54 protein-coding genes, 1 tRNA gene and 1 pseudogene (2 of these 56 running past the window's edge) are annotated in these 56,409 nt (G+C 61.1%); 30 read left to right on the top strand and 26 right to left on the bottom strand.

The window, feature by feature from the left end:
- A protein-coding gene (locus H559_RS0114820) for a cyclic di-GMP phosphodiesterase (protein ID WP_034641493.1) crosses the window boundary here: on the top strand, positions 1–431 show its 3' portion. 853 nt of this gene lie to the left of the window's left edge; 431 of the gene's 1,284 nt are visible here — the last part of the coding sequence; its start codon lies beyond the left edge, outside the window; its stop codon occupies positions 429–431.
- A 3-nt stretch (positions 432–434) separates the two neighbouring features.
- Positions 435–2,357, top strand: coding sequence for a PAS domain-containing hybrid sensor histidine kinase/response regulator (locus H559_RS20675; RefSeq protein ID WP_051279559.1), 1,923 nt, complete (start codon positions 435–437; stop codon positions 2,355–2,357).
- 13 nt (positions 2,358–2,370) lie between these two features.
- Here H559_RS20675 and queG read toward each other — a convergent pair whose 3' ends face one another.
- Positions 2,371–3,447, bottom strand: coding sequence for a tRNA epoxyqueuosine(34) reductase QueG (gene queG / locus H559_RS0114830; protein ID WP_028453314.1), 1,077 nt, complete (start codon positions 3,445–3,447; stop codon positions 2,371–2,373).
- Here queG and tsaE point away from each other — a divergent pair.
- The gene (tsaE, locus tag H559_RS0114835) at positions 3,442–3,939 is read left to right on the top strand and encodes a tRNA (adenosine(37)-N6)-threonylcarbamoyltransferase complex ATPase subunit type 1 TsaE (RefSeq protein ID WP_028453315.1); all 498 of its coding nucleotides are present in this window, start codon (positions 3,442–3,444) and stop codon (positions 3,937–3,939) included. The two genes, queG and tsaE, sit on opposite strands and share 6 nt — an antisense overlap.
- A complete protein-coding gene (locus H559_RS0114840) occupies positions 3,900–5,288 on the top strand; it encodes an N-acetylmuramoyl-L-alanine amidase (protein WP_051279561.1) in 1,389 nt (462 codons plus the stop codon). Before tsaE ends, H559_RS0114840 begins: the two co-directional genes overlap by 40 nt.
- Before the next feature lie 74 nt (positions 5,289–5,362).
- Here the strand turns inward: H559_RS0114840 and H559_RS0114845 are convergent, their stop codons facing one another.
- On the bottom strand, positions 5,363–5,740 hold the full coding sequence (locus H559_RS0114845) for a response regulator (protein ID WP_028453317.1): 378 nt from the start codon (positions 5,738–5,740) through the stop codon (positions 5,363–5,365).
- Between the two features lie 100 nt (positions 5,741–5,840).
- Between H559_RS0114845 and mutL the strand changes: the two genes are divergently transcribed.
- The 4 genes from mutL (at position 5,841) to miaA (ending at position 11,426) form a co-directional block, all read left to right on the top strand.
- Positions 5,841–7,829 (top strand): DNA mismatch repair endonuclease MutL, encoded by a 1,989-nt coding sequence (gene mutL / locus H559_RS0114850; RefSeq protein ID WP_028453318.1) that lies wholly within the window; start codon positions 5,841–5,843, stop codon positions 7,827–7,829.
- A 1-nt stretch (position 7,830) separates the two neighbouring features.
- On the top strand, positions 7,831–9,744 hold the full coding sequence (locus H559_RS0114855; RefSeq protein ID WP_028453319.1) for a B12-binding domain-containing radical SAM protein: 1,914 nt from the start codon (positions 7,831–7,833) through the stop codon (positions 9,742–9,744).
- 199 nt (positions 9,745–9,943) lie between these two features.
- Positions 9,944–10,414, top strand: coding sequence for a hypothetical protein (locus tag H559_RS0114860; RefSeq protein ID WP_028453320.1), 471 nt, complete (start codon positions 9,944–9,946; stop codon positions 10,412–10,414).
- A 76-nt stretch (positions 10,415–10,490) separates the two neighbouring features.
- Entirely contained in the window at positions 10,491–11,426 is a 936-nt protein-coding gene (miaA, locus tag H559_RS0114865; RefSeq protein ID WP_028453321.1) for a tRNA (adenosine(37)-N6)-dimethylallyltransferase MiaA, read from the top strand.
- Positions 11,427–11,740: 314 nt separating this feature from the next.
- Here the strand turns inward: miaA and H559_RS0114875 are convergent, their stop codons facing one another.
- Both H559_RS0114875 and H559_RS21935 read right to left on the bottom strand, forming a co-directional pair.
- The gene (locus H559_RS0114875) at positions 11,741–12,427 is read right to left on the bottom strand and encodes a MarC family NAAT transporter (RefSeq protein ID WP_155845453.1); all 687 of its coding nucleotides are present in this window, start codon (positions 12,425–12,427) and stop codon (positions 11,741–11,743) included.
- Positions 12,428–12,750: 323 nt separating this feature from the next.
- Entirely contained in the window at positions 12,751–13,485 is a 735-nt protein-coding gene (locus H559_RS21935; protein ID WP_245579386.1) for an alpha/beta hydrolase, read from the bottom strand.
- A 171-nt stretch (positions 13,486–13,656) separates the two neighbouring features.
- Here H559_RS21935 and H559_RS0114885 point away from each other — a divergent pair, with 171 nt between their 5' ends.
- Positions 13,657–14,970, top strand: coding sequence for a Na+/H+ antiporter family protein (locus tag H559_RS0114885; RefSeq protein WP_028453323.1), 1,314 nt, complete (start codon positions 13,657–13,659; stop codon positions 14,968–14,970).
- Positions 14,971–15,172: 202 nt separating this feature from the next.
- On the opposite strand, the pseudogene H559_RS0114890 reads toward H559_RS0114885, so the two are convergent.
- The 7 genes and pseudogenes from H559_RS0114890 to rfaE2 all read right to left on the bottom strand — a co-directional run.
- Positions 15,173–15,584, bottom strand: a pseudogene (locus H559_RS0114890) (transposase); the annotation flags it as partial.
- A gap of 103 nt (positions 15,585–15,687) precedes the next feature.
- Positions 15,688–16,026: a hypothetical protein gene (locus H559_RS0114895; protein ID WP_028453325.1), complete on the bottom strand. Its 339-nt coding sequence runs from the start codon at positions 16,024–16,026 to the stop codon at positions 15,688–15,690.
- Positions 16,023–17,093: a glycoside hydrolase family 18 protein gene (locus tag H559_RS0114900; protein WP_028453326.1), complete on the bottom strand. Its 1,071-nt coding sequence runs from the start codon at positions 17,091–17,093 to the stop codon at positions 16,023–16,025. The genes H559_RS0114895 and H559_RS0114900 overlap by 4 nt, the downstream gene beginning before the upstream one ends.
- 106 nt (positions 17,094–17,199) lie before the next feature.
- Positions 17,200–17,550: a RidA family protein gene (locus H559_RS0114905; RefSeq protein ID WP_028453327.1), complete on the bottom strand. Its 351-nt coding sequence runs from the start codon at positions 17,548–17,550 to the stop codon at positions 17,200–17,202.
- A gap of 86 nt (positions 17,551–17,636) precedes the next feature.
- A complete protein-coding gene (locus H559_RS0114910; protein WP_028453328.1) occupies positions 17,637–18,833 on the bottom strand; it encodes a DesA family fatty acid desaturase in 1,197 nt (398 codons plus the stop codon).
- 94 nt (positions 18,834–18,927) lie between these two features.
- Complete coding sequence (locus H559_RS0114915; protein ID WP_034641497.1) at positions 18,928–20,244, bottom strand: mechanosensitive ion channel family protein; 1,317 nt, start codon at positions 20,242–20,244, stop codon at positions 18,928–18,930.
- Positions 20,241–20,732, bottom strand: coding sequence for a D-glycero-beta-D-manno-heptose 1-phosphate adenylyltransferase (rfaE2, locus tag H559_RS0114920; protein ID WP_155845461.1), 492 nt, complete (start codon positions 20,730–20,732; stop codon positions 20,241–20,243). Before rfaE2 ends, H559_RS0114915 begins: the two co-directional genes overlap by 4 nt.
- A 127-nt stretch (positions 20,733–20,859) precedes the next feature.
- Between rfaE2 and H559_RS0114925 the strand changes: the two genes are divergently transcribed.
- The gene (locus H559_RS0114925) at positions 20,860–21,618 is read left to right on the top strand and encodes a competence/damage-inducible protein A (protein WP_028453331.1); all 759 of its coding nucleotides are present in this window, start codon (positions 20,860–20,862) and stop codon (positions 21,616–21,618) included.
- Positions 21,619–21,674: 56 nt separating this feature from the next.
- Here the strand turns inward: H559_RS0114925 and H559_RS0114930 are convergent.
- Together H559_RS0114930 and H559_RS0114935 are read right to left on the bottom strand one after the other, a co-directional pair.
- Positions 21,675–21,748 (bottom strand) — tRNA-Gly (locus H559_RS0114930).
- A gap of 151 nt (positions 21,749–21,899) precedes the next feature.
- Positions 21,900–23,060, bottom strand: a complete 1,161-nt coding sequence (locus H559_RS0114935) for an iron-containing alcohol dehydrogenase (RefSeq protein ID WP_028453332.1) — start codon at positions 23,058–23,060, stop codon at positions 21,900–21,902.
- 174 nt (positions 23,061–23,234) lie between these two features.
- On the opposite strand from H559_RS0114935, the gene H559_RS0114940 reads away from it, so the two are divergent.
- Positions 23,235–24,182 carry a substrate-binding domain-containing protein gene (locus tag H559_RS0114940; protein ID WP_028453333.1) on the top strand — a complete coding sequence of 316 codons (948 nt, stop codon included), beginning with the start codon at positions 23,235–23,237 and terminating at the stop codon, positions 24,180–24,182.
- A gap of 86 nt (positions 24,183–24,268) precedes the next feature.
- Here the strand turns inward: H559_RS0114940 and ssb are convergent, their stop codons facing one another.
- Together ssb and H559_RS0114950 are read right to left on the bottom strand one after the other, a co-directional pair.
- Positions 24,269–24,787: a single-stranded DNA-binding protein gene (ssb, locus tag H559_RS0114945; RefSeq protein ID WP_028453334.1), complete on the bottom strand. Its 519-nt coding sequence runs from the start codon at positions 24,785–24,787 to the stop codon at positions 24,269–24,271.
- Positions 24,788–26,170 (bottom strand): MFS transporter, encoded by a 1,383-nt coding sequence (locus tag H559_RS0114950; RefSeq protein WP_211230953.1) that lies wholly within the window; start codon positions 26,168–26,170, stop codon positions 24,788–24,790.
- A gap of 245 nt (positions 26,171–26,415) precedes the next feature.
- Between H559_RS0114950 and H559_RS20685 the strand changes: the two genes are divergently transcribed.
- From H559_RS20685 to H559_RS23455, 3 genes are all read left to right on the top strand, one after another.
- Positions 26,416–27,060 (top strand): hypothetical protein, encoded by a 645-nt coding sequence (locus tag H559_RS20685; RefSeq protein WP_034641500.1) that lies wholly within the window; start codon positions 26,416–26,418, stop codon positions 27,058–27,060.
- 273 nt (positions 27,061–27,333) lie between these two features.
- A complete protein-coding gene (locus tag H559_RS0114965; protein ID WP_028453336.1) occupies positions 27,334–29,400 on the top strand; it encodes a carbon starvation CstA family protein in 2,067 nt (688 codons plus the stop codon).
- The gene (locus tag H559_RS23455) at positions 29,393–29,773 is read left to right on the top strand and encodes a YbdD/YjiX family protein (RefSeq protein ID WP_028453337.1); all 381 of its coding nucleotides are present in this window, start codon (positions 29,393–29,395) and stop codon (positions 29,771–29,773) included. Before H559_RS0114965 ends, H559_RS23455 begins: the two co-directional genes overlap by 8 nt.
- A 51-nt stretch (positions 29,774–29,824) precedes the next feature.
- Here H559_RS23455 and H559_RS0114975 read toward each other — a convergent pair whose 3' ends face one another.
- From H559_RS0114975 to H559_RS0115020, 10 genes are all read right to left on the bottom strand, one after another.
- Positions 29,825–30,046, bottom strand: coding sequence for a hypothetical protein (locus H559_RS0114975; RefSeq protein WP_028453338.1), 222 nt, complete (start codon positions 30,044–30,046; stop codon positions 29,825–29,827).
- Between the two features lie 67 nt (positions 30,047–30,113).
- Complete coding sequence (gene folE2, locus H559_RS0114980) at positions 30,114–30,902, bottom strand: GTP cyclohydrolase FolE2 (RefSeq protein ID WP_034641505.1); 789 nt, start codon at positions 30,900–30,902, stop codon at positions 30,114–30,116.
- A gap of 103 nt (positions 30,903–31,005) precedes the next feature.
- Complete coding sequence (fliR, locus tag H559_RS0114985) at positions 31,006–31,794, bottom strand: flagellar biosynthetic protein FliR (protein ID WP_028453340.1); 789 nt, start codon at positions 31,792–31,794, stop codon at positions 31,006–31,008.
- A 36-nt stretch (positions 31,795–31,830) separates the two neighbouring features.
- A complete protein-coding gene (gene fliQ, locus H559_RS0114990; protein ID WP_028453341.1) occupies positions 31,831–32,100 on the bottom strand; it encodes a flagellar biosynthesis protein FliQ in 270 nt (89 codons plus the stop codon).
- Position 32,101: 1 nt separating this feature from the next.
- Entirely contained in the window at positions 32,102–32,806 is a 705-nt protein-coding gene (gene fliP, locus H559_RS0114995) for a flagellar type III secretion system pore protein FliP (protein WP_281171383.1), read from the bottom strand.
- A gap of 28 nt (positions 32,807–32,834) precedes the next feature.
- Positions 32,835–33,290 carry a flagellar biosynthetic protein FliO gene (fliO, locus tag H559_RS0115000; protein WP_034641508.1) on the bottom strand — a complete coding sequence of 152 codons (456 nt, stop codon included), beginning with the start codon at positions 33,288–33,290 and terminating at the stop codon, positions 32,835–32,837.
- A 13-nt stretch (positions 33,291–33,303) separates the two neighbouring features.
- Positions 33,304–33,744 carry a flagellar motor switch protein FliN gene (gene fliN / locus H559_RS0115005; protein WP_028453344.1) on the bottom strand — a complete coding sequence of 147 codons (441 nt, stop codon included), beginning with the start codon at positions 33,742–33,744 and terminating at the stop codon, positions 33,304–33,306.
- On the bottom strand, positions 33,737–34,753 hold the full coding sequence (gene fliM, locus H559_RS0115010; protein ID WP_028453345.1) for a flagellar motor switch protein FliM: 1,017 nt from the start codon (positions 34,751–34,753) through the stop codon (positions 33,737–33,739). The genes fliN and fliM overlap by 8 nt, the downstream gene beginning before the upstream one ends.
- Positions 34,754–34,797: 44 nt before the next feature.
- The gene (locus H559_RS20690; RefSeq protein WP_051279568.1) at positions 34,798–35,340 is read right to left on the bottom strand and encodes a flagellar basal body-associated FliL family protein; all 543 of its coding nucleotides are present in this window, start codon (positions 35,338–35,340) and stop codon (positions 34,798–34,800) included.
- A 177-nt stretch (positions 35,341–35,517) separates the two neighbouring features.
- Positions 35,518–36,726 carry a flagellar hook-length control protein FliK gene (locus H559_RS0115020; RefSeq protein WP_028453346.1) on the bottom strand — a complete coding sequence of 403 codons (1,209 nt, stop codon included), beginning with the start codon at positions 36,724–36,726 and terminating at the stop codon, positions 35,518–35,520.
- 84 nt (positions 36,727–36,810) lie between these two features.
- Here H559_RS0115020 and flhB point away from each other — a divergent pair, with 84 nt between their 5' ends.
- The 13 genes from flhB (at position 36,811) to rpmG (ending at position 51,104) form a co-directional block, all read left to right on the top strand.
- The gene (gene flhB, locus H559_RS0115025; RefSeq protein ID WP_028453347.1) at positions 36,811–37,950 is read left to right on the top strand and encodes a flagellar biosynthesis protein FlhB; all 1,140 of its coding nucleotides are present in this window, start codon (positions 36,811–36,813) and stop codon (positions 37,948–37,950) included.
- A gap of 108 nt (positions 37,951–38,058) precedes the next feature.
- Entirely contained in the window at positions 38,059–40,071 is a 2,013-nt protein-coding gene (gene flhA, locus H559_RS0115030) for a flagellar biosynthesis protein FlhA (RefSeq protein WP_373277364.1), read from the top strand.
- A 126-nt stretch (positions 40,072–40,197) separates the two neighbouring features.
- The gene (gene flhF, locus H559_RS0115035) at positions 40,198–41,691 is read left to right on the top strand and encodes a flagellar biosynthesis GTPase FlhF (RefSeq protein ID WP_028453349.1); all 1,494 of its coding nucleotides are present in this window, start codon (positions 40,198–40,200) and stop codon (positions 41,689–41,691) included.
- A complete protein-coding gene (locus H559_RS0115040; protein ID WP_028453350.1) occupies positions 41,684–42,589 on the top strand; it encodes a MinD/ParA family ATP-binding protein in 906 nt (301 codons plus the stop codon). Before flhF ends, H559_RS0115040 begins: the two co-directional genes overlap by 8 nt.
- Entirely contained in the window at positions 42,586–43,680 is a 1,095-nt protein-coding gene (locus tag H559_RS20695; RefSeq protein WP_051279570.1) for an ABC transporter permease, read from the top strand. The genes H559_RS0115040 and H559_RS20695 overlap by 4 nt, the downstream gene beginning before the upstream one ends.
- 270 nt (positions 43,681–43,950) lie before the next feature.
- A complete protein-coding gene (locus H559_RS0115050) occupies positions 43,951–44,694 on the top strand; it encodes an ABC transporter ATP-binding protein (protein ID WP_028453351.1) in 744 nt (247 codons plus the stop codon).
- A 167-nt stretch (positions 44,695–44,861) separates the two neighbouring features.
- Entirely contained in the window at positions 44,862–45,893 is a 1,032-nt protein-coding gene (locus tag H559_RS0115055; protein WP_028453352.1) for an MlaD family protein, read from the top strand.
- Positions 45,890–46,495 carry an ABC-type transport auxiliary lipoprotein family protein gene (locus H559_RS0115060; RefSeq protein WP_028453353.1) on the top strand — a complete coding sequence of 202 codons (606 nt, stop codon included), beginning with the start codon at positions 45,890–45,892 and terminating at the stop codon, positions 46,493–46,495. The genes H559_RS0115055 and H559_RS0115060 overlap by 4 nt, the downstream gene beginning before the upstream one ends.
- Positions 46,496–46,554: 59 nt before the next feature.
- Positions 46,555–47,298 (top strand): RNA polymerase sigma factor FliA, encoded by a 744-nt coding sequence (locus H559_RS0115065; protein WP_028453354.1) that lies wholly within the window; start codon positions 46,555–46,557, stop codon positions 47,296–47,298.
- A 10-nt stretch (positions 47,299–47,308) separates the two neighbouring features.
- Entirely contained in the window at positions 47,309–48,052 is a 744-nt protein-coding gene (locus H559_RS0115070; RefSeq protein ID WP_028453355.1) for a flagellar motor protein, read from the top strand.
- Positions 48,053–48,232: 180 nt separating this feature from the next.
- The gene (locus H559_RS0115075; protein WP_028453356.1) at positions 48,233–50,578 is read left to right on the top strand and encodes a DNA translocase FtsK; all 2,346 of its coding nucleotides are present in this window, start codon (positions 48,233–48,235) and stop codon (positions 50,576–50,578) included.
- Positions 50,579–50,698: 120 nt separating this feature from the next.
- A complete protein-coding gene (gene rpmB / locus H559_RS0115080; RefSeq protein ID WP_028453357.1) occupies positions 50,699–50,932 on the top strand; it encodes a 50S ribosomal protein L28 in 234 nt (77 codons plus the stop codon).
- 16 nt (positions 50,933–50,948) lie between these two features.
- Entirely contained in the window at positions 50,949–51,104 is a 156-nt protein-coding gene (gene rpmG, locus H559_RS0115085) for a 50S ribosomal protein L33 (RefSeq protein ID WP_028453358.1), read from the top strand.
- Positions 51,105–51,319: 215 nt separating this feature from the next.
- Here rpmG and H559_RS0115090 read toward each other — a convergent pair whose 3' ends face one another.
- Positions 51,320–52,207 (bottom strand): LysR family transcriptional regulator, encoded by an 888-nt coding sequence (locus tag H559_RS0115090; protein ID WP_028453359.1) that lies wholly within the window; start codon positions 52,205–52,207, stop codon positions 51,320–51,322.
- Between the two features lie 235 nt (positions 52,208–52,442).
- On the opposite strand from H559_RS0115090, the gene H559_RS0115095 reads away from it, so the two are divergent.
- The 3 genes from H559_RS0115095 to H559_RS0115105 form a co-directional block, all read left to right on the top strand.
- Positions 52,443–52,754 carry a DUF485 domain-containing protein gene (locus H559_RS0115095; protein ID WP_028453360.1) on the top strand — a complete coding sequence of 104 codons (312 nt, stop codon included), beginning with the start codon at positions 52,443–52,445 and terminating at the stop codon, positions 52,752–52,754.
- Positions 52,751–54,562, top strand: coding sequence for a cation acetate symporter (locus H559_RS0115100; RefSeq protein WP_028453361.1), 1,812 nt, complete (start codon positions 52,751–52,753; stop codon positions 54,560–54,562). Before H559_RS0115095 ends, H559_RS0115100 begins: the two co-directional genes overlap by 4 nt.
- A 263-nt stretch (positions 54,563–54,825) precedes the next feature.
- On the top strand, positions 54,826–56,409 hold the 5' portion of the coding sequence (locus tag H559_RS0115105) for a putative nucleotidyltransferase substrate binding domain-containing protein (protein WP_028453362.1). Its footprint extends 228 nt past the window's final position; the window shows 1,584 of its 1,812 coding nt (coding positions 1–1,584); the start codon lies at positions 54,826–54,828; its stop codon lies off the right edge, out of view.

A 56,409-nucleotide genomic window follows, 5' to 3' on the forward strand; every position in this document is an offset into this window, starting at 1 on the left:
TGGCGCGCGTGCTGGTGGTGGTGAACTATTACGACAACCTCTGCAACCGCATCAACCCGATGGAATCGCTGACGCCGCACGAAGCTCTCGCGCAGATGTTTGCCCAGCACCGCAGCCAGTTTGACAGCCAGATTCTCGGCACTTTCGTACGCAGCATGGGGGTATATCCACCAGGCTCTTGCATCCAGTTATCAAGCGGGCAATACGCCATAGTGGTATCCGTCAATGCCAGCCGGCCGCTGAAACCCTCGGTGCTGGTGTACGACCCCGAGCTGCCGCGCGACATTGCCAACATCATCAATCTCGAGCAGGACGACTCGCTCAACATCAGCAAATCGGTCAAGCCCGTGCAACTGCCGCGTACGGCCGCCGATTACCTGAGCCCGCGCAAGCGCACGACCTACTACTTCCGTCCGAACGAGGAAGGCTGAAGCATGAACACGACGCCGCCGGCAGCCGAGCCGCCTCCCGCCGACCTGCTGCTGGCCGCGTGTCAGGAAAGTGTGCTGCTGGTGGACGCACAGACCCTGTGCATCGCTGCGGCCAATCCGGCGGCAGAAGTCATGCTGCATTATCCGCCCGGCGCTCTCGCCGGCCTGCCGGTCAGCCAGGTCGAATCGGGCCTCTCCGAGCTGTTTTACTGGGAAGAAGTCAGCGCAGGCGAATACCGTACGCTGACCGGCGTACGCAGCGAATACCAGCGCAGGGATGGCTCCACCCTGCCGGTCGAACGATCTGTGCGCCCGGTCAGCTGGCAGGGGCGCACCTGGCTGGTAATCTCGAGTCATGACATCAGCAGCATGCTGATGCAGGAGCAGCTCAATGCACGCAACAGCGCGCTGCTCTCGACCACGCTGGAGGCCACCGTTGATGGCCTGCTGGTTACCGGACTCGATGGCCGCATCGAGCATTTCAACCACCGCTTTGCCGAATTCTGGATGCTCTCGCCCGATTTGCTGCAAGGCAGCGCGGAAGGAATCCGCCAGGCCATGCTGCAGCAGATGGTGGACCGGCACGCCTTCGAGCTGTGGTGGCTGAAAACCCTGGAGCACCCGCATCACGATTACAGCTTCACCTGCGTGCTGCGCGACGGACGGGTAATCGAGCTGTCCTCGCGCCCGCAAATCCTGAACGACCGCCCCATTGGCCGCGTCACCGGCTTTCACGACATGACGCGCATCAAGCAGCATGAAACGGCCTTGCTGGAAGCGCGCGACCAGGCACAGGCAGCCAACCAGGCCAAATCGGATTTCCTCTCGCACATGAGCCACGAGCTGCGCACGCCGCTCAATGCCATCCTCGGCTTTGCCCATCTGCTGCGCGAAGACACTGACGAAGGCAGCCGTGAAATGGTCGGCCATATCCTGACTGCCGGCCAGCATCTGCTGGCGCTCATCAACGAAGTGCTCGATCTCGCCAGCATCGAAGCCGGCCGTCTCCGGATCAGCCTGGAGCCACTGGATCTCGCTCCGGTCATCGAAGATTGCCTGATGCTGGTCCGCCCGCTGGCGCAGGCGCGCGGCATCACTATCACATTGCAGGGTGCGCCGGCCGGGCAGTACTGCGTGATTGCCGATGCCCGCCGCCTCCGGCAGATGCTCATCAACCTGCTCTCGAATGCCGTCAAATACAACCGCGAGCACGGCAGTGTCTCGATTGCGGTCAGTTATACCGACCATGGCATGTGGCGCATATCCGTGACCGATACCGGCCTTGGCATGACGGATACCGAGCTGAAGCAGCTTTTCCAGCCCTTCAGCCGTGTCGGCAAGCATCAGAACAGCATCGAGGGAACCGGAATCGGCCTGGCCTTTACCCGCAAGCTGGCCTTGCTGATGCATGGCAATATCGGCGTGGAAAGCGAAGCCGGCACTGGCAGCCGCTTCTGGATCGATCTGCCGGCCGGCTCGCTGCCGCTTGCGGACCGCTGCCCGCCACAGGCCGAACATGAGGACAGCAGTTCACCCCAGATGGCGACGCTGCTCTACATCGAGGACGACGAACTCAACCAGCGGGTACTGCAGAGCGTCTTCGCGCGGCTGCGGCCGCAGTTCTGCCTGATCATGGCCGGCAGCCTCGGCGACGGCCTGCAACTGCTGGAGCAGGCGCATCCCGATCTGCTGCTGCTGGATCTGCACCTGCCCGATGGCGCTGGCCTGGGCCTGCTGCAGTGCATCCGCCATTCGCCCTCCGGGCGGACGCTGCCGGTGATTGCACTATCCGGCGACAGTGGCATCGAGCAGGCCGCCGCAGCGCTGGAGTCCGGCTTTGCCGGCTACCTGACCAAGCCGCTGGATATCGACGTTGTCGTAAAGCTGGTCGATGACATGCTGGCCGCGCACCGTCTTGGCGGCTGAAGCATTCCGGGGATCAGCCCAAGTCAGTCCGGCCGGCATGCTGCGCCAGCGCCCAGGTCACATGCTCGCGCACCAGCTCGCTCGCATCGTCAGCGCGCGCCTGCAGCGCTGCCATCACGGCCGCACTGCGCGGCGCATTGCCCAGCCCCACGGCCAGATTGCGCAGCCACTGCTCGTAACCGATGCGGTAAATCGGGCTGCCCGCCATGCGGGCCAGAAAATCGGCTTCGCTCCATGCGAACAGCTCCACCAGCGTGGCCGCATCCAGCCCGTGCCGCACCTGAAAATCGGCCTCCTCCGTTGTGACCGCAAAGCGGTTCCACGGACAGACCAGCTGGCAGTCATCGCAGCCATACACGCGATTACCGAGCATGGGCCGGAATTCGACCGGAATACTGCCCTTCAGCTCGATGGTCAGGTAGGAAATGCAGCGACGGGCATCAACCTGATACGGCGCAACGATCGCCTGCGTCGGACAGACATCAATGCAGCGGGTGCAGCGCCCGCAATGCTCATCGGGCATGGGCGCATCGGCGGGCAGCGGCAGATCGGTAAACAGCTCGCCCAGAAAAAAGAAGGAACCATATTCGCGGTTCAGCAGCAGCGTGTGCTTGCCACGCCAGCCCTGCCCGGCATTCACTGCCAGCGCCACTTCCAGCACCGGTGCCGAATCGACGAACACGCGATGACCAAAGGGCCCGATGCGCGCCGCCAGCCGCTCGGCCAGTTGCTGCAGACGATTGCGCAGCACTTTGTGATAATCGCGCCCCAGCGCATAGCGCGACAGATAGGCGCGCTCGGCATCGGCGAGGTTTTCTTCCGCAGCGGCGGCGCCGGGCGGCAAATAGGGCAGGAAAACGCTGATCACCGATAGCGTGCCCGGCACCAGCTCGGCCGGGCGGGCGCGCTTGAGTCCGTGGCGTGCCATATAATCCATCTCGCCGTGGTAACCTGCCGCCAGCCAGTCGAGCAGCCCCTGTTCAGCGTGCGCAAGGTCAACGCCGGAAATCGCCGCACGCGCAAAGCCAAGCTCGACCGCCCAGTCCTTTACCGTTTTCGCCAGTTCAACATAATCGAGTTCTGCATGCATAAGCCCGATGATACCGCCTTCAGCCAGGAATTCCTCCTTGCCGACGAGAGCGCCACGCTCGCGCTGGGTGCGGCGCTCGCCACCGCCCTCGCGCCAGGTTTGGTCATCGAGCTGGAGGGCGATCTCGGCGCCGGCAAAACCACGCTCACCCGTGGCATCCTGCGCGGCCTCGGCTTTGCCGGCCGTGTGAAAAGCCCCACGTATACGCTGGTTGAACCTTATACAATTTCTAACTTATACTTATATCACTTTGATTTATATCGGTTTAACGACCCGGAAGAATGGGAAGACGCCGGCTTCCGGGAACATTTCAATCCGGACAGCGTCTGCCTGATCGAATGGGCCGACAAGGCCGCCGGCCTGCTGCCGCAACCCGACTGGCGCATCACGCTGGTTCCGGAAGGCACAGGCCGCAGAGCACGACTCGACGTTTTCAGCGAACAAGGCAAGGCATGCGCAACAAGGGTATCACTCCACAGCCCAATGAATTGAAAGCCCCTGAGCACATACCCTCAAGGCGCTGGATACTGCAGGCGGCTGCCGCCTCCTTCCTGCTCAGCGTGGTCCCACGCGGCATGGCTGCGGATGGCACACCCAGCGTTGTCGCTGTCCGCGTCTGGCCTTCCATGGCCTACACCCGCGTCACCATCGAATCCACCGCGCCGCTCACCTTCAAGCAGTTTGCCCTGAAAGACCCCGAGCGCCTGGTCGTCGACCTCGAAGGCATCGACATCAACAGCCAGCTGCAAAGCCTGGCCGGCAAGGTACTGCCAGACGACCCGTACATCCAGCAGCTGCGCGCGGGCCGCAACAAGCCGGGCGTGGTGCGTCTGGTGCTCGACATGAAAACCGAGACCAAGCCGCAGGTCTTCACCCTGCCGCCGGTGGCTGAATACCAGCACCGGCTGGTGATCGACCTCTACCCGGCACATCAGGATGACCCGCTGCTGGCTTTCCTCAGCGACCAGGACAAGCGCGACACGCCAGCGCTGACCAAATCCGAAACGCTGGCACAGAACGACGCCTCCGCCGCAAAGCCCGCAGAGAAACCCAAAGCTGCGGAACGGCCGCAGGCGGAAAAGCAGGCCCAGCCTGACGCGGTTGATCGCAATACGCTGAAAGTGGACCGCCTGATTACCGTGGTGCTCGACCCCGGCCACGGCGGCGAAGACCCCGGCGCGGTCGGTCCGGGCGGCACCTATGAGAAAACCGTGGTACTGGCCATTGCCCGCCGCCTGAAAACCCTGCTGGAAGAAGACCCCAACGTGCGCGTGGTGCTCACGCGCGACGGCGATTATTTCGTGCCGCTGGGCACGCGCGTCAAGAAAGCGCGAGCCGTGCAGGCCGACCTCTTCATGTCGATCCATGCCGACGCGGCCCTGCGGCAGGATGCCAACGGTTCATCGGTGTTTGCGCTGTCTGATAAGAGCGCCACCAGCGTGCAGGCGCGGATGCTGGCGCAAAGCCAGAACGCGGCCGACCTGATCGGCGGCGTAAAAATCGACAACAAGAACCCGGAGCTCGCCCGCGTCCTGATGGACCTGACGATGACCTCGACCATCAACGACAGTCTGAAGCTCGGCAAGGTGATGCTCGGAGAGCTGTCGGACATCAACCGCCTGCACAAGCCGCATGTCGAGCAGGCCGGCTTTGCCGTGCTGAAAGCGCCCGACATCCCTTCCGTGCTGGTGGAAACCGCCTTCATTTCCAATCCGGCCGAAGAACAGAAGCTCGTCACCGAGGAATACCAGCAGAAAATGGCGCAGGCCTTGCAGCGCGGCATCCGCAAGTATTTCGCCAAATACCCGCCGCAACCGCGCACGAAACTGGCCAGCAATTAGGACGCCCCCTCCATGCAGCATGAAAAAACCCGCAGGCACGCGCTGCGGGTTTTTCGTTATCTGCCCGGGCAAACTCAGCCATCGAGCTCCAGCGCATGCCCCACCGCAGCCAGCAGCTTGGCCGGCGTGAAGGGTTTGACGACAAACCCGGCAGCCCCCTTGCCCAGCGCACCGCGCACCCGCTCAACTGTGGCCTCGGCCGTGACCATCACCACTTTCGGCGCCGGTTGCTGCTTCAGGATTTCAGGCAGCAGATCCAGGCCGTTGGCCTCGGGCAGGTTGATATCCAGCAGCACCAGTTGCGGGTGATGCTGCTTGACCAGATCGAGCACGTTGTCGGCGTGCGCCGATTCGGCCAGCACTTCGAAATCCACGCTGCGCAGGATGGAAGACATCAGGCTGCGCAGCACACTGTCGTCATCAACCAGGATGCAGGTCTGTTTGCGGGGCATGTTGAAGGTCACCTCAGGGCAGTTCCGGACGGGCAGGCTGATATACTGTTTGCAGCACGGCCCAAGACATTTCTTTCAATACTAGTTCATCAAGACCGACATGCCACGTATCCAGGTTCTTCCCGACCAGCTCGTCAACCAGATCGCCGCCGGCGAAGTGGTCGAGCGCCCGGCCAATGCACTCAAGGAGATGCTGGAAAACAGCCTGGATGCCGGCAGCAGCAATCTGCACATCGAGCTGCTCAATGGCGGCACCAAGCTGATCAGGATCACCGACGACGGCTGCGGCATTGCCCGCGACGACCTGCCACTTGCGCTGCACCGCCACGCCACCAGCAAGATCGCCAGCTTCGACGATCTGCAGCGTGTCGCCACGCTGGGCTTTCGCGGCGAAGGGCTGGCGTCGATTGCGTCCGTTTCGCGGCTCACGCTCACCAGCCGCTATCAGGATGACAGCCACGCCTGGCGTGTCGAGGCCGATCACGGCAATCTGGGCGAGATCGAGCCCGCCGCACTCAGCCACGGCACGACCATCGAAGTGCACGAGCTCTATCACCAGCTGCCGGCACGCCGCAAATTCCTCAAATCGGACGCCACCGAATTCGCGCACTGCGCCGAGATGGTCAAGCGCCTGGCGCTCGCCAATCCGGACAAGCAGTTCACGCTGCTGCACAACGGCCGCGCCGCCTTGCGCCTCGTTGCCGGCGATCTGGCGCGCCGCGCGGGCGAGCTGCTGGGCGAAGAATTCGTCACATCGGGAGTCCATGTCGATGAAGGCTTCGGCCCGCTGCGCCTTTACGGCATCACAGGCAGCCCGACGCTGGGCAAGGCCAGCCGCGATGCACAGTATTTCTTCGTCAATGGCCGTTTCGTGCGCGACAAGGTCATCCAGCACGCGCTGCGCGAAGCCTACCGCGACGTGCTGCATCACGACCGCCATGCGGCCTACTGCCTCTTCCTCGAACTCGACCCGGAAACGGTGGACGTCAACGTGCACCCGACCAAGATCGAGGTGCGTTTCCGCGAAAGCCAGGCCGTCTACCGCTTCCTGCTCACCAGCCTGACCAAGGCACTGGCCGGCACCCGTGCGGGCGCCGGCAACGGGCAGGTGCAGCCAGAACAGACAACCGTGCCAGCAGGCATCGACCCGGACACCGGCGAAGTGCTCGCGCGCCCGACACCACAGCCAGCCTCCACTGCAGCGGCAGCGCCGGCAAGCGCGCCGCGCGCGCCGACTTACGCCGAGCTCGCCGCGCGCCAGCAAGCCATCCCGCTCGCCAGCGCCCGCGAAGGACTGGGCTTCTACGACAAGCTGATTGGTGATCTGCGCCGTGATACGGGCACTGGTAGTACCCCACAACCCAATAAATCAGAAGACTCCAGCCCAATACCCTCAAGTTTGCCCTGGCAGCCATTGGGTGAACCGGTAGCGGCAACGCGGCCGGAAACCGCCGCCCCCCAGCCAGCGCCTGCGGCCAGCATGCCTGCCGATGACGCACCACTGATTCCGCCACTGGGCTTTGCGCTGGGCCAGCTGCACGGCGTCTACATCCTCAGCCAGGCGCCCGATGGCCTGATCGTCGTCGACATGCACGCCGCGCACGAGCGCATCGTCTATGAAAAGCTGAAAACCGCGCTCGACCTGCGCCAGATGCCGACCCAGCCCTTGCTGATTCCGCACGTCTTCGCCGCTGATCGCCTTGATGTCGCCACCGTGGAAGATCACGGCGCGGAACTCGCGCAGCTCGGGCTTGAGCTGTCAGTGATGTCGCCGACGCAGCTTGCGGTGCGTGCGGTGCCGCTGCTGCTGAAAGACGCCGATGTGGTCGAGCTGGCGCGCGCGATGCTCGCCGACGTGCGAACGGTCGGCATCAGCCAGATGCTGGCCGGCCGCAGGAACGAGCTGCTCGCCACCATGGCCTGCCACGGTGCAGTGCGCGCCAACCGCCAGCTCACCCTGCCGGAAATGAATGCGCTGCTGCGCGACATGGAAGCAACCGAGCGCAGCGGCCAGTGCAATCACGGCCGTCCGACGTGGTTCCGGCTGACGATGAAAGACCTCGACGGCCTGTTCATGAGGGGGCAATGACATGACGACCCTCCGCGTGCTATCGCTCATCCCGCCGATGACACAGCTCAATACCCCCTACCCATCCACCGCCTACATCACCGGCTTCTTGCGCTTGCGAAGCATACCCTCGGAACAGGAAGACCTGGCGCTGGCGCTGGTGCTGCGGCTGCTGTCAAAGGACGGCCTTGCGCGCGTGCTCGACGCGGTGCTCGACATTCCGAAGAAGCAGCGCAGCCCGGCACTGCGCTTCTTCATCCACCATTACGAACACTACCAGCGCACCATCGCGCCGGTGATCGCCTTCCTGCAAGGGCGCGATACCACACTGGCGCACCGCATCGTCAGCCGGACCTTCCTGCCCGAAGGCCCGCGCTTCGCAGCGGTGGACGCCTACACCATTGACGACAGCAACGATCCGCTGGCCTGGGCCTTCGGTGCGCTGGGCACGCATGACCGTGCCCGTCATCTGGCGACGCTGTATCTGAACGATCTCGCCGATGTGCTGCGCGATGGCATCGATGAACGCTTCGAGTTCGTGCGCTACGCCGATTCGCTGGCGATCAGCCAGCCGACCTTCGAGCCGCTGGCACAAGCACTCGCTGCGCCGCCCAATCTGATCGACCGCGAACTGGCGGAACTGACGCTCGCAACGATTACGCGCCACCAGCCCGATCTGGTCCTGCTCTCGGTGCCCTTTCCCGGCGCGGTGTACGCCGCGTTTCGCATCGCGCAGACAATCAGGGCAAACCATCCGCAGATCAGGATCGCGCTGGGTGGCGGCTTTGCCAATACCGAGCTGCGCGAGCTGAAAGAAGCCCGCGTCTTCGATTATTTCGACTTCGTCACGCTGGATTCGGGCGAACGCCCGCTGCTGGCACTGATCGACCATCTGCAAGGCAAACGCTCGGCCGAGCGGCTGGTTCGCACGTTTGTTCGAGAGAACGGCAAGGTCCGCTACATCAACTTCCCCGAGCCCGACGTTCCCTTCGAGGAATGGGGTGCGCCAACCTGGGATGGGCTGCCGATTCACGACTACCTGTCACTGCTGGACATGCTCAACCCCATGCACCGTCTGTGGAGCGACGGGCGCTGGAACAAGCTGACCGTCGCGCACGGCTGCTACTGGAAAAAATGCAGCTTCTGTGACATCACGCTCGACTACATTTCACGCTACGAAACCGCGTCGGCCGAAATTCTGGTCGACCGCATCGAAGCCATCATCGCCGAGACGGGGCAAACCGGTTTTCACTTCGTCGATGAAGCCGCACCGCCGAAAATGCTCAAGGCGCTGGCCGAAGAACTGCTGCGCCGTGGCGTGACGATTTCGTGGTGGGGCAACATCCGCTTCGAAAAATCGTTCACGCCCGAGCTGTGCCAGTTGCTGGCTGACAGCGGCTGCATCGCCATTTCCGGCGGACTGGAAGTCGCCAGTGACCGCTTGCTTACGCTGATGAAAAAAGGCGTGTCCGTCGAACAGGTCGCGCGCGTCACCGCCGGCTTCTCGCAGGCCGGCATTCTGGTGCACGCCTACCTGATGTACGGCTTTCCGACGCAAACGCTGCACGATACCGTCGATGCGCTCGAATACGTACGCCAACTGTTTTCTGAAGGCTGCATCCAGTCCGGCTTTTTCCACCGCTTTGCCTGTACCGTGCATTCGCCGGTCGGCAAGAATCCGGAAGAATACGGTGTGCAGCTGATTCCGCTGCCGGAAATCACCTTCGCCACCAACGACGTCGGCTTTATCGATCCGACCGGCGTTGATCACGATGCGCTCGGTCGCGCGCTCAACAAGGCGCTCTACAATTACATGCACGGGCTGTGTCTGGATGACGACGTGCGCGGCTGGTTTGCCGAATTTGTCGACAGCCACATTCCGAAACCGCGTGTGTCACGCAACTTCATCGCCCGCGCACTTGCCCCCCCACGCTAGGCTCCCGCTGGAAACAGCGGTGTGACCCGCTCTTCGTCAGACCTGAAAGATGCACAAGACAACAAGACATTGATTTGCAATGACAAAATCGCAATGAATTTTGCCTGGCGCGTGATTTTGGTAAAAGTACCACGCCCCCTCCCTGCAAGTTTGCGGCAATGCAACATCAAACCGGTACAGGCAAGGCATACTGCGCGGCATGAACAAGATCAGTACCCGCAACCATAGCGGCGGCAGCCGCTTCGCTCCGCACGGCCACGTCGAAATCTGGGCCGAAGGGCAATTGCTGCGCTATCAGGCCACCGGCCCCTTCAATCTCGAACTGCTGCAGGCACTCGATGCGGCCGACCGCGGCCTGATGGCCGCCACTGCCGCGCAGGGCCCGTTTGCCATCCTCGCCGAATTTGCCGGCAGCATCGCAGCCACACCGGATGCGCTGGCGGCGCTCGAAGCCTCGCTCGCGGCACAGAATGCCGCCGGGCTGGCCAGCGCCGCCGTGGCCTTCGTTGTCGACCCTGATGCGGAAGGCGCCGTGTTGATGCGCAGCATCATTGCGGACATCTATGCCCGACAGGGGCTGCCGTTTGGCTGGTTCGGCACGCTGGACGACGCGCGCGGCTGGCTGGCTGCCCAGATGGCAGCTGCCACCACGCTGGTGACATCGCCGTAAGTACGGCAGGCCGCTATACTTGCCGCCTTACGAGCGGCAGACCGCCGCCCGCTTCTGCGTTTCGCCGGATTGAACCATGCTCCCACTGCCGCCCGCCGTCTTCCTGATGGGCCCGACCGCTTCAGGCAAAACTGCCGCCGCCATTCACCTGATCGAATCCGGCCTGCCCGTCGAGCTGATTTCGGTCGATTCCGCTCTGGTGTTCCGCGACATGAACGTCGGCACGGCCAAGCCGACGCCGGATGAACTGGCGCGTGCGCCGCATCAGCTCATCGACATCATCAGTCCCGAGGAAAGCTATTCGGCTGGCCAGTTCCGCGACGATGCACTGAGCTTGATGGCGGAAATCACCGCACGCGGCAAGATTCCGGTGCTGGTCGGCGGCACCATGCTCTACTACAACACGCTGCAGCACGGCATCCACGATCTGCCGCAGGGTGATGCCGCCTTGCGTGCGGAGCTGGAAGCCGAGGCAGCCCGCTTCGGCTGGCCGCATCTGCATGCCAGACTGGCCACGCTCGACCCGGAAACCGCTGCGCGGCTCAAACCGACCGATTCGCAGCGCATCGAGCGCGCCATCGAAATCTGCCTGCTGGCCGGCCGGCCAATGTCGGCAATTCTGGCCGAACCCGGCGCAGCGCCGCTCCCCTACCACTTGCTGAAAATCGCACTGGAGCCATCGGACCGCGCGGTGCTGCATGATCGCATTGCGTTGCGCTTCGATGCGATGCTGCTGAACGGACTGCTGGACGAAGTCAGTGCCTTGCGCCAGAAATACACGCTGTCGCTCGATCTGCCGTCGATGCGCTGCGTCGGCTACCGGCAAGCGTGGGAGCATCTGGATGGCACGTACGACCATGCTGAAATGCGCTATCGTGGCATCGTCGCGACACGCCAGCTCTGCAAGCGCCAGCTCACCTGGCTGCGCGGCATGGATGATGTCGAGCGCATTGATTGTCTGCAGTCCGGCGTTCCCGCTGCGATTGCCGCACGCATCATGGCCCTGTGCTGATACATACCAATCTACCGGCCTGTATCCCTTTCGCATGAATGGATACAAGGCAATACCCTGGCAAAGCCAACTGGACCAGGCTGACTTGTCCGGCCATGGTGAACCGGAGTCAGTGGCTTGCCGCGTATTCGGCGGCAAACCACAGCAGAATTTGCCGGCAACTCAGCCAGCTCTTGGATTCGGGTTTGAACATGGGCTTCTCCGCAAAGGATCGATGAAGCCCTAGTCTAGGCCGCCGTCCGGTCTGGCAAAAATCAAACAAATCAAGCGTAGCGATTGCCTGAAACTATGAAATCAGGACACGCTGGCCTGCCTCAATGACTGGCGGCTACCCGCTGCGGCATGAAGGTCGGGTCGTGCAGCAGATTGCTCACGCCGTTGATGAAAAACTGCACGCCGATACAGATCAGGAAAAAACCCATGATGCGCACGACCGCACTGATGCCGTTTTCCCCCAGTACGCGGTAGAGCGGCGCCGCTGCACGCAGCGTGAGCCAGGATATCCAAGCCGTCAGCGCGATGCCGGCAACCACGCTGGCATACCCCAGCAGCAGCGGCATGTCGTGCTGCGCGTGCAGACCGGAGGACATCGAGATCACCACAGCAATCGAGCCGGGGCCTGACAGAAAGGGCATCGCCAGCGGCGTGAAGGAAATGTCGTCCTTGTTGTGCGCTTCTTCTTCGGCCGCATTGCTGAGGCCTGCCGGGCGCTCGGCCGGAAACAGCATGCGAAAGCCGATGAAGCTGACGATCATCCCGCCGGCAATGCGCAGGCCGGGAATGGAGATGCTGAAGAAATCCATGATCAGCGCGCCAGCCAGCAGGAAGGTCGTGAGGATGCCGGCCATGTAGCAGCACGCACGCTTCACCTGGCGGGCGCGCTCGGCTTCGCTCAGATGCGCGGTCAGGCCAGGCAGCACGCCGACAGAAATCAGTGGATTACAGATCGGCAGCAGTGCCATCAGGGTGCCGAAAATGGTGGTGAATATCGCGAACAGCATGGTCACAGCCCGGAGCAGATGGAATGAACAGGCGATATTGTGCGCCGCTGCGCCAGCCAACTCCAGGTAAATTCCGGACAAAAAAAGACCACCGCGCGGGTGGCCTCAAGATCAATCTAGGAGAGATAGCAAGAAAGCAGCGTGTTCTGCGTGCTTGCCATGGAAACCATTATCCGGACATGCCCTCACCGCGTCGCGGCAGAAAGTCACACCGCGGAAGGCAAAATTACCATGCCCCCTGATGGCCGCCGCCTTATACGCGCCATTGTATTACCTCAAAGCCTTTATTTTTCAATGGCTCCAGGCCAATACCCATACCATGATCATTCAGCGGCATGGAGTTCAACCCATTGCGCCAAGCGGTCGGCCAGACGCATGCGCCACGGCCGGCGCGAAAAGGTGTGGTCGACGCCCGGCCATTCTTCGCGCAGGGCATGCGGTATCGCTGCCTGCAGCGGCAGGGTTTCCTGCGGCGGCACGGCCGCATCGGCCCCGCCATGCACGATCAGCACCGGCAGGCGAAGGGTATGCAGGCCGGCGAGCGGATCAAGCTGGGTCAGCTCGTTGACCAGCGCCAGCCCGATTTCCATGCCGAGAAAATCACTGCGGCCATCCGGCAGGCTCTCGCCCTGCGCGGCCGCCTGGGCCACCACGCTGGCCAGATTGAGGGCCGGCGCAGCAAGGCTGAGCGAGCGCAGCGGCACCGGCAGCTCCTGCGCCGCCAGCATTGCAGCTCGTCCGCCCATGCTGAACCCGAACAGATGCCAGCCCAGCTGCGGGTAGCGTGCCGCCAGCTCGCGCAGCAGAAAACGCGTCACCAGCGCCTGCTGCGCCAGCGTGATGTCGGCAAATTCGCCGTCGCTTTCGCCACAGCCCGGAAAGTCGAAGCGGAAGGTGGCAATGCCGCGCTCGGCCAGCCGGCGCGACAGCTCGACAAAAAAGTAGGTGAACTCAAGCCGGTTCCCGGTAAACCCGTGCAACAGCAGCAGGCCCTGGGTTGCGCCTGCCGGTACGTCGATACTGCCGGCGAGGGTTTTGCCCTGCCAGTCAAGCTGCATGAAATCCACGTGTAGCCTCCATGTATGCCAATTGCATTGCCGTATCTTGCCAGATTTGTTGCAGTGCAAGGAAACGGCACAGCGGCACTGTGGTTACGGAAATCACCGATGCCGGCCAGCGCAATACCCCGTAGAGTGCAGGGTACTCCATCAACCATCCGGATTGCCGTCGTGAATTCCGTCCTGCTTGCCGTCGCACTGATGCTCGGCCTCTCGCTACTGCGTGTCAATGTTGTGATCAGCCTGATTGTCAGTGCTGTTGTCGGCGGCATTGCCGGCGGGCTGACCATCGGCGCAACGCTCACCGCCTTCCAGAACGGCTTGGGCGGCGGTGCCGGCGTTGCGCTCTCGTATGCCCTGCTGGGCGCGTTCGCGATGGCACTGGCCGAATCCGGCCTGCCACATGCACTGGCTGACAAACTGGCGGCACTCGTCAAGCGCCAGGGTGCCGGCGCCCGCGTGAAATGGGGCATCCTGCTGGCGGTGCTCGCCATGGCAATTGCCTCGCAGAACCTGCTGCCGATCCACATTGCCTTCATCCCGCTGATGCTGCCGCCGCTCTTGTACACGCTGACGCTGTTCAAGGTCGATCGCCGCATGATCGCGTGCATCCTGACTTTCGGCCTGATCACGCCCTATATGTGGCTGCCCTTCGGCTTTGGCGAAATCTTTCTGAAGCAGATCCTGCTGGGCAATATCGAGAAAGCGGGGCTGCAGGTCGCCGGTGTCGATGTGATGCACGCCATGCTGATCCCGGCGCTGGGCATGCTGGTCGGCCTGCTGCTGGCCGTGTTTGTGGGCTACCGCAAGCCGCGGGACTATGACCTGGGCAAACTCGCTGAAGTCGAGCAGGAAGAGCGTCGTTACACACCACGTTCGCTGGCGGTGGCCGGTGCTGCGGTCGTTGCCACCTTTGCGGTGCAGCTGTGGCTGGATTCGATGCTGCTTGGTGCGCTGGCCGGCTTCATCCTGTGTGTGGCCGGCGGCGCAGTGAACTGGCGCAATGCCGACACCACGTTCACCAGCGGCATGAAGCTGATGGCTACCATCGGCCTGATCATGATTGCCGCCTCGGGCTTTGCCGAGGTGATGAAGGCGACCGGCGACGTGCAACGGCTGGTGGCGCATTCGGTCGAATTCGTTGGCGGCAGCAAGGGGCTGGGTGCATTCCTGATGCTGCTGGTCGGCCTGATCGTCACGCTGGGCATCGGCTCGTCCTTTTCCACCGTCCCCATCATTGCCACGCTCTTCGTTCCACTGGCAATGCAGCTGGGTTTCTCACCCGTCGCCATCGTCTGCCTCGTCGGCGTTGCCGGCGCACTGGGTGATGCCGGTTCGCCGGCATCCGATTCGACGCTGGGTCCGACTTCCGGCCTGAATGTCGACGGCCAGCATGACCACATGTGGGATACCGTGGTGCCAACCTTTATCTACTACAACATCCCGCTGCTGGTGTTCGGCTGGATTGCGGCCATGATTTTGTAGCAATTGTAACGTCTGCAACCGTTTAACGAGAATGGCTGGAACCAATACATGCATGAAACATGCGCGAAAGCCGCTCCATAATTGTGAGATAGATGTTTTCTTCGCGAGAAGCATACTATGCGGAGAAATGGAGGGTGTCTTGGTTTTGGGCTGCGTTACACAAATCAAATCAGGGCCAGACTTCCCCTAGCCCCAGATGGAATTATCCTACGCGCACCGTTTCCGGTATCCCGAGCTGCGTAAAACGGTTCAGCAGTACCGCTCGGCCTTGCAACTCGGCAACCTGACGATAAAAAGTCGCGCGACATCACGCGTTCGCCCAGCAGTTTGAAGCACCGCATCTTGGTTTCGACCAAAGTACGTCGATGGTAGCCGCTCCAGTTCTTCCAGAGAGCGCGCCAGAGATATTTCGTCGCCCGTAATGCCTCATTGCGAACCAATGCGCCGGCGGTGTTTTCTTTCCAGGGCTTACCATTCTTGCGCACAAGCATGATGGCTTCGGCCTCGCGGCTGGCAATCGCGGCATAGCAGCCCTTAGTGTCATAGGCGCCGTCGCCAACAACAGAAACCAGCATCTCATCGCTCGGAATTTGTGCCAGCAGATCAGGCAAGACGAATTGGGCGGCGATGTGGTCAGATCAAGCAGGATGCGTGCCGATTTGTGCAACAAAGCCGGCCTCAGGCTCATGTCAATCCGCAGGGTAAGCTCGTACTTCTTCATGATGATTTCTGACCTTTGCGCAGCAGTGTGACTTGCCCAAGCTTCAACTCCAACAGGCTCAGGCGCTCCGCTTCAGCAAGCCCGCCCTTTCCTGCGAACTCCACGCGAAAGCACGTATCAGGCAAATCCTCTTCCCGGATCGAGCCCTTGAGCTGGAGCTGCACGTCACCAAGCCGCGCGCTCCAGCCAAAGTCGTAATCCTGATTCGCAAGCGGGCGAAAGAAATAGCCGGCCTCTTGCGCACCAAGCATGCCAAACACGGCCAAGGCGGCATCCTTGAGGCACAAGCCGGGCGCCGGCAAGATCAATTCAACCGTGTGCGCGAGCATCTTCATCCTTGGCCGGCCATCCCCTTAACCAGCGTATCCAGCAACTCGCCGGTAGCGTCCTCCATCAGCTCCCAGAAAAACACGCCAGCCAGCCCTCGTGCATGGGCGTAGCGGCATTTCCAGACCAGTGATTCGGGGTCGTCGTAGGTGATGTAATGCTCGCCGTCGAACAGCCACGGCGCCTTGGCGTTGTCATCCCAGTAGCGGGTATAACGACCGGAGGGAATAAGTTCGGAGGCTATCGAGGTATACGAGTGGGTGGTATTGGATTTGGGCGTGCCCGGCTGGCCGTGCCCGCCGTTGACATTGACTACCCCGTGCAGGCCTCGACCGTAAAAGGCGGCTCCCAGTACCATCTTTTCGACCGGCACGCCGGCTCTGGCAAACAATTCGATGCCGTCTGCCGCACACCAGCCCTTGGGGTCGCGCGGTGTGGCGAAGAGCGCGGTGTGATGGCCGGCCTTCACGGCCCAGCCGTTGTAGAGGTCGTAGCTCATCATGTTGACGAGATCGAGCTCCGCCGCCACGGCGGCCATTTCCACGCCATCGAGATAGAACTGCTCGATACCCACTGCGGCGGTCAGCAGATACGGCTCTGTACGCCCTTCGCGCACGGCGAGCGCCTGCATTTCGCTGCGCACGGCGCGCAGCATCAGCGTGAAATTCTGCTTGTCTTCCGGGCGGGCCTTGATGCTGGCCATGTCGTTGGACGGGTATTCCCAGTCCATGTCGATGCCGTCGAAACCACGTTCATGCATGAATGCCACCGCCGATCTGGCGAAGCGGGCGCGGCTTTCATCGGTCAGGGCGGCGTCGGAAAAGCCGTCTGCACTCCAGCCGCCCACCGAGATCAGCGTTTTCAGTGCCCGATTGCGTGCCTTGAGCTGGGGCAGTTCGGCACAGAGGGCGTTGCGGCGGGCCACATCGCCCGGCTCGTGCTCGGCAAACACCACATCTCCATCCTGTACCTGCGCAAAGGCAAAGCAGAGATGAGTCAGTTTTTCAGCGGGAATGTCGGCGACATTCCCGATGCGGTTGCTGGCGACATACGCCAGCAGGATGGGCTTGCTCATGCCATTTCCTTCGGTGCGGGCAAAAGCTCATGCTAATCGCTGCCCTGCCGGGAGCAAAGCAGCTTTTTCACACCGGGAACAATCGAGCAAGCGCGGAAAAGTTTTCTTACAGCGCCGCCACAACCGTCATTTCGACCTTGTAGCGCGGGTCGGCCAGCCTGGCCTCGACGGTGGCACGAGCCGGTGGATGGCCATGCGCCACCCATTCAGCCCAGACTTCGTTCATGGCGTCGTAGTCAGCCATGTCTGCCAGGTAGATGGTCGTAGTGAGAATCTTGCTCTTGTCCGAGCCAACCTGGTGCAGCAGGCGGTCGATAAAGCCCAGGACTTCACGAGTCTGCTGCCGGGCATCTCCGCTGAGATCTTCGGCGATCTGGCCGGCCAGGTAGACAGTGTTGTTGTGGACGACGATTTCACACAGGCGCGGGCCGACGTGGTAACGCTGGATCGAGGACATGAACGCTCTCCGGATGAATGGAATGACAGAAACCTGAACGACAGAAGCGGGCCGCAGCCCGCTTCTGCACCGATGTATTCAGTGTATCAAACGGCAGCAATGCTACGCAGCCGATGTGCAAATTCCTGCAGGGCCTGGATACCGCTGGCTTCGGCGCGCGTGCACCAGTCCTGCAAGTGCTGCACCAGTTCCTTGCGGCTAAGACTGGAACGCTCCCACAGGCGGCACAGCTCCTGCCGCATCGTATACACCTGTGCCAGCACCTGCGACTGCGCCAGCAATGCGGCCAGCCGGTCGCGTTCGGCAGGCGGGGTATCCTTCGCGTCCTGTTTCAGCCAGACCTTCATGCTGCGCCAGTTCCATTGCGGCAGCCGCGCCGTTCCACCGAGGCGCTCCAGCTCGGCCTCGACCGTGGCACGCACGCTGCGGGCATAATTGGCGGCGATGGCGTAGCGGTTGGCGACAATGGCGGCCAGTGCCTGCTCGTCAAGCTGTACCCGTGTTTCAGCCAGCCTGAGCTGCGGTGAAACACGGCGCACCTTTGCCAGATGCAGCATTTCCATGATGCGGATATACATCCAGCCGATATCGAACTCGAACCACTTGTAGGACAGGCGTGCGGATGTACCGAAGGTGTGATGGTTGTTGTGCAGCTCTTCCCCGCCGATCAGGATGCCCCAGGGGACGAGATTGGTGGCGGCATCTTCGTTCTCGAAATTGCGGTAACCCCAGTAATGTCCGACACCATTGATGACGCCGGCGGCAAAAAAGGGAATCCACACCATCTGCACGGCCCAGATCCAGATGCCGTTGGTCCCGAACAGCGCGAAGTCGATCAGGAACATCAGAGTCGGCCCCCAGCTGCTGTGCGGGGTGTACAGATGCCGTTCGATCCAGTCAGCGGGAGTGCCGTGACCGTACTTTTCCAGGGTCTCGGCATTCTTCGACTCAGTACGGTATAGCTCTGCTCCCTGCCACAGCACTTTCTTCAGCCCCAATACCTGGGGAGAGTGCGGGTCTTCGGCCGTCTCGCAGCGCGCATGATGCTTGCGATGGATGGCAGCCCATTCCTTCGTGACCATACCGGTGGTCAGCCACAGCCAGAACCGGAAAAAATGACTGACAAGCGGGTGGAGATCCAGCGCGCGGTGCGCCTGGTGCCGGTGCAGGAAAATCGTGACGCCGGCAATGGTGATGTGGGTTAGCGTCAGCGCGACCAGCACATAACCCCACCAGGGCAGATCGACGGCCCCCGTCAGAATGGCAAGCAGAACCTCTTCCATCGCAAAACACCTCCACTGCAGCAACAGCCGGCCCACCCCGAATAGGCGGACTGAAATGTAAGTCTAAATCGCAGGGGCCTTGCGCGTACGCTTATTACGCTTGGGGCGCCTCCCGTACATCGGATGCCTGGTGCACGTACACATCGCGGCGCGGATATGGAATTTCGATGCCGTGTTCGGCAAACGCTTTCCAGATCGCCATGTTCAGATCGTGCTTGAGTCCCAGTTGCCCGTTTTCGGGGTCACGCAGGAAGAAACCCAGCGTGAGATTGATGCCGCTGTCGGCAAACGCCGCGACAAAGCCGCCCGGTGCCGGTGTATCGCATACGCGAGGATGGGCACTGGCAATATCGGCCAGCAGCTTCGTTGCCAACTCGAGATCGGTGCCATAAGCCACCTGCACCGGCAAGCCTACCCAGATTGACTTGTCCGAATACGACTGGTTCACCACCGTCGATGTCACCAGTGTTTCATTCGGAATGAGCGCCTCGGTGCCGTCGGCCGAGCGCAGCACCACGTAGCGCGAGGTCAGTCCCCGGATAATGCCGGTACGGTTATCCACCTGGATCATGTCACCCAGCTTGACCGAACGGTCCAGCAGGATGATGAAGCCCGACACATAGTTCGACGCGATTTTCTGCAGGCCAAAACCCAGACCGATACCGATGGCGCCACCGAACACCGACAGCACGGTGAGATCGATTCCCACCAGCGGCAGCGCAACAATCACGGCCAGCACCACCAGCGCCGACTGGATGATCTTCACCAGCACCACGCGGACATTCATGTCCAGCGTTTCGCTCTTCATCAGGCGGCGCTCGGTTTCGCGCCCGATCCACATTGCCACCAGCATGGTCATCGCCACCGAGAACAGGCCGTACAGGATGGTCAGCAGCGAAATGTGCGTCTTGCCCACATTGAAGGCGAGGCTGTCGAGGTATTCGGTAATTTCCGGCAGGATGCCGACGATGTGCAGCGCGTACAGGCACCAGATCATCAGCGCAATGCGGCGCTCCCAGCGCCGCACCCAGAGCGCGTTGTTGAACACATGGCGCAGCACATAGACCAGTACGCGGATATTGGCCATTGCCATCAGCAGGACACTGGCCATGGCCAGTGGCTTGAACGGCCCGCTGAGCCATTGCTGCAGCAGCAGTTGCCCCACCTTTACCAGCAAAAAGGCATTGAGCGGAAACCAGACGCGCGCCAGTCCTTCGCGGCCAAAGCGCAGCGCCGACGAGCCGGTTTCCCCTTGCGCGGCGATCTTGCGCCGCACCTGCCGGCTGATCAGCCAGGCCACCAGCAGCGCCACCGCAATCACGGCAACCTGCCACCAGAACAGGGCACTGTTCAGGCCGTGCTGGTGAATATCCGAAATCAGTTCGGCAAGAAGATTGTGCTTTTCGATCATGAGCTTGTACGGATCTTGTTCAGGGTTTGCGTGGTTGAAGTCTGATGCAGGAAAGGAATCGAATGAACTTGCCCGCCCCAGCCCAGCACCTCGCTGCTGCCGACAATACGGTCGATTGTCCAGTCACCGCCTTTCACCAGAATGTCAGGTTTGATCTGCATGATCAGCTCATACGGCGTGTCCTCGTCAAACCAGGTCACCAGATCGACCGAAGCCAGCGCGGCCAGAACTGCCGCGCGCATTTCGGTGCTGTTGATCGGGCGGTCATCGCCCTTGCCCAGCCGGCGCACCGACGCATCGGTATTGATCGCCAGAATCATCGCCGCACCCAGTTCGCGCGCCTGCGCCAGATAGCTGACATGGCCACGGTGCAGGATGTCGAAACAGCCGTTGGTGAACACCAGCGGCCGCGGCAGGCTGGCGATCCGGCCGGCCAGTTCGGCAGGCGGGCAGATCTTGTTTTCGAAAGCGGGCGCAGGATAGATCATCATTCTCAACCAGTGGAATCAACAAAGCCGGAGCTCCATTGTACGGATGTTCCGGCTTATCATTACAGCGGAATTAGACCGGCAGCCCCGGCACTTTGCAACCCGCAATAATCACGGACACACCACCATGGCCCGTTTCCAGCTTCTCATCATCGGTGATGAAATCCTCAGCGGCCGACGCAGCGACCGGCACTTCGCTGCCGCGCAGTCGCGCCTTCACCAGCACGGCCACACCATCGCCAGCGCACACTACCTGCCAGACCAGCCGCAGGAACTGATCGCCACCTTCCGCCGCACGCTGGCGGCGAACGCCAATGTCATTTCCTTCGGCGGCATCGGCGCCACGCCGGACGACCACACCAGGCAGGCGCTGGCCATGGCAGCCGACGTGCCGCTGGAGCAGCACGGGGAGGCTGCACGACTGATCCATGAGCGCTTCGGCGCGGCGGCCCTGCCCTATCGCATCCACATGGCTGACTTTCCGGCCGGCAGCAGCCTGATTCCCAACCCGGTGAACCAGGTTGCCGGCGCCTTCTTCCGCAATCACGCCCTCCTGCCAGGCTTTCCGGAAATGGCCTGGCCGATGCTGGACTGGGTGCTGGAGCAGCATTATGAAGACGGCGTGCGTGACACCGTACTGTCGCTTATCGTCCCGGATGCCCGCGAAGGCGAACTCGTCGGCCTGATGGACGAGGTGGTGCTGCGCAATCCCGGCATCGCCTTCAGCAGCCTGCCAAGCTACGGCAACGAACGCCACCCCGGCCCGCACATCGAATTCAGCGTAACAGGCAGCCCGGAAGCTGCCGCCAAGGCCATGAATGAACTGCAGGAGGGTTTAGCCAGGCTGCAGCACGTCTGGCAGACCTCGTCGCCGCCCGCCGATTGATTGCGGGCGCAACGCGCAAGAAAAAAGCCAGACCGCGAGGTCTGGCTTTTGCATTCTGGAGCGGGCGATGGGAATCGAACCCACGGCATCAGCTTGGGAAGCTGAGGTATTACCATTATACGACGCCCGCAGAGGCAGCGATTCTAACACAGGAATGCCGGGAATGCGCAAGGCCGGCATGGCAAATGCACGCGCCCTCAGCCAGATACACCTTAACCCATATCGTCATAGCCCTTATTTATCAATGGTTTTCAGCCCATACCCCGACACAATCCGGGCAACTACACTGACATCCGCACAATGGCGGCGCAGTCGGCGGCGGTGAGCTTGCCGTGCTCGCCCACCGGCTGCGGCTTGTGGCGCGGCAGATTGGCTTCGACACGGGTAGCCGCCTCTGCCGCATCGATACCTGCTTCAGCCAGCGTCACCGGCAGCCCCATGCGGACAAAGAAATCACGCGTGGCGGCAATGGCGCCGTCGATGATGGTACCGTCGCTACCGGAAAGCCCCCAGACACGTTCGCCGTACTGCCTGAGCTTGGCGGCCTTGTCCATGCGGCAATACCGCAGCAGCGCCGGCACCACAACAGAGAGTGAGCGAGCATGATCCAGCCCGTAGAGTGCGGTCAGCTCGTGGCCGATGGCGTGGCTGGACCAGTCCTGCGGCTGACCCGCGCCAATCAGGCCGAACAGCGCCTGGTTGGCGGCCCACATGTAATTGGCACGGGCATCGTAGTTGTCGGGCTCGGCCAGCGTTTGCGGGCCGACTTCGACCAGCGTCTGCAGGATGCCTTCGGCCATCCGGTCCTGCACGCGGGCATCGACCGGATAGGTGAGGTATTGCTCCAGCGTATGCACAAAGGCATCGACGACGCCGTTGCCGACCTGGCGCGGTGGCAGGCTGAAGGTGAAACAGGGGTCGAGGATGGCGAAGCGCGGAAACACATGCTCACTGCGGAAGGATTGCTTGTCCTGTGTTTCGCGGCGTGAAATCACGCCGACATGGTTGCTCTCGGCGCCGGTAGCCGGCAGCGTCAGCACCACGCCCAGCGGCACGGCACGCTGCACCGGTGTGCGGTTGCCCACCAGCAGCCAGGGATCGATGCCTTCATCGAGGCAGAGTGCGGCGGCAATCCATTTGCTGCCGTCGATCACCGAGCCGCCGCCGACGGCCAGCACCCAGTCCACCGCCTCGCGACGGCCCAGTTCGGCGGCACGCTTGAGGGTTTCGTATTCGGGATTGGGCTCGATGCCGGCAAATTCGATCACGGTGCAGTGCTCCAGTTGCGCCAGCACCGCATCCAGCACGCCATTGTTGCGGATACTGTTGCCGCCTGCTGTCAGCAGCACCTTGCTGCCGGCAGGAATCTCGCGCGCCAGCTGGCTGACCTGGCCACGGCCAAAATGGATGCGGGTCGGGGCATGGAAGGAAAAATTCAGCATGAGCATCTCCGGGCAAGAGGGCAAACAGTGACTTTAACAAATGCGCCACGCCCGGTCATTGCCGGAATATCATGGCCACCGCCTGTCAGCTTGCCGTCGCGCACCATTGCAAGGCAGCCAATACTGACAGCACATCAGTACCAGACCTCACCCGTTTACTGCCGGAGCATCACCATGAACCCCTTTCTTGTACTGGCAACACTGCTAATCGCCAGCATGGCGGGAGGCACCTTTGCCGCTGACAAGCCCAGGCCGGAACACATCGGCGTGAGCATTTCCAGCATAGCCAACCCCTACTTTGTCGCCCTGACGCGCGGCGCACAGGAGCGCGCCCGGCAACTGAACCCACAGGTAAAACTGACGGCGCGCTCGGCCGAATACGACGTCCCCCGCCAGATCGCCCAGATCAGGGAGCTGATGGGTCTCAACATCGATCTGCTGATTGTCAGCGCTTCGACGGAAGACGGGCTCGCGGCAATCTTGCAGGAAGCGCGCAAGAAAGGCATCGTGGTGATCGGCGCCGATGTGCGGGCCAAAGGCGCAAGCCAGACCGTGCTGACCGACAATCTGCAGGCTGGACAAAAAGTCTGCGACTACCTCGCCAGAGCCATCAACGGCAAAGGCACATTCCTGATCCAGAATGGCCCGCAGGTTTCTTCCGTGCTGGACCGGGTCAGCGGCTGCAAACAGGCGCTGGCGGCCTATCCGGGAATCCGGCTGCTCAGCGACAAGGAAGATGGCAAGGCATCCGTCTGGGGCGGGCATGCCTCACTGCAGGAATCGCTCAAGCACTACCCGCAGATCGATGCACTGTTCACCATCAACGACCGGCAGGCGCTCGGCAGCCTGCAGGCCCTGCGTGAAGCGGGGCAGACCCACACCCTGATCGGCTCCGTTGATGGCTCGGCGGCGGCCGTGAAGGAAATCGCTGCTGGTGGGCAAATCGTCGTTTCCGCCAGCCAGTCCCCCGAAACCATGGGACGCCGCGCAATCGAAATGGGCGTCGCCCTTCTCAAAGGCGCCAGGCCGGAAGCCGAACTCGAATTGCTCGGCACCACGCTGGTTACCCGTGACAATGCCGCAACCTTCATCGCCTGGGACGCCAGCAAGCCGGGGCACTGAGCGGCGCCGGCGCCAGAAACAACAAAGCCCTGATTGCTCAGGGCTTTTTGCCGCCGGTTACAGGCAGTAAATCGTACTGCGGTCGATCAGAACGGAATATCATCCTCGAAATCGTCAAAGCTGCGTGCCGGCTTGGCGGCAGGAGCCGGAGCAGCCTGGCGCGGCGCGGCGGCCTGCTGCGGTGCGGCCGGTGCGCTGTATTCCTGGTTGTACTCGTTGCCACCGCTGTAGCCGCCACCCTGACCGCCACCCATGCCACCGCCGTCACCACGGCCACCGAGCATCTTCATTTCATCGGCCACGATTTCGGTGGTGTAGCGGTCAGCGCCGGTCTGCTTGTCCTGCCACTTGCGCGTCTGCAGACGGCCTTCGATGTAGACCGAGCTGCCCTTCTTCAGGTACTGGCCGGCGATTTCGGCCAGACGGCCGTACATGGTGATGTTGTGCCACTCGGTCTTTTCCTGCTTCTGGCCGGTGGCCTTGTCTTTCCAGGATTCCGTCGTGGCAATCGAGAAATTGCACACCGCACCGCCCGAAGGCAGGAAGCGGGTTTCCGGGTCGCGCCCGAGGTTGCCGATCAGCAGCACTTTGTTCAACGATGCCATTCAGTTTGTCTCCGCAATAAGCTGTTCTGCCGCCGCCTCGTCCCAGCCATCCTGCAGGACCTTGAGCAAGGCAACGCGCTCGTCAATCAGTACAACGGCCTCTTTCACGCCGTCAATGGCGGAGAGTTTAGCAGAGAGCAGTGCTGCATCGCCCTGCCATTTTTCGCCGATATGGAACATTTGTGTCCGCACCGGCAGCGGTGGCCGCATACCCCAGGACACCAGCAACCATAGCCCCATCAGGAGCGCGCACAGCGCGAATACCGGCTCCGGCCTGCCGTAATGCTGGTAGAGCCAGCCCGCCAGCACCGAGCCCAGAAACATGCTGGCCGACTGGCAGGTGTTGTAAACCCCCATCGCCGTGCCCTTGGCCGCAGTCGGCGCAATCTTGGAAATCAGGCTGGGCTGCGTGGCTTCCAGAATGTTGAAGGCGATGAAATACAGGCCCAGCCACAGCACGATGGCCATCAGATTCGGCAGCCATAGCGTCATGCCCAGCTGCGCGATCAGCATCAGCGCAATCGCAAACAGGAAGACGCGCTTGAGCTGCCGCTTTTTCTCGCCATAAATGATCGCAGGCACCATCAGCACAAAGGCCACCAGCACCACCGGCAGGTACACCCACCAGTGATGCGCAACCTCCAGCCCGCCCACACTGGTCAGAACCAGCGGCATCACGGTAAACATCGCCATCTGCGCGGCATGCAACGCAAATACACCGTAATTCAGGCGCAGCAGCTGGCCATCGCGCAGCACCATCGGCAACCGGCTGCGGCTGGTTTCCGCATCCGAATGAAAACGCGTCACGGCAGGATTCGGAATGATGCGCCACACACCGATCAGACCGGCCAGCGCCAGCACGGCCGTCAGCAGGAAAATCCCCGGCAGGCCGATCCATGCGGCCAGCTTCGGCGCGGCGACTAGCGAAATCGCGAAGGTCGAGGCAATGCTGGCACCGATCATCGCCATCGCCTTGGTGCGATGCTCTTCACGCGTCAGATCGGCCAGCAAGGCGGTGATCGCCGCCGAAATCGCCCCGGCGCCCTGCACCGCCCGACCGACAATCAGCCACACGATATGCTCGGACAGCGCGCAGATCAGGCTACCGATGACGAACAGCGCCAACCCGATATAGATCACCCGCTTGCGACCGATGCGATCACTCCACATGCCGAACGGCAATTGCAGCAGCGCCTGCGTGAGGCCATATGCACCGAAGGCCAGCCCCACCAGTGCATGATTGTCCCCGCCCGGCAACTGGCCGGCATACACGGCAAACACCGGCAGAATCAGGAACATGCCCAGCATGCGCAAGGCATACAGACCGGAGAGGCCCAGCGTGGCGCGCATTTCCAGGGCAGACAGACGGGGAGCAGCAGACATTTACTTGAGAGATATTCGCAAAGACGCGATGGTAACAGCTTGCGCCATCGTCATGTCGGCAGCAAACGCACCCATAAAATACACCGACACGTATATCGCCACAGCCATTCATACTAAATGGCCATCAACAGATACCCTATATTCAACAGGCAAAGCTTAAGCCGGTGCGCCACATTGTAGGCCCCTTCACAGCACCGCCCGCCCACGCCGCCGTACACTGGCCGTTTCGTCTCCGCGAACCAGCCATGTCCAGACTGCCAGGCTCCGCCGCCCTCGCCCTGATTCTGCTGCTGGGCAGCCAGGGCACCCTCCATGCCGCCGATGCTGCAAGCGCGTTGCCCGCCGCACCCTCCGCAACAGCCGCAGGCGATCCGCCCGATGATGGCTACCCACCCGACTACCTGCGTGCCCGCGATCTGCCCAGCCATGCCCCTGCCTTTACCGACTATGCCGTGCCCGTGTATCAAGGCAAGCTGGCCGCGCCGGACGTGCGCACGCACCCGCGCTCACGGCTGTTTCGCACCATGATCCGCCAGGGCGCCAAGGCCGGGCCGAATTTTGCCGGGCATTACACCCTGGTCTTCTGGGGTTGCGGCACCAATTGCCTAGGGCTGGCAATCGTCGATGCAATAAGCGGCCAGGTGTTTCACCCGGAGAACCTGCAGGCGGTCGACAACCTCAACGTCGCGTTCGAGGACTTCGACTTTCTCCCGCCTGCGGACAGCTTCGCCATGGTGAAATACCGCCCGGACAGCCGCTTGCTGCTGGTGATCGGCGGCATCAACGAAGACGAACGCCTGCGCGGCATTTCGTATTTCGTCTGGAATGGCAAGGCGCTGCAGCGCAGCCTGTTTGTGCCCCGACCGCTCAATCTTGAGAGAGAGTCCTGAACTGAGACCTAAGCAAAACCCGACTGGGTATGTGTCGGGATTCATTTCATTCCACTCAATCTAAGTGTATACAGTTGCCAAGCAGCGCATGCACGCAAATTCACCCAATGCGGCTAGCGAACGGATCCTTATGACTTATGGCAATGTGCCCGCCACTCACCCCCGCCTGGCAACCGCTTAAATCCTCCTGCAACCGCTCACTAGCATCCCGCATCTCTTGCGGTCGGCAGCTCGCTAGCATTACCCCGTCATTAATCCCTTACGAGGTTTGCCATGAACCCGATCAAGCAATGGGGCGTGTGGCTGGTGATCGCACTGGTGGGTGCGTTCTCCTTTGCCATGCTGGCACTGTCACGCGGCGAGCATGTAAATGCCGTGTGGCTGGTGCTTGCCGCCGTGTCCTGCTACAGCATTGCCTACCGCTTCTATTCCAAATTCATCGCCGAAAAGGTGTTCGAGCTGGACGACAAGCGGCAAACGCCTGCCGTGCGGCGCAATGATGGTCTGGACTATGTTCCGACCAACAAGTGGGTGCTGTTCGGCCACCACTTCGCTGCAATTGCCGGTGCCGGCCCGCTGGTCGGGCCGATTCTGGCTGCGCAGATGGGTTTCCTGCCGGGAACGATCTGGATTCTGATCGGTGTGATGCTGGCCGGCGCGGTGCAGGATTTCCTGATCCTGTTCATCTCCAGCCGCCGCGATGGTCGCTCGCTCGGGGAAATGGCCAAGCAGGAACTCGGGCCGGTTGCCGGCGTGATCGTGATGGTGGGCGCGCTGGGCGTGATGGTGATCATCCTGTCCGCACTGGCACTGGTGGTGGTGAAGGCGCTGGCCGAAAGCCCGTGGGGCGTATTCTCGATTGCCGCGACGATTCCGATCGCGCTGTTCATGGGCATCTACATGCGCTATATCCGCCCGGGCCGCATCGGTGAAATTTCGATTATCGGTTTCGTGCTGATGATGCTCGCCATCGTCTACGGCGAAGACATCGCCGCCAGCCCGACCTGGGGGCCGTTCTTCACCATGACCGGCCCGCAGCTGACCATTGCGCTGGTGATCTACGGTTTCATCGCGTCCGTGCTGCCGGTGTGGCTGCTGCTGGCGCCGCGTGACTATCTGTCGACCTTCCTGAAGATCGGCGTGATTGCCGGTCTGGCCGTCGGCATTGTGTTTGCCGCGCCGGAAATGAAGATGCCGGCCATCACCAAGTTCATCGACGGTTCCGGCCCGGTGTTCTCGGGTTCGCTGTTCCCCTTCCTGTTCATCACCATTGCCTGCGGCGCGATTTCGGGCTTCCACGCGCTGGTGTCCTCCGGCACCACGCCGAAGCTGGTCGAGAAGGAAAGCCACATGCGCGCGATTGGCTACGGCTCGATGCTGTGCGAATCCTTCGTCGCCATCATGGCGCTGATCTGCGCATCGGTGCTTGATCCGGGTGTGTACTTCGCGATGAACTCGCCGGCCGCCGTGATCGGCAAGACCGTCGAGAGCGCCTCGCAGGTCATCAATGGCTGGGGCTTTGTGGTGACGCCGGACATGCTCAGCCAGATGGCCAAGGACGTCGGCGAGCATTCCATCCTGTCGCGTGCCGGTGGCGCACCGACCTTTGCGGTGGGCATGTCGCACATCATCAGCGACATCTTCAACAGCAAGGCGATGATGGGCTTCTGGTATCACTTCGCCATCCTGTTCGAAGCACTGTTCATCCTCACTGCGGTCGATGCTGGCACGCGTGCCTGCCGCTTCATGGTGCAGGACACCGTTGGCGTGGTGATCCCGGGCGTGGCCAAGAGCCACTCCTGGACCGGCAACCTGATCGGCACCGCTGTGGCGGTCTCTGGCTGGGGCTTCTTTGTGTACCAGGGCGTCACGGATCCGCTGGGCGGCATCAACACGCTGTGGCCGCTGTTCGGCATCGGCAACCAGATGCTCGCCGCGATGGCGCTGCTCCTGGGTACCGTGGTGCTGTTCAAGATGAAGAAGGAGCGCTATGCCTGGGTAACGCTGCTGCCGACCGCCTGGCTGTTCATCACGTCGATGACGGCCGGCTGGCAGAAGATTTTCCATGAAAACCCGAAGATCGGCTTCCTCGCACAGGCCAAACGCTTCAGCAATGCCATCACTGACGGCACGCTGCTGGCACCGGCAAAGAGCATCGCTGACATGGAACGCATTGTGTTCAACAACCAGATCAACGCGGTGCTGTGCGGTTTCTTCATGCTGGTGGCATTTACCATGCTGATCGCCACCATCATTCACATCCGGAAGGCGCTGGCCCACGCCCATCCAACCGTGAATGAAATCGGTGCCGATGCCGTTGCCGAGGGTAGCCGTGCTTGACCTGAGCTTCCTGCTCCCGGAGTCCACCCGCAGCACGCGGGTGGCTCCGGCCAGCGACGAGGCACTGCAGGATGCGTATGACCGCTACGTGGCCGAGCAGCGGGTAACGAACCCCTACGGTGTACTGATGTCGCCAGACGACTTCCGGCGCTACAGTCTGGGCTCCGACTGGTTCAGCGATCTGAAAGACACAGCGAAAAAGGTCGTGCAGACCTGCCGCCTGATGGTGGGCATCCACGATTACGAGTACTACGTTGATCACATGCGCAGCCAGCACCCGAGCGCCACACCATTCACGCGCGAGGAGTTTTACCGCTACTGCCTGGACGCGCGCTTCCCTGGCGCGGGCAATGTCAACAAGTGCCCCTGCTGAGTATTGCTAGCCTGCCCAGAACAAAACGCCACCTTTCGGTGGCGTTTTGTCTTATTCCGCAGAGGATGTCTTATCCGGCGACTCGGCGGCGACTTCCTCCGCCTTGCGCGCACGCACGATCTGGCCGCGGCGCTTGATCCAGAACAGCAGCCAGGCTGGCAGAACGCCCAGCAGCACAAATACCAGCAGGGCATAGACCACGCCCTTGTCGACCACGAGCGCGGCGCTGAACATCAGGATGACGTAGAGGTAGGCAATCAGCAGGATATACACGAAATACTCGACAAGGTATCAGCCTGCAGCCATTTATATAAAATGGCTACAGACATATACCCAATGATCAGGCGCGCTTGTCGCACTCGATCAGTGCGTAGGCGGAATGGTTGTGGATCGACTCGAAGTTTTCCGCCTCGACCACGTAGGCGCTGATGCGGGCCTCGGCATTCACCTGGGCGGCCACGTCGCGCACCATGTCCTCGACGAACTTCGGATTATCGTAGGCGCGCTCGGTCACGAACTTTTCGTCCGGACGCTTCAAGAGGCCGTACAGCTCGCACGAGGCCTGCTTTTCCACCAGCTCGACAATTTCCTCGATCCAGATATGGTCGGCCAGCGTGGCGGTGACGGTGACGTGGCTGCGCTGGTTATGCGCGCCATACTCGGAAATCTTCTTCGAACACGGACAGAGGCTGGCCACCGGCACCAGTACCTTCAGACGCTGCTCGAACACGCCATTCTTCAGCTCGCCAATCAGCGTGACATCGTAGTCAAGCAGGCTCTGCACACCGGATACCGGGGCGGACTTGTTGATGAAGAAGGGAAAACGCATTTCCAGATAGCCCGATTCGGCCTCAAGTCGCTCGCACATCTGGCGCAGGATGGTCTCGAACGACTCGACTGAGATTTCGCGGTCGTGGCTGTTGAGGATTTCCACGAAGCGACTCATGTGCGTGCCCTTGAAATGCTGCGGCAGGAACACGTACATGTCGAAAACAGCGACCGTATGCTGCACGCCGTCGCTGCGATCGGCGACCCGGATCGGGTGCCGGATGGATTTGATGCCCACCTTGTTGATCGCGATATTGCGGGTATCCGGGGTGCTTTGTACGTCGGCAATCGCCACAGTCATGGCTGAAACTCCAGTCGAAATCAGGGGCTGATTATACCCGACGGGCGATACCCGAGTAAACCAGTCGGGAATTAGGCGCACCTATGGCAGCAGTAGCTACCCGCTATCGCCCGCCCCAAGCCTTCACCAGCAACAGGCTCATACGGGTGAATTCACCCAGCATGTGATCCATGAAGGGCGCCAGATACGGCAGGGACAGGTACATCGCCACCAGACCGATGCCGAGCGTCAGTGGAAAGCCGACTGCAAATACATTGAGCTGCGGCGCGGCACGCGTCATCACGCCAATGGCCAGATTGGTAATCAGCAGCGCCGCCAGTACCGGCAGCGACAGCATCACACCAGTGCGGAAAATAGTAGAGGCGTAGTTCGTGAGTACCTGCAACGCCTGCACGCCGTGCGAATCCCCCGGCGGCAGGGTGACAAAGCTTTCCATCAGCGCACGCAGCACCACAAGATGGCCATCGAGCGAGAGGAAAATCAGCAGCGTCATCAGGCTGTAGAACTGGGCGAGTACCGGTGTATTGGTCGAGTGCAGCGGATCATAGAGCGTGGCAAAACCCAACCCCATCTGCAGGCCGACGAGGTGGCCGGCCAGCTCGATACCGGTAAAGATCAGCCGCATCAGATAACCGAGCGACAGGCCGATCAGCAATTCGCGCACGGCCAGCAGTATGCCCTGCGGCGATACCAGCGGCACGGTCATCGGCACCGTGGCAAGCTGGCTGGCCACCAGCACCGAGAGCAGGATGGTGAAGGACACGCGCACGCGCATGGAAATGACGCGCATGGAAAAGACTGGATCGGTGAGGAACACCCCGAAAATGCGCAGGAATGGCAGCCAGAAAAGGCTCAGCCAGGCATTCATCTGGGCATCGGTAAATTCAAACATGCCGCTGTACCCGTTGTTCAGGATGCAGGGTAGGCATCAGCCGATCAGCTGCGGAATGCTCTGGTAGAGCCGAATGGTGTAATCCATGATGGTTTCAATCATCCATGGCCCGGCCAGCACCAGCACCAGAAAGGCGATCAGCAGCTTCGGAATGAAAGAAAGCGTGGCTTCGTTGATCTGGGTGGCGGCCTGGAAAATGCTGACGATGAGACCGGTGACCAGCATGGCCAGCAGCACCGGCCCGCCCAGCAGGACCACCACTTCCAGCGCACGCTGGACAATCGTGACGACGGCTTCCGGAGTCATTCTAACCGCTCAGGTAAAAGCTCTGCACCAGCGAGCCCATGAGCAGCGTCCAGCCATCGACGAGCACAAAGAGCATCAGCTTGAAGGGCAGCGAAATGATCATGGGCGACACCATCATCATACCCATGCCCATCAGCACGCTGGCGACGACCAGATCGATGATCAGGAAGGGAATGATGATCAGGAAGCCGATCTGGAACGCGGTTTTCAGCTCGCTGGTCACAAAGGCCGGCACCAGCACCTTGAGGCTGACATCTTCCGGCCCCTGCGGCTGCGCCGTGCCGGAGACTTCAAGAAAGAAAGCCAGATCCTTCTGCCGCGTCTGCTTGAGCATGAACTCCTTCAGCGGCACGCTCCCCTTGGCCAGTGCTTCATTGAAGGTCAGCTTCTGCTCAGAATACGGCTGGTAAGCCTCGACATACATCTTGTCGAACACCGGTCCCATCACGAAAAAGGTCAGGAACAGCGACAGACCGACGATCACCTGGTTGGGTGGCGACTGCATGGTACCCAGCGCCTGGCGCAACAGCGACAGCACAATAATGATGCGCGTGAAGGCGGTCATCATCAGCAGCACCGCCGGCAGGAAGCTCAGCGCCGTGAGGAACAGCAGCGTCTGGATGGGGAGCGAATACGCAGTACCGCCGGCATTCGGCGCGGCATTCATCAAGGGTATGCCGGGGTCTGCCGCCATTGCCAAGGGCATCAGCAGCATACCTGCCGCAAGTAGCCATTTACTGCGCACGTTCCACCTCGCTGCCATTGGCCAGCTTGCGCCTTGCCATTGCCTGCTGCAGCCATTGGGCAAACGGCGGCAGAGGCGCCGCCGCAGGCGAATCGGCATGATCAGGGCGCGGCAGCGTATGCAGCAAATTGACCTGCTCGCCCGTTACGCCGAGCACAAGCCAGGTTTCGCCCAGCTCGACGATCACCACGCGCTCGCGCGTGCCAACCATCACGCCGGAAACGACGCGGAGCTGGCCATTGGCTGCGCGCGGCAACAGGGAAAAACGCCGCATCAGCCAGGCGCCAACGACAATGAGACCAAGGACAATGACAAGGGCAAGTGCCACCTGCAGCATGGCGGCAAAGGACGAGCCGCCGCCAGCGGCAAGCTGCAAGGGGGCCGATGCTGCCGACCAGGCAGGCATGGCGAATAGCGATGGCAGAAGCCCTGCTTTCAGGCGCATGATGAACGTGTGCCTACTTGTGGAGGCGGCGGATGCGCTCTGCCGGGGTGATGATGTCGGTGAGCCTGATACCGAATTTTTCGTTGACGACCACCACTTCACCCTGTGCAATCAGACAGCCATTGACCAGCACATCCATCGGCTCGCCGGCCAGGCCATCGAGCTCGACAACCGAACCCTGCGCCAGTTGCAGCAGGCTGCGGATGGCAATTTTGGTGCGCCCGAGTTCGACCGTGAGCGACACCGGAATATCGAGAATCATGTCGATATTGCTCGGAGCACCGGCAAGATTGGGCTTGCTGTCGAAACTCTGGAAAATGTCTGCCGGCTGCGGTGTAGCGGCATTCGCAGTGGCGGAGGCGCTGTCGGCGACTTCCTGTTCGGCAAGCGCGGCCGCCCAGTCGTCCATCACGGAGTCGGCGTCGTCCTGCCCGCTGCCATTTTCTTCAGCCATTATTCTCTCCCTGGCCAAGCTCTTCCGAGCCCCCCAGCAATTCGCTGGAGCTCAGCAGCTTGTTTACTTTCAGTGCATATTGGCCGTTGAGAATACCATATTTGCATTCGAGAACCGGAACGCCGTCGACTTCGGCAATGATGGCTTCAGGGATATCCAGCGAAATCACATCGCCGGTTTTGAGCTCCAGAATGTCGCCAAGCGTAATGCTGGTCGAACCCAGATTCGCGACCAGATCGACCTCCGCTTGCTGGATCTGCTTTTTCAGCAGCGAAAGCCAGCGGTTGTCCGCCTCGATGCGGTCGGCCTGCATGGTGCTGTAAAGCGTATCGCGGATCGGCTCGATCATCGAATACGGGAAGCAGACGTGGAAATCACCGCCGCCGGCACCCAGCTCGATCTTGAAGGTGTAGGCGACCACCACTTCGGTAGGGGTGGCAATGTTTGCAAACTGGGTGTTCATTTCGGAGCGCACATAGGCAAACTCGCACTCGAACACCGGCTTCCAAGCCTTCTGATATTCCTCGAACACCACTTCCAGCAGGCGCTGGATGATGCGCTGCTCGGTCGGCGTGAAGTCACGGCCTTCCACGCGGACGTGATAGCGCCCGTCGGAACCGAACAGATTATCCACAACGAGAAACACGAAATCCGGATCAAAAATGAACAGGCCAGTGCCGCGCAGCGGCTTCATGTGGATCAGGTTCAGGTTGGTGGGAACCACCAGATTGCGGATGAATTCGCTGTACTTCTGCACGCGCACGGGGCCGACGGAAATTTCGGCATTGCGACGCATGAAATTGAATAGCGCAATGCGCAGATTGCGGGCAAAACGCTCGTTGATGATTTCGAGCGTCGGCATCCGGCCACGAACGATGCGTTCCTGGCGGCCAATATCATAGTCGCGGACAGCCGAGGTGTCGATGACTTCATCGCCATCGTCCTCTTCGCCGGTCACACCACGCAGTAGCGCGTCGACCTCTTCCTGGGAAAGGATATCGTCTGCCATGACTCTTGACTAAGTGAAAGCCTCTGGTAAATCGCTAGATCGGATCATTGATAGAAATATTTAGTGAAATTCACGCTGAGGACACCCTCGTCCTTGCCTTCGGCTCCGAGAATTTCGTTGATCCTTTCGCGGATTTCGCGAGCCAGATCTTCCTGCCCCTTGGATGTGCGCACCTCTTCCAGAGTCTTGCTGCCAATGAGCTTGATGACCGCGCCCTGAATCTTGGGCTGAAAGTTTTTCAGTTTTTCCTTTTGCTGTTCGTCAGCGAGTTCGACAAAAATTTCGACCTGCAACACAGAATCAGCCTCACCCGTCAGATTGACGGTAAACGGGTCAGCCTGCAGCTTCTCGTAGATGGGCGGGTGCTCCTCCTTGGCGTCCTTCTTTTTTTCTTTCTTTTTTTCTTCGCCATGGCCGCCCTGTGCCTCGGCGACCGCTTCATCGGCACCGCCATCAGCCGGCTTGGCCAGGATGTACGCCAGCAGGCCGCCAACAGCAAGCACAGCCAGAAGCAGCACAATCACGATGATCAGCAGAAGCTTGCTTTTTTTGGAGGGAGGAGCGGCATCAGCCTTGGCGTCGGACATAAGTTCACCCACAATTTGGCGCCGGAACGGCAATAGAATCCGGTTTGCGTACCCGGACGCAAACGAGCCGCACCAGCAAATCCTGATACGGCTCGTTGTTTATAAAACAAAAGCGCTCTTGAAACAAGCAGTAAGCTGCGTTAGCTCAGGTAATCCCTAAGAATGGACGCGGCCAACTCAGACGTAGAGACTGACCCCACCCCTGGCAACAGGGAGGCGCACCGACAGACCTTCCGACACATTCGCCATTACAGCATCTTGACCGGCAAAGGCATAGGATGCCGCCGCACGTGCCGTACCCTGTTCATTTGGATAGGATTGTTGCTGGGCAGCCTGCTGTTGCTGATGGTGCTGTTGCTGCAGACTGTCGCTGGCAACCTTCACATCAACCAGCTGGATTCCCTGGTCTGCAAGCAGGGCGGTGAGCTTTGGCGTAGCTGCAGCAAGCGCTTCGCGAACGGCGGCATGCTGCGACGTAAATACAACACTTGCCTGTTCGTTACCAAGATTCAGGCGCACCTCCATCGGACCCAGATGCGGTGGATTGAGTTGCATGTCGATCTGCTGCTCCCCGCGTCCCAGCATCAGCCCGACGCGCTGGGCAACCGCATCTCCCCAGCGCCCGGAACCAACTGGCTCGGACACGCGAGGCACTTCATGAGCAGGTGCAGCGGTTGCAGCAGCATGACCTGCCCCCTTCGCAGCCATCTCGCCCAAACCGGCAAAACCGGAGGCCGCAGGCACGACATCAGCCCCTTCTTCCGCCGGCAGCGGCAACTCGAAGGTCGCCGCGGCGGCAATAGTTGCCGCCCTGCCCCCCGCATCCGGTACAACACCAGCTTGGGCAGTTGGCACCGGAGTTGCTGCAAGGGACCGCCCTCCGGGTAAAGGCTTGTCTGCCTTGTCCGCACCAAGAGCCAGCATGCCATCAAGGCCACCATCCAAAACAGGCGATTGGGGTACGCCTCCTGCTGGTGCAACCTCCTCAGCAGGTACTACCGCAGCCTGCTGCAACTGAATCATGGCAGCCAGCATCCCGCTCGAACCATTTTCAGCTTGCGTCCCTCCAGCCTGTGCAGTATCGACCGTCACGTCACTACGAACTTCAGCCAGCACCGGCTGGGCCTGTGCAGCAAGCAGCGCCAGAACAGCAGCATTCGTATCGGCAAGCGAGGAGCTCTGTTCGGCCCCATCGTCCAGCTCATCATCAGCACTTTCCGAGCGCCCGGGCTTACTTTCGGGACGCTGCCTGGCAACTTGCTCGGCCAATGCCTTGCCGAAATTGCCAGCAGCATTGTCAGGCCGCTCGGAGCGCGACGGAGCCGGCTCATCAGCAGCGGGCCGGACGGCCACAATCTGGGGCGAAGAACCAAGGGGCATGGACATGGAACACCTCGAAAGTACGTTACGCCCCATATAAAGCAAGTATGATGCCAAGCAACAGGCTCACATGACGGCATCAGGTAAGGCATGGCTGAAGACTCCGATCTCGAACGCACCGAAGAACCCTCGGCGCGAAGACTAGAAGAGGCCAGAAACAAGGGGCAGATTCCCCGTTCGCACGAACTCACCACCTTTGCCACACTGATGGCCGGCCTGCTGATGCTCTTCATGCAGGGGCCTGCGCTCTACCAAACCCTCGCGACCATCACCCGCAAAGCGTTCACATTCAATCGGACTCAACTGAACGACACCCAGATCATGCTCGAACTGTTTGTGAGCATGCTGCAGACCTCCCTGCTCGCACTCATTCCGGTGCTCACCGCCACGGCTCTGGCTGCCATTCTGGCTCCAATGATGATAGGCGGCTGGCTATTCACATTCGAGTCGCTAGCCTTCAACTTCGGCCGCATGAACCCAGTGAGCGGCATAGGCCGAATGCTGTCGGTTCGCAGTGTGGTCGAGATGATCAAGACCATTCTCAAATCCGCACTGATCGGTGGCGTCGCCACCTTCGTACTCTGGAAAGAAAAGGACCAGTTCATCGCACTGGTCAGCATGCCTCCCGATACTGGCTTTCTCTATTTATGGGAAATGATCCGCTTTACGCTATTGAGTGTCGTGGGTGCCATGGCTGCCATTGTCCTGATCGACGTTCCTTTCCAGCTCTGGGATTACTACAAGGGGCTGCGCATGACCAAGGAAGAGGTCCGGCAGGAATCCAAGGAATCCGAAGGGGACCCTCAGGTCAAGGGGCGCATCCGCCAGTTGCAGCGCGAAGCAGCCCGCAAGCGAATGATGGCCGAAATCCCGAAGGCCGATGTCATCGTCACCAACCCGACCCACTATGCCGTCGCACTGCGCTACACCGAAAACATGCGGGCTCCGCAAGTTGTAGCAAAGGGGGCCTTTCTGCTGGCCGAGCGGATAATCGAACTGGGGCGTGAACACAAGGTCGCGGTGGTTCGCACCCCGCCTTTTGCACGGGCGCTCTATCATCATGCCGAACTCGGCTCAGAGATTCCGGCGTCGTTGTATACTGCGGCAGCCGAAGTACTGGCCTACATCTATCAGCTGCGCCTGTATCACCGCTATGGCGGTACCGAACCGCAGTTGAACGATACCCTGCCAGTCCCCAGCGAGCTGGATCCGGAATCCGGCAACGGCTGAATCATGCCGGCATAAACGCGCAAAACACTGAAATACAGATCAAGCATCGTGGGCAAATTCAATCTCAGCCGGCTTGCCGGCCCCGTACTGATCCTGATGGTACTCGGCATGATGGTTCTGCCGCTGCCACCGCTCGTGCTCGATTTCTTCTTCACGTTCAATATCGCGCTTTCCGTCATCGTTCTGATGGTGAGCCTGTATACCCGCCAGCCACTTGAGTTTTCGAGCTTCCCGACCGTACTACTGATCACCACCCTGCTGCGGCTGTCGCTCAACGTGGCATCAACCAAGCTGGTCCTGACCGAAGGCCACACCGGCGGCGACGCGGCTGGCAAGGTCATCGAAGCCTTCGGCCACGTTCTGATCGGCGACAACATCACGGTCGGGATCATTGCATTCGTGATTCTCACTATTATCAACTTCATGGTAATCACCAAGGGCGCCGGCCGGATCGCCGAAGTCAGCGCCCGTTTCGCCCTCGATGCCATGCCAGGCAAACAGATGGCCATCGATGCCGACCTGAATGCCGGCCTGATCGGCGAAGAAGAAGCCCGCCGCCGCCGCACCGAAATCGCCCAGGAATCGGACTTTTTCGGCTCGATGGATGGTGCGTCGAAATTCGTGCGAGGCGATGCCATCGCCGGCATCCTGATCATGGTCATCAATCTGGTCGGCGGACTGATCATCGGCATGATGCAGCACGACCTCGGCTTTGCCGAAGCCGGCAAGACCTACTCCATGCTCACAATTGGTGACGGCCTCGTTGCCCAGATTCCCGGTCTGATCATCTCGGTTGCAGCCGGTATTGTCGTCTCGCGCGTCGGCACCGAGCAGGACATGTCCGAGCAGATTCTTGGCCAGATGTTTGCCCGCCCGCAGGTGCTCTACATTACCGCTTCGGTACTCGGCATTCTGGGGCTGATTCCCGGTATGCCGCACTTCGCCTTCCTGCTGATGGCCGCCATCGCCGCAGGCCTTGCCTGGTGGCTGGAACAACGCGAGCTGCGACCCGCAGCCTCAGCCGGTCAGGCCGGTGCACCAGGGGCAGCAGAAGGTGCAGCACCACCGGAAGCTGCACCGCTACAGGAAGTCAGCTGGGCCGATGTACAACCGGTCGACCTGCTGGGACTGGAAGTCGGCTACCGGCTGATCCCCCTCGTCGACCGCAATCAGGATGGAGAACTCCTGCGCCGCATCCGCGGCATCCGGAAAAAGCTCGCGCAGGATCTGGGCTTCCTGATGCCGGCAGTCCATATCCGCGACAATCTTGAACTGAAACCGAATCAGTACCGCATTCAGCTCAAGGGTGTCGACATCGGCCAGGGTGACGCCTACGCCGGCCAGTGGCTGGCCATCAACCCCGGCAATGCCAGCGGCAAACTCAATGGCACGCAGACCCAGGACCCGACCTTCGGCCTGCCCGCCACCTGGATTGAGGGCAGCCAGCGCGATCAGGCGCAGGCCATGGGCTATACCGTTGTCGATGCCTCGACCGTGGTAGGCACGCACATCTCAAACATCCTGCAGAATCACGCCGCCGAGCTGCTCGGGCGCGAGGAAGTACAGGCCCTGCTTGACCACTTCGCCAAGGAATCTCCCAAGCTGGTCGAAGATCTGGTACCCAAGATCGTCCCCATTGGCACGCTGCAGAAAGTGCTGCAAAACCTGCTGGAAGAAGGCCTGCACATCCGCGACCTGCGCAGCATCCTGGAAACACTCGGCGAGCACCTGCCCAAGATGCAGGATATCGACGAACTCACCGCCGTCGTGCGCGTGGCGCTCGGGCGTGCCATCGTTCACCAGCTCTTCCCGGGTGAAGATGAGCTGCAAGTGGTCGCACTCGAGCCGCAACTCGAGAACATCCTGCTCTCGGCCGCCTCGGGGCGCAGTCAGGGCGGGCTGGAACCCGGTCTGGCCGAGCGCCTGCTAAAGCAGGCCTCCAGCGTTACCGAGCAGGTGGAAAACCAGGGTATCAATCCGGTTCTGATCACCCCAGCCCAGCTGCGCCCCATGCTGAGCCGTTTCCTGCGGCGAGCCGTTCCCGGCTTGCGCGTCATTGCCCACACCGAAATTCCGGACACCAAAACCATCCGTATCGTGGCTTTACTGGGGGCTGGCTGATCGTTTCAGCAACATTAAGTGCTAATATCTGCGCCGCCCCTGTCGCCAGACTGGGCAGGCATGGCAGAATTGGGAAGCCTTGCCGAACCTCCCGAACCAAACGGAACACGCTGCGACACTGACAACATGGTGGTAAAAAAATTTTTCGGAGCAAGCACTCGGGACGCACTGCGCCAAGTTCGGGATGAACTTGGCCCGGATGCGCTCATCCTGTCGAACAGGCAGGTGGCCGGTGGCGGCATCGAAATCATGGCGGTTGCCGACGCCGATGTGGCCGCGCTGACCAGCATCCAGACCGTAAGCGCCAGCCCGAAACCCGCCACGCGGGCCGCCCAGAATGGTGCGCGCCTCATGCAGAATGCGCAGGCCGAGGCGCCGATTGCCCGCGCCCTGGCGCGCTCTTACGCCATTGCCGATGAAGACGACGAGCCAACACTCGACGATCTGCCACCTGAAACGCCGTCGGTACTGCGCAGCAACCGCAACCGCCCCGTCATCGACCGGAACGATTACACCGCTGTAGCCAGTGCACCGCAACAACGCCCCGTCCAGCGCCAGCCCGAACCGGCCCCGTCTCACATACCCCCACCCCGTTTCACCTTCGAAGAACCCGAATCGAAACGGCCACAGAACAATACCCATGTCGCCAGCCAGGAAGCGGTCAGTGATATCGCCCGTGAAGTCCGCATGCTGCGTGGACTGCTGGAAAGCCAGCTGGCCGGCATGGCCTGGGGAGAGCTTGCCAAGCATGCGCCGGAAAAACTGGAAGTCTTGCGCCAGCTGCTGGGTGCAGGTTTCTGCCCGGCGCTCTCGCGCCAACTGATCGACAAGCTGCCGGCAGGCCAGTCGATCGAGCAAAGCCTGAAATGGGTCAAAGCCGCACTCGCGCACAACCTCAGCAGCGTCAGCTCGACGGACGACCTGGTTCAGCGCGGCGGCATCTATGCCCTGATCGGGCCAACCGGCGTGGGCAAAACCACCACCGTTGCCAAGCTGGCCGCGCGCTGCGCGCTGACACACGGACCGCAATCCGTTGCACTGCTCACCACCGACAGTTACCGGATCGGCGCGCACGATCAGCTGCGCATTTACGGCCGCATCCTCAGCGTGCCGGTACATGAAATCAAGGATGAAACCGACCTGCAACTGACTCTGGGCGAACTTTCGCAGCGCCACCTGATCCTGATCGACACCGTCGGCATGGGCCAACGCGACCTGCGCATCAGCGAACAGCTCGCGCTGTTCAACCAGGACAATGTCGGCACGCTCCTGCTGCTGTCAGCCAACGCACAATCGGCCACACTGGACGACGTGGCACGCCGCTACAAGAACCGACAACTGGTCGGCAGCATCCTGACCAAGCTCGATGAAACCATGAATCTGGGTGGCTGCCTCGACGTCGCCATCCGCCATCGCCTGCCGCTGCATTTCGTCACCAACGGCCAACGCGTGCCGGAAGACCTGCACCGCCCGAACACCGATTACCTGATCGACCGTGCGTTCCGCAACCAGCAGGATAATGGCGTTTACCAGCTGCACAATGACGAGTACCCGCTCTACATGGGTGCGCAGGATACGCCCGGCGACTTCTCGCTGAAATGGAGTGGCGGCAATGGCTAGGCGCCAGGTCGATCAGGCTGCGGGCTTGCGGCAGCTGGTCACCCCGTCGCCCGTTCGCAGTATCAGCATCACCGGCAGCCTGGGCTCGGCCGGCTCCACCACCACCGTGATCAATCTGGCTGCGGCACTGGTCGAGCGCCAGCGCGAAGTACTGGTACTCGACGAATTTGGCGGTAATCACAACATCAGCCAACGCCTGCGCATGCCGGCGCGATTCCATCTCGAGCACGTCCTGCAGCGCCAGATCGAGCTGACCACCCTGCTGCAGCTCACCCCTGAGGGATTCGGCCTGCTGCCGATTGCAGCCCCTCCGGCGGCGCTCGCCTGCCTGAATGACGGTGAACAGCGCTGGCTGGCCGCCGAATTCGAGCAACTGGCCTGCCATGCCGACTACCTGCTGCTCGACACCCGCCCGTCGACCAGCCACGGCATCACCAGCCTGTCGATGGCTGCCGATGACGTCGTGATCGTCCTGAACAACCGGGCCGATTCGCTCACCGATAGCTACGCCAGCATCAAACTGCTGGCAACCGAACACGGCCGGCGCGATTTCCGCATTCTGGTCAACCGGGTGGAGACGCTGGCCGAAGCCACCGCGCTGTTCCAGCGCCTGAAAACCGTTGCACTGCAATATCTGGATGACAGCCTGACACTGCGCCTGATCGGCTTTGTCCCCGAAGATGACTGCATCGCCCAGGCCAACCGCATGGGCTGCAGCGTCATCAGCGCCTTCCCCGACAGCGAAGGCAGCGTCGCCTTCCGCCAGCTGGCAGACAGCATGCTGCGCTGGGCACCTCCGGCTTCTCCGGCGATTTCACCTGCCGGCTTTGTTTATCATCTGATTGAATCCAGCCGGCAGCGCTTCGACCACTATGACAGCACGGCGAGCCAGGCATGAATGACCACGCAAGCACTCCGGTCACCACCCTGCATCAGGACGGCGAAGGCTGGCAGCTTCGCGGCCCGCTGCAGCTCACCACCATCGAAACGCTGTGGCCACAACTGCGTGCACAGCTGAAGTCTGGCGACATCCTTGATCTGGCCGGCCTCACCCACTGCGATGGTGCAGGCACGGCATTGCTGTTCGATCTCTCGCGGCGCGGAATCACACTGCAGGGCCTGGGCGAGGAAAATGCCCGCCAGCTCGCCGCCCTGCAACCGGACAAAGCGCTGCCCGTCATGCACACGGCGCGCAAGGCCGGCCCGATCAGCCAGCTCGGCCATCAGGTCGCACTGCTGATCGGACAATGGCGCAACCAGGTTTCCTTTATCGGCGGCCTGCTGCTGGCACTGAAAAACAGCGCGCCGCAGGCGCGCACGCTGCGCAGCTCCGAAATCTGGCGGCTGTGCAATGACTGCGGCACCAATGCCCTGCCGATCATGGCGCTGATTTCGCTGCTGCTGGGTGTCATTCTCGCCTTCCAGTCGGCACTGCCGATGCGGCAGTTCGGCGCCGAAGTATTTGTCGCCAACCTGTTGGGGCTGTCGCTGATCCGCGAACTCAGCCCGCTGATGATGGCCATCGTGCTGGCCGGTCGTACCGGCGCGGCCTACACTGCCGAACTCGGCACCATGAAGGTCAACGAGGAAATCAATGCTCTGCTGACCTTCGGCATCGACCCGCTGCGTTTTCTGGTCTTGCCGCGCCTGATTGCCTGCACGCTCATGGCACCGCTGCTGACCATCTTTGCCGAGCTGATCGGACTGACCGGCGGAGCGCTGGTGATGAAGGGCTTCGGCATCCCCTTCGGCACCTTCATGGGCCAGATTTCAGGGGCTGTCGATCTCGGCGATTTCGCCAGCGGCATGCTGAAAGCCGGGGTCTACGGCCTGGAAATTGCCGGCATCGGCTGCCTGTTCGGCCTGTCGGCCGGCAATGGCGCCAGCGCCGTCGGCAATGCGACAACCCGTGCCGTGGTCTACATGCTGGTCACGCTGGTCGTCACCGACGGCATCTTTGCTTTCATCTACTACCTGATGGGGTGGTAAGAACCTGTTCATGATCATTTCACGCCAGCGCCGCCCCGTAAAACGGTCAGGCACACGGCGTACGACACAGCCAATAACGCGTTATTGGCAAGGAGTGCAACACAGTGAATGACCGTTTTACGGGCCGGCCCTTCGGGTTCGTGGCATTGCCGGCAAATCACCGCGTTACGAGCCGCTGGTGGTACTTGCACCACGGCGCGTCCCGTGCCTTGTCCTTTGCCGGCACGGCCATGAACGCTGGCGCGAAAAGATCATGAACAGGTTCTTGCCATGGCACTGATCGAAGTGCGCGATCTGGTTTGCCGTTATGGCAGCCGCACCATCCTGCGCGACGTCAGCTTTGACATCGCCGCCGGCGAGGTCGTCACCATCCTTGGCGGCTCGGGCTGCGGCAAGTCGACGCTCCTGAAGCACATGATCGGCCTCATCTCCCCGGCATCAGGAGGTATATGCATTGGAGGTGATGAATTCATTGGGTCTGACGCCAATACACGTCAATGTATATTGCGCCGCATCGGTGTCATGTATCAGTCCGGCGCACTGTTCGGCTCGATGTCGGTGCTCGACAATGTCCGCCTGCCACTGGAAACCTTCACCCGGCTGGACGCCGCCGCCATCGAGCTGATCGCCCGCCTCAAGCTGCGCCTGGTCGGACTGGAAGATTTTGCCGCCCTCTTCCCGGCCGAATTGTCAGGCGGCATGCAGAAACGCGCGGCCATCGCGCGTGCCATGGCGCTCGACCCGCAGATTCTCTTTCTCGACGAACCCTCGGCCGGCCTCGACCCGGTTACCTCGGCCGGACTTGATGCATTGATCCGCCGGCTGGCAGAAAGCCAGGGCATGACTTTTGTGGTTGTCACCCATGAACTTGCCAGCATCCACGCAATTGCCGACCGGGCAATTATGCTGGACAGGTCTGTGCAAGGTATCATTGCCAGCGGCACCCCCGACGAGCTCGCCCGCCACGCCAACCCGATCGTGAGCGGTTTTTTCCTGCGCAAGCCCGAAGACTAGCCCGAAATGAACAACATGCTTATCAACCAGCAGCGTGAACCGGGCCAAGCCCGGCGCAAACAGGGCACCGAAAAATCAATGCGATATATTGCATTTCCCATACATTTCCCCCGGCTCTGCCGGTGAAAACGGAGCGCAGGCTGTCTTTGACTGCCAGCTAGAGATCCATGGAACAAGCGAATCATTTCAAGCTGGGCCTTTTCGTGCTGGTCGCCGCACTGGCGCTTGGCGCGCTGCTGCTCCTGATCGGTGGCAACCAGCTGGGCCGCAATACGGTCTTGCTGGAGAGCTACTTTGATGAGTCCGTGCAGGGCATCGATGTCGGTTCGAAGGTCAAGTTTCGCGGCGTGGTCGTCGGCGAGGTCACCGCGCTCGGCTTCAGCTACGAACGCTACCAGCAGAATCTGGCTCCGCAGGACCGCAAGCAGTACGTGATGATCCAGGCCAAGGTCAACAACGCGATGTTTGCCAACACCCCGGTGGCAAAACAGCAGCTTGCCAGCGAAATCCGGCGCGGCCTGCGCGTCAAGCTGACGCCACAGGGGCTGACCGGAACGGCCTACCTCGAAATCGACTACCTGAATCCGGCCAGCAACCCGCCCATTCCTGTGAGCTGGACGCCGGACAACATCTATATTCCGTCGGCACGCAGCACCGTGCAGCAGATTCTTGGCGGGGCACAGGACTTGCTGGGGCGCATGGAGCGCCTGCCACTGGAGCAGACTGTCGACAACCTGAACCGGCTCCTGAGCACAACCAACCAGAAACTCGACAAGATGCCACTGGAACAGATCACCCAGCGCACCGATCGCATTCTGGCCGAGCTCGAAAAAGTACCGGTCAGAAGCATTGCCAGCGATACGGCCGCCGTCATGGCCGACCTGCGCCAGAGCAGTACCAGGCTCAACACCATACTGGCCGACCCCGCACTGGCCTCCGCCCCGGCGGACATCGCCGCGGCCGCCCGCCGCACGCGGCAGCTGCTCGACAAGCCCGAGCTGGAATCCGCCATCCAGCGGCTGGACAGCACGCTGGCCAGACTGGATAGACTGCTGGGCAGCCGTGAGGCCGAGCTCGGCGCCACACTGGATGATCTGCGCACAGCCAGCATCCAGCTCAAAGGGCTGACCGAACAGCTCAATCATTATCCGGGCAGCCTGCTGGCCAACCCGCCCCCCGTCTATCAGCCTCCAAAATGACCAAACCACTAAAGCTCTCGCTACTCGCCCTGCTCTTCAGCCTGCTGATCGCCTGCAGCCTGCGCCCGCCGGCGGCTGAACCCAGCGGCTACCTGCTCACCGCAACCCGTCCAGCTACGGCAGCAACGGGGCACGGCGAACTGGTGCTCATGCCGCTGGAAAGCGCACGCCCCTTCGGTGACCGCATGCTGGTGTACCGCGAAAGCGACCAGCGATTCGTGCAGGATTTCTACCACGTATTCCTCGCACCACCGACCGAGAACATCGGACAGCGCATGCAGGGCTGGCTGCAGCAGGCCGGCTACACCCTGGCGCGCCCCGGCGGCGAAGGCACGCAAAGCCATCGGCTGCTGCAAGCCCGCATTGACGCCATGTATGTCGATGTGCGACAACCGAAGGCTCCCGCAGCGGTTCTCGGCTTGCAGATCAGGCTGCTTCAGGGCAGCGGTGACAACAAGACGCTGGCCAGCTGGCAGCTGGAGATACGCGAGCCACTTTCCAGCGCTGATGCAGACCCTGCCGTGCAGGGACTCGATCGGGCGCTGGCTCGCGCACTGATGCAGCTTGAAGAAAAACTCGGGCAGACACGCCTGGCAAACTAGCGCCGGGCCGAAACACTCGACTAAACTGCCTGAACAAGACCGGACACCGCCAACCCAGCATGGCTCATAAAGCCTTATCTCTCTATCGCAGCACCCAGCTCACCAGTGAAGACGAACGGGTGCGCCAGCACGCGCCACTGGTGCGGCGCATTGCCTATCACATGATCAGCCGGCTGCCGGCCAGCGTCGAGGTCGATGACCTGATCCAGGTCGGCATGATGGGTCTGATGGAAGCCGCGCGAAATTTCGATCCGGATGCCGGCGTGCAATTCGAAACCTATGCGTCGCAGCGCATCCGCGGCGCCATGCTGGATGAATTGCGCAGTGCCGACTGGCTGCCACGTCAGGCCCGCCGCAACATGCGCGAGATCGAGGCGACCCTGCACAAGCTCGAACACGCGCTTGGCCGCGCGCCCAGCGAAAGCGAAATCGCCGAGGCCATGGGCATCCCGCTGACCGAATACCAGGACATGCTGCACGACGCCCGCGGCCATCAGCTCGTCCACTATGAGGACTTCGGCGACAGCGAAGACAATGACCAGCTTGACCAGTACACCGCGGATGACAGCAGCAATCCACTGGACATGCTGAGCGACCTGCGCTTTCGCCAGCAGCTGATCGACGCCATCAAGCTGCTGCCCGAACGCGAACAGCTGCTGATGGCGCTCTATTACGACGAAGAGCTCAACCTGAAGGAAATCGGCGCCGTCCTTGGCGTCACCGAATCCCGCGTCTGCCAGTTACACAGCCAGGCCGTTGCCCGTCTGCGGGCAAGGCTGCAGGGCTGGCTCACCTCCCGCTAGGCTTCCACCCATGGACAAGATCAGCATCCTCGGCATCATCCTCGGCCTTGCAGCCATCCTGCTCGGCCAGTATCTGGAAGGCGGCAGCATCTCGTCGCTGATTCAACTCACGGCATTCCTGATCGTGATCGGTGGCACCGTCGGCGCAGTCATGCTGCAAACCCAGCCGCGTCACTTTCTGGCGGGCCTGCGCATGCTGCAATGGGTCTTCGTCGCCCCCAAACACGACTTCCGCCGCCAGCTCGGCATTCTTGTCAACTGGGGCCAGCAGGCCCGCCGCGGCGGTTTGCTCGCACTGGAAGCCTACATCAAGAGCGAAAAAGACCCTTACGTGAAACGTGCACTGCAAATGGTCGTCGACGGCGCCGAGCCGGAAACCATTCGCAAGGCGCTGGAGCTGGAAGTCGATGCCTTTGACCTGCAGGCACGCGCCAGTGCGCGCATCTGGGAATCAGCCGGCGGCTATTCGCCCACTTTCGGCATTCTGGGTGCCGTCATGGGGCTGATTCACGTCATGGAAAACCTCTCCGACCCGTCCAGGCTCGGCGCCGGCATCGCGGTCGCCTTTGTTGCCACCATCTATGGCATCGGGATTGCCAACCTGCTGTTCCTGCCGATCGCCAACAAGCTCAAGACGCATATCCAGCGTGAAGTCACTTACCGCGAGATGCTCATGGATGGCATGGTCAGCATTGCCAATGGTGAAAACCCGCGCCTGCTGGAAAACCGCCTGGCCGGCTACCTGCAGCACTAGAGCCTCTGCATGGCGGGTTTGCCCAGCTGTGTTTCATCAGCAAGAAATCCAGCTCGTATATATCCAGAGCCCTTGATTTCAAATGGCTGCAGACTCATACCCATGAATATGCAGTTTTCTTCGAACTGTATCGGCCTGCCGGTATAATCAGCCCATTACCGAGACCGCGCCCGAGTACCGATGGCCCTTTTCCGCAAGAAAAACGTCGCAAACGCCTCAACCCGCGCCGCACTGCCTCCCCAGCTTGCCAATGTGCTGCGCGAATCCTGGTGGCTGCTGCTGGTCGCTGCGGTCGTCTATCTCTGCATTGTCCTGTTCACCTATCACCCCGGCGATCCGGGCTGGTCCAACAGCGTGGAACGTCCCATACAGAACCGGGGCGGCAGTCTTGGCGCCTGGATTGCCGACGTGCTCCTGTCACTGTTCGGCATGTCGGCCTGGTGGTGGATTCCCTTCTGTTTTGCCGCAATCTGGTGGGGCTATCGGCGCATCGACCGTGTTGCAACCGAGTCGTCGCGTCCGGTGCTGCTCCTCAGCTGCACCGGCTTTCTTTTCATTCTCTGCGCCAGCGCCAGCATCGAAGCGCTGCGCTTTTATACGCTGACACCACCTCTCCCCCAGTCGGCCGGCGGCATGATCGGCTTCTGGATCGGCAGCATTCTGCTGCAAGGACTCGGCTTCAGTGGCGCCACCCTCGCCGCCATCGTCATGTTCTGCGTCGGTGTTTCACTGTTTACCGGTCTGTCCTGGCTGCGCGTAATGGAAGTTCTCGGCACAGCGCTTGAAATCAGCGGGGTCTGGCTGATCCAGCGCATTCAGGCCGCACGCGACCGCCACATTGGCAAGGCCGCTGCCCGCCAGCGCGACAAGAAAGTCACCGTCGAGAAAAAGCGCCAGGAAGACAAGGCGCCGCTGATCATCGAAGAGCCGCAACTGGCAGTCCCCGTTGCCAAGGCAGTCACCAAGGCGGAAGAAAAACGGGTTGTCGAAGCCAGAAAACAGGCCCAGCAACCGATGCTGTTCGATGACCTTCCCTTGGGCAGCAGCCCCGACCTGCCTTCGCTCAAGCTGCTGGCGCCCGCGCCTGCAGCGCAGGAGTCGGTCAGCAAGGAAACCATCGAATTCACCTCGCAGCTCATCGAGCGCAAGCTGGGTGACTTCAACGTCGAGGTCAAGGTCATTGCAGCCTACCCCGGCCCGGTCATCACCCGCTACGAGATTGATCCCGCTACCGGCGTCAAGGGTAGCCAGATCGTCAACCTGATGAAGGATCTGGCACGCGCGCTGGGGCTGGTATCGATCCGCGTCGTCGAAACCATCCCGGGCAAGACCTGCATGGGACTGGAATTGCCGAACCCGACGCGGCAGATGATCCGCCTCTCCGAAATTCTCTCGTCCGAGCCCTTCCACGGTCAGGCCTCGAAACTGACACTCGCGCTCGGCAAAGACATCACCGGCAAGCCCATCGTCACCGATCTGGCCAAGGCGCCGCACCTCTTGGTCGCCGGCACCACCGGCTCGGGCAAGTCGGTCGGCGTGAACGCGATGATCCTGTCGATGCTTTACAAGGCCACGCCGGACGAGGTCAGATTCATCATGATCGACCCGAAGATGCTCGAATTGTCGATCTATGAAGGCATTCCGCACCTCTTGGCGCCGGTCGTCACCGACATGAAGCTCGCCGCCAACGCGCTGAACTGGTGCGTGGCGGAAATGGAAAAGCGTTACCGGCTGATGAGCCATCTGGGTGTGCGCAATCTGGCCGGCTACAACGCCAAGATCAAGGACGCGGAAAAGCTGGGCCAGAAGCTCACCAACCCGTTCACGCTGACGCCGGATAATCCCGAGCCGCTGGAGCACCTGCCGTTTATCGTGGTGGTGGTCGACGAGTTCGCCGACCTGATGATGGTGGCCGGCAAGAAGATCGAGGAACTGATCGCGCGGCTGGCACAAAAGGCGCGCGCGGCCGGCATCCACCTGATTCTCGCCACCCAGCGGCCGTCGGTGGACGTGATCACCGGGCTGATCAAGGCCAATATCCCGACACGGATTGCCTTCCAGGTATCAAGCAAGGTCGACAGCCGCACGATTCTGGACCAGATGGGCGCGGAAGCCCTGCTGGGGCAGGGCGACATGCTCTACCTGCCGCCGGGCACCGGCTACCCGCAGCGCGTGCACGGCGCCTTTGTCGCGGATGATGAGGTGCATCACGTCGTCGAGTATTTGAAACAATTCGGCGAACCGGATTACGTCGACGGCATTCTCAACGGTGGTTTTGACGCCGAAAGCGCGGGGGGCGGATCGGCCGGCGGCAGCGAGGGTGGCGACGAAAGCGACCCGCTCTACGACGAAGCCGTGGCCTTTGTACTGAAAAGCCGCCGCGCATCGATTTCGAGCGTGCAAAGACAGCTCAGAATCGGCTACAATCGCGCCGCACGGCTGATCGAGCAGATGGAAATGGCAGGACTGGTCAGCGCGATGGAGACCAACGGCAACCGTTCCGTGCTTGCCCCTCCACAGGAATAGCGTGCAAAACCACACTTTTGCACATTTCCGACGGCAAACCCGACGACGGGCTTGAGTACCACGGCAAGAACGTGGTATAAATGCCGTCTTTTCCCAGCTTCAGAATTTCAGGAAAGCATCATGGCACGAGTATGTACAGTCACCGGCAAGCGCCCGATGACAGGGAATAACGTTTCCCACGCCAACAACAAGACCAAGCGTCGTTTCCTCCCGAACCTGCAATCGCGCCGTTTCTGGGTTGAAAGCGAAAATCGCTGGGTACGCCTGCGCGTATCCAACGCCGCCCTGCGCACCATCGATAAAGTTGGCATCGATGTTGTTCTGGCAGATCTGCGCGCCCGTGGCGAGCTGTAATCAGAGGTAAATCCAAATGCGTGACAAGATCAAGCTCGAATCCACTGCTGGTACCGGTCATTTCTACACCACGACCAAGAACAAGCGTACCATGCCGGAAAAGATGGAAATCAAGAAGTTCGATCCCGTTGCCCGCAAGCACGTGATCTATAAGGAAACCAAGCTGAAGTAATTCAGTTGCTGGTGACCATACTCGAAGACCCCGCCACGGCGGGGTTTTTCTTTTTGACGCCGGGAAACGGATATCCCCGGCAAGCAAGCAGCGGGCACTGATTCCATTTGCACGTAGCACTGACAATATCCGTGACATAGTCAGCACCAAGCATCATACCCATCAAGGGATACTTCCCCAGCCCTGCAAGTAAAAGGCCTGCAAGCCAATACCCTCTAAGGCAAATCCCAAACCTGCCGCAGACTGGCTTTGAGCATGCCGATTACTGGGTCATTTTCCCGCTCGGCCGAATAAATGAATTGCAACGGCGCACGCGTAGCCAGTTCGCCACCACGCCACAGCACGATCGAGCCGTCCGCGGCATAGCGCCGCGCCGTGCGCTCGGCCAGCACGGCAACACCAACCCCCGCCTTGATCAGCTCCAGCAGTGTCGCCTCTTCATCGAACTCGCCCACCTTCAGCGGCGCGATATTCTGGCTGCGCCACAGTTCCTGCGTGATGTCCGCCAAGCTGCTGAATTGCGAGACACCAAGCCATGGTGCCTTGCCCAGCACCTTCCAGTCGGCGTTGGCCAGCTCTACCGCCATTTGCGGCGGCAACGCCACGCAGAAGCCGACCTCGGACAAGGGCAGCGTATTGACGTTCTGGTAAGGATTGCGCCCCAGATAAAACCCGGCGTCGATGGTTTTCTTGCGCACCTCATTGAGCACGCTCACCGAAACGCCGTGCGTGGTTTCGACCGTAATCAGCGGATGGCGCTGGCGCAGCAGCGCCAGCCAGGGGCCGATCTTGAGGCGCGCGGCGACGCCGATCGTCCCGATCCTCACCTTGCCCCGCGGCTCGCCCTGCAATGATTTGGCCTTGTGCAGCAGATTGCGCCCCAGCGCCAGGATGTTCTCCGCATCCGGCAGCAGCAGCTTGCCCGCCTCGGTGAGCTGGACACCTCCGGGATAGCGCTCGAACAAGGGCATGCCGAATTCTTCTTCCAGCGCCTTGATCTGGGCCGTGACGGCCGGCTGGGACAGGTGGAGCAGTTCGGCCGCCTGGGTCAGGTGCCCCTGCTGCGCCACGGTAACAAAGGTACGCAACTGGTAGATTTCCATGCCGCCAATCATAGGGCAAAGCCACTGGATTGTCTTGCCTGCGACCGAAAAATGTAGTCGCCATTCTCGCGCTACACCGCATGGAGTAAGGCTGCAGCAATGCAGCATAAGGCGCAATGATTCTCCGCATCAGAATTTGCAATTAGCCTTCGTAACAAAACCTCTCATAAAGTTACAACCGGCAGCTCGCAAGGGCTGGAGATACCTATTCCATTCAAGGGCAAGGAGGTCAGGCATGGATGAAGCACTCGTCGAGCGCATTCAGCAGAATCCGAAATTCAAGGAGCTGGTCCAAAAGAAAGGCGGCTTTTCCTGGTTGCTGGCGGTAGTCATGCTGGTGATTTATTACGGGTTCATTCTGGTAATCGCGTTCTCTCCCGCAACACTGGGCACCCCGCTCTCTGCAGGCTCGGTAACCACGGTCGGCATTCCTGTCGGCGTTCTCATCATTCTGTCGGCATTCGTGATTACCGGCATTTATGTGCGCCGCGCCAATACCGAGTTCGACCGTCTGACGCGCGAAGTGGTCGAGGAGGCCAAGCAATGATCCGCAAAACCCTGCAATCCCTGAGCGCCTCGGCGCTGCTGGCACTGGTATCAGCCCAGAGCTGGGCCGCCGGCTCGATTGATGGCGCCGTCACCAAGCGCGACCTGAACTGGCACGCCATCATCATGTTCTTCATCTTCGTGGCGTTTACCCTGGGGATTACCTACTGGGCCGCACGCCGCACCCGCTCTGCCAAAGACTTCTACGCAGCTGGCGGCGGTATTTCCGGCTTCCAGAACGGTCTGGCGATTGCCGGCGACTATATGTCGGCCGCTTCTTTCCTCGGCATTTCCGCGATGGTGTTCGACAAGGGCTACGACGGCCTGATCTACTCGATCGGCTTCCTGGTCGGCTGGCCGGTGATCACCTTCCTGGTGGCCGAACGCCTGCGCAATCTCGGCAAGTACACCTTTGCCGACGTGGCCTCCTACCGCCTTGGCCAGACTCCGGTGCGCAGCTTTGCCGCCACCGGTACGCTGGTCGTTGTTGCCCTTTACCTGATCGCACAGATGGTCGGTGCCGGCAAGCTGATCCAGTTGCTGTTCGGCATGGATTACACCTATGCCGTGGTTCTGGTCGGCATCCTGATGGTGCTCTACGTGATGTTCGGCGGCATGCTGGCGACAACCTGGGTACAGATCATCAAGGCCATCCTGCTGCTGTCCGGCGCGTCCTTCATGGCCTTCATGGTGCTCAAGCACAGCGGTTTCAGCTTCGAAAACATGTTTGCACAGGCAGTCGAAGTGAAAAACATGGCCGCACAGGCTCTGGCAGCCAAGGCAGCCACGGCATCGGAAGTTGCCGCTGCTGCCGTTGCCAGCAATGCAGCGGACGCCTCCGCTGCCGTTGCCAGCGCAGCCGCAGCAGCGAAAGCTGCCGATGCCGCCGCCAAAGTGAATATCATGGCGCCGGGTGGTCTGGTATCGAACCCGATCGACGCAATCTCGCTGGGTCTGGCACTGATGTTCGGTACCGCCGGCCTGCCGCACATCCTGATGCGTTTCTTTACTGTCAAGGACGCCAAGGAAGCGCGCAAATCGGTGTTCTACGCCACCGGCTTCATCGGTTACTTCTACATCCTGACCTTCATCATCGGCTTTGGCGCCATCACGCTGGTTGCCACCAATCCCGATTTCAAGGCAGCGGCAGGCGGTCTGATCGGCGGCTCGAACATGGCGGCGATTCACCTTGCCAACGCGGTGGGTGGTGACTTCTTCCTCGGCTTCATCTCGGCCGTAGCTTTCGCCACCATTCTGGCCGTCGTGGCCGGCCTGACGCTCTCGGGCGCATCGGCCGTATCGCACGACCTCTACGCCAGCGTGATCAAGAAGGGCAAGGCCAACGAAGCCGATGAAATCCGGGTTTCGAAGATCACCACGCTCTTCCTGGGTGTAGTAGCCATCGTACTGGGCATCCTGTTCGAAAAACAGAACATTGCCTTCATGGTGGGTCTCGCCTTCTCGATCGCCGCGTCGGCCAACTTCCCGGTACTGTTCCTGTCGATGTTCTGGAAGGGGCTGACCACTCGTGGCGCGGTCATCGGCGGCGCAATCGGCCTGATCTCGGCAGTGGTGCTCATCATTCTCGGCCCGGCCGTCTGGGAAGTAACGCTCGGCAATCCGAAAGGCAGCGCACCCTTTGCCTACAGCAACCCGGCCATCTTCTCGATGACCATGGCCTTCTTCTTCACCTGGCTGATTTCGGTCATGGACAACAGCGAACAGGCACAGAATGAACGTGCCCTGTTCCTGCCACAGTTCATCCGCTCAATGACCGGCATTGGCGCAGAAGGCGCGTCCAAGCATTAAGCAACATAAGAGTTCCAGCAGCACGACAACGCCCTGCCCAGCAGGGCGTTGTCGCATCCCCGCATGGCCTACACTGGAAACCGGGCTCTATTGAGGCATGAATAATTTTTTACGCGATGGGCAGTCCCTCCATTCTTGCCGGATGCTTTGTCGCCAATGCTCGAAAATGCTCGCATTTCCTTGCGCTTGGCTTCGCGCCCCGACAAGTTGGCGGGACTGCGTAAAAACCAATCACGCCTCAATAGAGCCCAAGGAGCCCGCACATGACCACTGCCTTCGACTTCCAGCATTCACCCTTCGATACCCTGACGCCAGCTGAACAGCAGGAACTGGCAGCCACACTCGACATCCTCTTTTATCCCGCCCATACAGCCATCCTGCAGCCCGGAGATGCGGTCGAGCATCTCCATGTGATGATGAAGGGTGCGGTCGAGGAAGAAGGCGGGCCGAACGGCACGGTGTACTACAGCGAGCATGAGGTATTCGACTCGCGCGCACTGGTCAACGGCACTGCAGGTATGTCGCTGCACGCAAGGGAAGACACGCTGCTCTGGCGTATACCCCGCGATATCATTCTGGACCTCACCCGCCGCAACCCGCGCTTTGCGGCCTATTTCTACGAAGACGTGGCGCGCCGCCTGGCGGCACTGGCCCACCAGCCCTATCGCGAAGAACAACCCTCGCTGATGCTGACGCGCGTGAATCAGACGCGCTACTCCGCACCTTGCTGGCTGGACCACAACGCCACCGTCATGGATGCCGCGCGCACGATGAAACGCGAGCACGCCACATCGATCCTGGTGCGCGGCGAAAAAGGCACCGGCATTTTCACGCAGAGCGATTTGCGCAACTTCGTGATCGACGGGCTCGACCCGAATACCGAGCCGGTGGAATGGCACGCCAACTATCACCTCTACACCATCAACGAAACGGATTACCTGCATCAGGCCATGCTGCTTATGGTGCGCTACACCATCCAGCGCCTGGTGGTGCTGCGGGCCGGCGAGATCTGCGGCATCCTCGAACAGGTCGACCTGCTCTCCAGTCTTGCCAACAACCCGCACAGCATCACGGGGCAGATCGAGCGCGCCAGCCATGTGAGCGAACTGCACGCCGCCGCCGCCGCCATGCAGCAACTGGTCAGCCAGCTGCACGGTAACGGCATGAAGGTCACGCTGATTGCCGCACTGATGAGCGAACTGCGGCAGAAGCTGCTGGCGCGCCTGTTCACCCTGCTCGCACCGCAAGACATGCTCGGGCATGTCTGCCTGCTGGTGCTGGGCTCGGAAGGGCGCGGCGAGCAGATCCTGCGTACCGATCAGGATAATGCGCTGATCATTGCCGACGGCTATCAGCATCCCGATCTGACCGCCATCTGTCAGCGCTTCAGCGAGGAATTGATCGGCATGGGCTATCCTCCCTGCCCCGGCGGCGTGATGCTCAACACGCCGCAGTGGTGCCGCAGTACCAGCAGTTTCCGCCAGCAGATCAATGCCTGGACCGGCGACCCGAGCGGCGAAAACATGATGCAGCTGGCCATCTGGATCGACGCCAGGCCAGTGTGCGGCAACAGCAGCCTGCATGCGCAACTCGAACAGCACCTGCACCGCTGGCTGGATGGTAATGCCGCGTTTCTGGCGCGCTTTGCCTGGCCCATCGAACTGTTCGAGCCGCCACTGACGCTGTTCTCGCGCCTTGTCACCGATGCCGGCAATGATCGCCAGCAGCTCGACCTGAAGAAAGGTGGCATTTTCCCGATCGTGCATGGTATACGCAGCCTAGCCCTTGAGAACGGCGTTTCCTTCAGCAATACCTATGAACGTATCAATGCGCTGAGCGGATTGCCG

It is taken from the genome of Chitinilyticum aquatile DSM 21506, from assembly GCF_000430805.1.
Taxonomy (GTDB): Bacteria; Pseudomonadota; Gammaproteobacteria; order Burkholderiales; family Chitinibacteraceae; genus Chitinilyticum; species Chitinilyticum aquatile.

What these genes read in the sequence shown, in the direction of transcription:
- H559_RS0114940 (WP_028453333.1), top strand. Translation starts at nt 23,235, where the DNA reads ATGAACCCCTTTCTTGTACTGGCAACACTGCTAATCGCCAGCATGGCG.
- H559_RS0115095 (WP_028453360.1), top strand. Translation starts at nt 52,443, where the DNA reads ATGGATGAAGCACTCGTCGAGCGCATTCAGCAGAATCCGAAATTCAAG.
- H559_RS0114965 (WP_028453336.1), top strand. Translation starts at nt 27,334, where the DNA reads ATGAACCCGATCAAGCAATGGGGCGTGTGGCTGGTGATCGCACTGGTG.
- fliN (WP_028453344.1), bottom strand. Translation starts at nt 33,744, where the DNA reads ATGGCTGAAGAAAATGGCAGCGGGCAGGACGACGCCGACTCCGTGATG.
- rfaE2 (WP_155845461.1), bottom strand. Translation starts at nt 20,732, where the DNA reads ATGATCTATCCTGCGCCCGCTTTCGAAAACAAGATCTGCCCGCCTGCC.
- queG (WP_028453314.1), bottom strand. Translation starts at nt 3,447, where the DNA reads ATGCATGCAGAACTCGATTATGTTGAACTGGCGAAAACGGTAAAGGAC.
- H559_RS0115020 (WP_028453346.1), bottom strand. Translation starts at nt 36,726, where the DNA reads ATGTCCATGCCCCTTGGTTCTTCGCCCCAGATTGTGGCCGTCCGGCCC.
- fliM (WP_028453345.1), bottom strand. Translation starts at nt 34,753, where the DNA reads ATGGCAGACGATATCCTTTCCCAGGAAGAGGTCGACGCGCTACTGCGT.
- flhA (WP_373277364.1), top strand. Translation starts at nt 38,059, where the DNA reads ATGATGGTTCTGCCGCTGCCACCGCTCGTGCTCGATTTCTTCTTCACG.
- H559_RS0114860 (WP_028453320.1), top strand. Translation starts at nt 9,944, where the DNA reads ATGAACAAGATCAGTACCCGCAACCATAGCGGCGGCAGCCGCTTCGCT.
- rpmG (WP_028453358.1), top strand. Translation starts at nt 50,949, where the DNA reads ATGCGTGACAAGATCAAGCTCGAATCCACTGCTGGTACCGGTCATTTC.
- H559_RS20690 (WP_051279568.1), bottom strand. Translation starts at nt 35,340, where the DNA reads ATGTCCGACGCCAAGGCTGATGCCGCTCCTCCCTCCAAAAAAAGCAAG.
- folE2 (WP_034641505.1), bottom strand. Translation starts at nt 30,902, where the DNA reads ATGACTGTGGCGATTGCCGACGTACAAAGCACCCCGGATACCCGCAAT.
- fliR (WP_028453340.1), bottom strand. Translation starts at nt 31,794, where the DNA reads ATGTTTGAATTTACCGATGCCCAGATGAATGCCTGGCTGAGCCTTTTC.
- H559_RS0115070 (WP_028453355.1), top strand. Translation starts at nt 47,309, where the DNA reads ATGGACAAGATCAGCATCCTCGGCATCATCCTCGGCCTTGCAGCCATC.
- fliP (WP_281171383.1), bottom strand. Translation starts at nt 32,806, where the DNA reads ATGCCCTTGGCAATGGCGGCAGACCCCGGCATACCCTTGATGAATGCC.
- H559_RS21935 (WP_245579386.1), bottom strand. Translation starts at nt 13,485, where the DNA reads ATGCAGCTTGACTGGCAGGGCAAAACCCTCGCCGGCAGTATCGACGTA.
- H559_RS0115040 (WP_028453350.1), top strand. Translation starts at nt 41,684, where the DNA reads ATGGCTAGGCGCCAGGTCGATCAGGCTGCGGGCTTGCGGCAGCTGGTC.
- H559_RS0114910 (WP_028453328.1), bottom strand. Translation starts at nt 18,833, where the DNA reads ATGGAAGAGGTTCTGCTTGCCATTCTGACGGGGGCCGTCGATCTGCCC.
- H559_RS0114875 (WP_155845453.1), bottom strand. Translation starts at nt 12,427, where the DNA reads ATGCTGTTCGCGATATTCACCACCATTTTCGGCACCCTGATGGCACTG.
- H559_RS20675 (WP_051279559.1), top strand. Translation starts at nt 435, where the DNA reads ATGAACACGACGCCGCCGGCAGCCGAGCCGCCTCCCGCCGACCTGCTG.
- H559_RS0114915 (WP_034641497.1), bottom strand. Translation starts at nt 20,244, where the DNA reads ATGATCGAAAAGCACAATCTTCTTGCCGAACTGATTTCGGATATTCAC.
- H559_RS0114935 (WP_028453332.1), bottom strand. Translation starts at nt 23,060, where the DNA reads ATGCTGAATTTTTCCTTCCATGCCCCGACCCGCATCCATTTTGGCCGT.
- H559_RS0115100 (WP_028453361.1), top strand. Translation starts at nt 52,751, where the DNA reads ATGATCCGCAAAACCCTGCAATCCCTGAGCGCCTCGGCGCTGCTGGCA.
- H559_RS0115065 (WP_028453354.1), top strand. Translation starts at nt 46,555, where the DNA reads ATGGCTCATAAAGCCTTATCTCTCTATCGCAGCACCCAGCTCACCAGT.
- H559_RS0115055 (WP_028453352.1), top strand. Translation starts at nt 44,862, where the DNA reads ATGGAACAAGCGAATCATTTCAAGCTGGGCCTTTTCGTGCTGGTCGCC.
- flhB (WP_028453347.1), top strand. Translation starts at nt 36,811, where the DNA reads ATGGCTGAAGACTCCGATCTCGAACGCACCGAAGAACCCTCGGCGCGA.
- fliO (WP_034641508.1), bottom strand. Translation starts at nt 33,290, where the DNA reads ATGCGCCTGAAAGCAGGGCTTCTGCCATCGCTATTCGCCATGCCTGCC.
- H559_RS20685 (WP_034641500.1), top strand. Translation starts at nt 26,416, where the DNA reads ATGTCCAGACTGCCAGGCTCCGCCGCCCTCGCCCTGATTCTGCTGCTG.
- H559_RS0115050 (WP_028453351.1), top strand. Translation starts at nt 43,951, where the DNA reads ATGGCACTGATCGAAGTGCGCGATCTGGTTTGCCGTTATGGCAGCCGC.
- H559_RS0115060 (WP_028453353.1), top strand. Translation starts at nt 45,890, where the DNA reads ATGACCAAACCACTAAAGCTCTCGCTACTCGCCCTGCTCTTCAGCCTG.
- H559_RS0115090 (WP_028453359.1), bottom strand. Translation starts at nt 52,207, where the DNA reads ATGGAAATCTACCAGTTGCGTACCTTTGTTACCGTGGCGCAGCAGGGG.
- mutL (WP_028453318.1), top strand. Translation starts at nt 5,841, where the DNA reads ATGCCACGTATCCAGGTTCTTCCCGACCAGCTCGTCAACCAGATCGCC.
- H559_RS20695 (WP_051279570.1), top strand. Translation starts at nt 42,586, where the DNA reads ATGAATGACCACGCAAGCACTCCGGTCACCACCCTGCATCAGGACGGC.
- H559_RS0114895 (WP_028453325.1), bottom strand. Translation starts at nt 16,026, where the DNA reads ATGAAGATGCTCGCGCACACGGTTGAATTGATCTTGCCGGCGCCCGGC.
- miaA (WP_028453321.1), top strand. Translation starts at nt 10,491, where the DNA reads ATGCTCCCACTGCCGCCCGCCGTCTTCCTGATGGGCCCGACCGCTTCA.
- H559_RS0115075 (WP_028453356.1), top strand. Translation starts at nt 48,233, where the DNA reads ATGGCCCTTTTCCGCAAGAAAAACGTCGCAAACGCCTCAACCCGCGCC.
- H559_RS0114845 (WP_028453317.1), bottom strand. Translation starts at nt 5,740, where the DNA reads ATGCCCCGCAAACAGACCTGCATCCTGGTTGATGACGACAGTGTGCTG.
- flhF (WP_028453349.1), top strand. Translation starts at nt 40,198, where the DNA reads ATGGTGGTAAAAAAATTTTTCGGAGCAAGCACTCGGGACGCACTGCGC.
- H559_RS0114925 (WP_028453331.1), top strand. Translation starts at nt 20,860, where the DNA reads ATGGCCCGTTTCCAGCTTCTCATCATCGGTGATGAAATCCTCAGCGGC.
- fliQ (WP_028453341.1), bottom strand. Translation starts at nt 32,100, where the DNA reads ATGACTCCGGAAGCCGTCGTCACGATTGTCCAGCGTGCGCTGGAAGTG.
- H559_RS0114900 (WP_028453326.1), bottom strand. Translation starts at nt 17,093, where the DNA reads ATGAGCAAGCCCATCCTGCTGGCGTATGTCGCCAGCAACCGCATCGGG.
- H559_RS0114905 (WP_028453327.1), bottom strand. Translation starts at nt 17,550, where the DNA reads ATGTCCTCGATCCAGCGTTACCACGTCGGCCCGCGCCTGTGTGAAATC.
- tsaE (WP_028453315.1), top strand. Translation starts at nt 3,442, where the DNA reads ATGCATAAGCCCGATGATACCGCCTTCAGCCAGGAATTCCTCCTTGCC.
- H559_RS0114950 (WP_211230953.1), bottom strand. Translation starts at nt 26,170, where the DNA reads ATGTCTGCTGCTCCCCGTCTGTCTGCCCTGGAAATGCGCGCCACGCTG.
- H559_RS0114840 (WP_051279561.1), top strand. Translation starts at nt 3,900, where the DNA reads ATGCGCAACAAGGGTATCACTCCACAGCCCAATGAATTGAAAGCCCCT.
- ssb (WP_028453334.1), bottom strand. Translation starts at nt 24,787, where the DNA reads ATGGCATCGTTGAACAAAGTGCTGCTGATCGGCAACCTCGGGCGCGAC.
- rpmB (WP_028453357.1), top strand. Translation starts at nt 50,699, where the DNA reads ATGGCACGAGTATGTACAGTCACCGGCAAGCGCCCGATGACAGGGAAT.
- H559_RS0114855 (WP_028453319.1), top strand. Translation starts at nt 7,831, where the DNA reads ATGACGACCCTCCGCGTGCTATCGCTCATCCCGCCGATGACACAGCTC.